General features: G+C 45.4%; 47 protein-coding genes and 1 tRNA gene (2 of these 48 cut by a window edge). 24 read left to right on the top strand and 24 right to left on the bottom strand.

Features of this window, described 5'->3' with window-relative positions:
• Positions 1 to 80, top strand: the end of a protein-coding gene (locus R7127_RS01450) for an inorganic phosphate transporter (RefSeq protein WP_005379898.1). The gene continues 1,180 nt to the left of window position 1, outside the view; only the last 80 of its 1,260 coding nucleotides appear in the window; its start codon lies beyond the left edge, outside the window; the stop codon is at positions 78 to 80.
• A gap of 178 nt (positions 81 to 258) precedes the next feature.
• Positions 259 to 870: a TIGR04211 family SH3 domain-containing protein gene (locus tag R7127_RS01445; RefSeq protein WP_005379900.1), complete on the top strand. Its 612-nt coding sequence runs from the start codon at positions 259 to 261 to the stop codon at positions 868 to 870.
• Between the two features lie 88 nt (positions 871 to 958).
• Here the strand turns inward: R7127_RS01445 and ggt are convergent, their stop codons facing one another.
• The 3 genes from ggt to R7127_RS01430 form a co-directional block, all read right to left on the bottom strand.
• Positions 959 to 2,689: a gamma-glutamyltransferase gene (gene ggt, locus R7127_RS01440; RefSeq protein WP_318141805.1), complete on the bottom strand. Its 1,731-nt coding sequence runs from the start codon at positions 2,687 to 2,689 to the stop codon at positions 959 to 961.
• Between the two features lie 273 nt (positions 2,690 to 2,962).
• A complete protein-coding gene (locus R7127_RS01435) occupies positions 2,963 to 3,649 on the bottom strand; it encodes a general secretion pathway protein GspB (protein ID WP_005387437.1) in 687 nt (228 codons plus the stop codon).
• Complete coding sequence (locus R7127_RS01430) at positions 3,649 to 5,265, bottom strand: ExeA family protein (RefSeq protein WP_054574267.1); 1,617 nt, start codon at positions 5,263 to 5,265, stop codon at positions 3,649 to 3,651. Before R7127_RS01430 ends, R7127_RS01435 begins: the two co-directional genes overlap by 1 nt.
• Positions 5,266 to 5,402: 137 nt before the next feature.
• Between R7127_RS01430 and R7127_RS01425 the strand changes: the two genes are divergently transcribed.
• Entirely contained in the window at positions 5,403 to 6,623 is a 1,221-nt protein-coding gene (locus R7127_RS01425) for a multifunctional CCA addition/repair protein (RefSeq protein WP_005379907.1), read from the top strand.
• Positions 6,624 to 6,675: 52 nt separating this feature from the next.
• On the opposite strand, the gene R7127_RS01420 is transcribed toward R7127_RS01425, so the two are convergent.
• Genes R7127_RS01420 through folB form a run of 3 tightly spaced genes read right to left on the bottom strand, consistent with a single transcriptional unit; the run spans position 6,676 to position 8,332 of the window.
• Positions 6,676 to 7,479, bottom strand: a complete 804-nt coding sequence (locus R7127_RS01420; RefSeq protein ID WP_318141806.1) for an undecaprenyl-diphosphate phosphatase — start codon at positions 7,477 to 7,479, stop codon at positions 6,676 to 6,678.
• Between the two features lie 14 nt (positions 7,480 to 7,493).
• Complete coding sequence (folK, locus tag R7127_RS01415; RefSeq protein ID WP_005387457.1) at positions 7,494 to 7,976, bottom strand: 2-amino-4-hydroxy-6-hydroxymethyldihydropteridine diphosphokinase; 483 nt, start codon at positions 7,974 to 7,976, stop codon at positions 7,494 to 7,496.
• Positions 7,973 to 8,332 carry a bifunctional dihydroneopterin aldolase/7,8-dihydroneopterin epimerase gene (gene folB, locus R7127_RS01410; RefSeq protein WP_005379859.1) on the bottom strand — a complete coding sequence of 120 codons (360 nt, stop codon included), beginning with the start codon at positions 8,330 to 8,332 and terminating at the stop codon, positions 7,973 to 7,975. Before folB ends, folK begins: the two co-directional genes overlap by 4 nt.
• A 250-nt stretch (positions 8,333 to 8,582) precedes the next feature.
• Between folB and plsY the strand changes: the two genes are divergently transcribed.
• On the top strand, positions 8,583 to 9,194 hold the full coding sequence (plsY, locus tag R7127_RS01405; protein WP_005379857.1) for a glycerol-3-phosphate 1-O-acyltransferase PlsY: 612 nt from the start codon (positions 8,583 to 8,585) through the stop codon (positions 9,192 to 9,194).
• Between the two features lie 34 nt (positions 9,195 to 9,228).
• Here plsY and R7127_RS01400 read toward each other — a convergent pair whose 3' ends face one another.
• On the bottom strand, positions 9,229 to 10,044 hold the full coding sequence (locus tag R7127_RS01400; RefSeq protein WP_005379855.1) for an alpha/beta fold hydrolase: 816 nt from the start codon (positions 10,042 to 10,044) through the stop codon (positions 9,229 to 9,231).
• 176 nt (positions 10,045 to 10,220) lie between these two features.
• Positions 10,221 to 11,237, bottom strand: a complete 1,017-nt coding sequence (gene tsaD / locus R7127_RS01395) for a tRNA (adenosine(37)-N6)-threonylcarbamoyltransferase complex transferase subunit TsaD (protein ID WP_206971394.1) — start codon at positions 11,235 to 11,237, stop codon at positions 10,221 to 10,223.
• Between the two features lie 230 nt (positions 11,238 to 11,467).
• Here tsaD and rpsU point away from each other — a divergent pair, with 230 nt between their 5' ends.
• The 6 genes from rpsU (at position 11,468) to R7127_RS01365 (ending at position 17,330) form a co-directional block, all read left to right on the top strand.
• Positions 11,468 to 11,683, top strand: a complete 216-nt coding sequence (gene rpsU / locus R7127_RS01390) for a 30S ribosomal protein S21 (RefSeq protein ID WP_001145625.1) — start codon at positions 11,468 to 11,470, stop codon at positions 11,681 to 11,683.
• Positions 11,684 to 11,710: 27 nt separating this feature from the next.
• The gene (locus R7127_RS01385) at positions 11,711 to 12,154 is read left to right on the top strand and encodes a GatB/YqeY domain-containing protein (protein WP_318141807.1); all 444 of its coding nucleotides are present in this window, start codon (positions 11,711 to 11,713) and stop codon (positions 12,152 to 12,154) included.
• Positions 12,155 to 12,303: 149 nt separating this feature from the next.
• Positions 12,304 to 14,070, top strand: coding sequence for a DNA primase (gene dnaG, locus R7127_RS01380; protein ID WP_005379719.1), 1,767 nt, complete (start codon positions 12,304 to 12,306; stop codon positions 14,068 to 14,070).
• A 99-nt stretch (positions 14,071 to 14,169) separates the two neighbouring features.
• Positions 14,170 to 16,032 carry an RNA polymerase sigma factor RpoD gene (gene rpoD / locus R7127_RS01375; RefSeq protein WP_005395986.1) on the top strand — a complete coding sequence of 621 codons (1,863 nt, stop codon included), beginning with the start codon at positions 14,170 to 14,172 and terminating at the stop codon, positions 16,030 to 16,032.
• A 155-nt stretch (positions 16,033 to 16,187) separates the two neighbouring features.
• A tRNA-Ile gene (locus tag R7127_RS01370) sits at positions 16,188 to 16,263 on the top strand.
• 263 nt (positions 16,264 to 16,526) lie between these two features.
• Positions 16,527 to 17,330 (top strand): MetQ/NlpA family ABC transporter substrate-binding protein, encoded by an 804-nt coding sequence (locus R7127_RS01365; protein ID WP_017633488.1) that lies wholly within the window; start codon positions 16,527 to 16,529, stop codon positions 17,328 to 17,330.
• A gap of 95 nt (positions 17,331 to 17,425) precedes the next feature.
• Here the strand turns inward: R7127_RS01365 and R7127_RS01360 are convergent, their stop codons facing one another.
• Complete coding sequence (locus tag R7127_RS01360; protein ID WP_005383040.1) at positions 17,426 to 17,701, bottom strand: hypothetical protein; 276 nt, start codon at positions 17,699 to 17,701, stop codon at positions 17,426 to 17,428.
• 223 nt (positions 17,702 to 17,924) lie between these two features.
• The gene (locus R7127_RS01355; RefSeq protein WP_130544775.1) at positions 17,925 to 18,644 is read right to left on the bottom strand and encodes an SIMPL domain-containing protein; all 720 of its coding nucleotides are present in this window, start codon (positions 18,642 to 18,644) and stop codon (positions 17,925 to 17,927) included.
• Between the two features lie 233 nt (positions 18,645 to 18,877).
• Between R7127_RS01355 and R7127_RS01350 the strand changes: the two genes are divergently transcribed.
• From R7127_RS01350 to dhaR, 5 genes are all read left to right on the top strand, one after another.
• A complete protein-coding gene (locus R7127_RS01350) occupies positions 18,878 to 20,641 on the top strand; it encodes a lysophospholipid acyltransferase family protein (RefSeq protein ID WP_258483277.1) in 1,764 nt (587 codons plus the stop codon).
• Positions 20,642 to 21,237: 596 nt separating this feature from the next.
• Positions 21,238 to 23,190: a PTS mannitol transporter subunit IICBA gene (locus R7127_RS01345; RefSeq protein WP_005379710.1), complete on the top strand. Its 1,953-nt coding sequence runs from the start codon at positions 21,238 to 21,240 to the stop codon at positions 23,188 to 23,190.
• A 111-nt stretch (positions 23,191 to 23,301) separates the two neighbouring features.
• Entirely contained in the window at positions 23,302 to 24,450 is a 1,149-nt protein-coding gene (locus tag R7127_RS01340) for a mannitol-1-phosphate 5-dehydrogenase (RefSeq protein ID WP_238966710.1), read from the top strand.
• 86 nt (positions 24,451 to 24,536) lie between these two features.
• Positions 24,537 to 25,067: an MltR family transcriptional regulator gene (locus R7127_RS01335; RefSeq protein WP_005379708.1), complete on the top strand. Its 531-nt coding sequence runs from the start codon at positions 24,537 to 24,539 to the stop codon at positions 25,065 to 25,067.
• A 145-nt stretch (positions 25,068 to 25,212) separates the two neighbouring features.
• The gene (gene dhaR, locus R7127_RS01330; RefSeq protein WP_318141809.1) at positions 25,213 to 27,138 is read left to right on the top strand and encodes a dihydroxyacetone kinase operon transcriptional regulator DhaR; all 1,926 of its coding nucleotides are present in this window, start codon (positions 25,213 to 25,215) and stop codon (positions 27,136 to 27,138) included.
• An 80-nt stretch (positions 27,139 to 27,218) separates the two neighbouring features.
• Here the strand turns inward: dhaR and ptsP are convergent, their stop codons facing one another.
• The 3 genes from ptsP to dhaK are packed head-to-tail and all read right to left on the bottom strand — an operon-like array spanning position 27,219 to position 31,329.
• Positions 27,219 to 29,618 carry a phosphoenolpyruvate--protein phosphotransferase gene (ptsP, locus tag R7127_RS01325; RefSeq protein ID WP_258483279.1) on the bottom strand — a complete coding sequence of 800 codons (2,400 nt, stop codon included), beginning with the start codon at positions 29,616 to 29,618 and terminating at the stop codon, positions 27,219 to 27,221.
• 1 nt (position 29,619) lies between these two features.
• The gene (gene dhaL, locus R7127_RS01320) at positions 29,620 to 30,255 is read right to left on the bottom strand and encodes a dihydroxyacetone kinase subunit DhaL (RefSeq protein ID WP_170890667.1); all 636 of its coding nucleotides are present in this window, start codon (positions 30,253 to 30,255) and stop codon (positions 29,620 to 29,622) included.
• 15 nt (positions 30,256 to 30,270) lie between these two features.
• Entirely contained in the window at positions 30,271 to 31,329 is a 1,059-nt protein-coding gene (gene dhaK / locus R7127_RS01315) for a dihydroxyacetone kinase subunit DhaK (protein WP_047101950.1), read from the bottom strand.
• A 353-nt stretch (positions 31,330 to 31,682) separates the two neighbouring features.
• Here dhaK and R7127_RS01310 point away from each other — a divergent pair, with 353 nt between their 5' ends.
• Positions 31,683 to 32,765 (top strand): glycerol dehydrogenase, encoded by a 1,083-nt coding sequence (locus R7127_RS01310; RefSeq protein WP_005379703.1) that lies wholly within the window; start codon positions 31,683 to 31,685, stop codon positions 32,763 to 32,765.
• Between the two features lie 82 nt (positions 32,766 to 32,847).
• On the opposite strand, the gene glmS is transcribed toward R7127_RS01310, so the two are convergent.
• Together glmS and R7127_RS01300 are read right to left on the bottom strand one after the other, a co-directional pair.
• Positions 32,848 to 34,680: a glutamine--fructose-6-phosphate transaminase (isomerizing) gene (gene glmS, locus R7127_RS01305; RefSeq protein WP_033906046.1), complete on the bottom strand. Its 1,833-nt coding sequence runs from the start codon at positions 34,678 to 34,680 to the stop codon at positions 32,848 to 32,850.
• Between the two features lie 110 nt (positions 34,681 to 34,790).
• Positions 34,791 to 35,552: a DeoR/GlpR family DNA-binding transcription regulator gene (locus R7127_RS01300; protein WP_005379701.1), complete on the bottom strand. Its 762-nt coding sequence runs from the start codon at positions 35,550 to 35,552 to the stop codon at positions 34,791 to 34,793.
• Between the two features lie 433 nt (positions 35,553 to 35,985).
• Here R7127_RS01300 and pykF point away from each other — a divergent pair, with 433 nt between their 5' ends.
• Together pykF and R7127_RS01290 are read left to right on the top strand one after the other, a co-directional pair.
• Complete coding sequence (gene pykF, locus R7127_RS01295) at positions 35,986 to 37,398, top strand: pyruvate kinase PykF (RefSeq protein WP_005379700.1); 1,413 nt, start codon at positions 35,986 to 35,988, stop codon at positions 37,396 to 37,398.
• Positions 37,399 to 37,555: 157 nt separating this feature from the next.
• Positions 37,556 to 38,242: a GntR family transcriptional regulator gene (locus R7127_RS01290; protein WP_258483281.1), complete on the top strand. Its 687-nt coding sequence runs from the start codon at positions 37,556 to 37,558 to the stop codon at positions 38,240 to 38,242.
• 54 nt (positions 38,243 to 38,296) lie between these two features.
• Here the strand turns inward: R7127_RS01290 and R7127_RS01285 are convergent, their stop codons facing one another.
• From R7127_RS01285 to R7127_RS01250, 8 genes are all read right to left on the bottom strand, one after another.
• Positions 38,297 to 40,177, bottom strand: coding sequence for a GGDEF domain-containing protein (locus tag R7127_RS01285; protein ID WP_005379698.1), 1,881 nt, complete (start codon positions 40,175 to 40,177; stop codon positions 38,297 to 38,299).
• A gap of 110 nt (positions 40,178 to 40,287) precedes the next feature.
• On the bottom strand, positions 40,288 to 40,782 hold the full coding sequence (gene ilvN, locus R7127_RS01280; protein WP_005379697.1) for an acetolactate synthase small subunit: 495 nt from the start codon (positions 40,780 to 40,782) through the stop codon (positions 40,288 to 40,290).
• Between the two features lies 1 nt (position 40,783).
• A complete protein-coding gene (locus R7127_RS01275) occupies positions 40,784 to 42,508 on the bottom strand; it encodes an acetolactate synthase 3 large subunit (protein WP_033906043.1) in 1,725 nt (574 codons plus the stop codon).
• A gap of 449 nt (positions 42,509 to 42,957) precedes the next feature.
• Positions 42,958 to 44,766: an AMP-dependent synthetase/ligase gene (locus tag R7127_RS01270; protein ID WP_033906039.1), complete on the bottom strand. Its 1,809-nt coding sequence runs from the start codon at positions 44,764 to 44,766 to the stop codon at positions 42,958 to 42,960.
• A 293-nt stretch (positions 44,767 to 45,059) separates the two neighbouring features.
• Positions 45,060 to 46,019, bottom strand: a complete 960-nt coding sequence (gene calR, locus R7127_RS01265; RefSeq protein ID WP_005379693.1) for a LysR family transcriptional regulator CalR — start codon at positions 46,017 to 46,019, stop codon at positions 45,060 to 45,062.
• A gap of 553 nt (positions 46,020 to 46,572) precedes the next feature.
• Positions 46,573 to 47,619 (bottom strand): MJ1255/VC2487 family glycosyltransferase, encoded by a 1,047-nt coding sequence (locus tag R7127_RS01260; protein ID WP_213869517.1) that lies wholly within the window; start codon positions 47,617 to 47,619, stop codon positions 46,573 to 46,575.
• Positions 47,620 to 47,622: 3 nt separating this feature from the next.
• Positions 47,623 to 48,171 carry a phosphatase PAP2 family protein gene (locus R7127_RS01255; protein ID WP_033906038.1) on the bottom strand — a complete coding sequence of 183 codons (549 nt, stop codon included), beginning with the start codon at positions 48,169 to 48,171 and terminating at the stop codon, positions 47,623 to 47,625.
• 152 nt (positions 48,172 to 48,323) lie between these two features.
• Positions 48,324 to 49,121 carry an SH3 domain-containing protein gene (locus R7127_RS01250; protein WP_025998525.1) on the bottom strand — a complete coding sequence of 266 codons (798 nt, stop codon included), beginning with the start codon at positions 49,119 to 49,121 and terminating at the stop codon, positions 48,324 to 48,326.
• A 520-nt stretch (positions 49,122 to 49,641) separates the two neighbouring features.
• Here R7127_RS01250 and leuA point away from each other — a divergent pair.
• The 5 genes from leuA (at position 49,642) to R7127_RS01225 (ending at position 55,606) form a co-directional block, all read left to right on the top strand.
• Positions 49,642 to 51,189: a 2-isopropylmalate synthase gene (leuA, locus tag R7127_RS01245; protein WP_005379685.1), complete on the top strand. Its 1,548-nt coding sequence runs from the start codon at positions 49,642 to 49,644 to the stop codon at positions 51,187 to 51,189.
• Between the two features lie 82 nt (positions 51,190 to 51,271).
• On the top strand, positions 51,272 to 52,363 hold the full coding sequence (gene leuB, locus R7127_RS01240; protein WP_005383068.1) for a 3-isopropylmalate dehydrogenase: 1,092 nt from the start codon (positions 51,272 to 51,274) through the stop codon (positions 52,361 to 52,363).
• A gap of 110 nt (positions 52,364 to 52,473) precedes the next feature.
• The gene (leuC, locus tag R7127_RS01235) at positions 52,474 to 53,874 is read left to right on the top strand and encodes a 3-isopropylmalate dehydratase large subunit (protein ID WP_005379681.1); all 1,401 of its coding nucleotides are present in this window, start codon (positions 52,474 to 52,476) and stop codon (positions 53,872 to 53,874) included.
• An 11-nt stretch (positions 53,875 to 53,885) separates the two neighbouring features.
• The gene (gene leuD, locus R7127_RS01230; RefSeq protein WP_042522424.1) at positions 53,886 to 54,488 is read left to right on the top strand and encodes a 3-isopropylmalate dehydratase small subunit; all 603 of its coding nucleotides are present in this window, start codon (positions 53,886 to 53,888) and stop codon (positions 54,486 to 54,488) included.
• Between the two features lie 335 nt (positions 54,489 to 54,823).
• Positions 54,824 to 55,606 carry a DUF547 domain-containing protein gene (locus R7127_RS01225; protein WP_213961947.1) on the top strand — a complete coding sequence of 261 codons (783 nt, stop codon included), beginning with the start codon at positions 54,824 to 54,826 and terminating at the stop codon, positions 55,604 to 55,606.
• A gap of 142 nt (positions 55,607 to 55,748) precedes the next feature.
• Here the strand turns inward: R7127_RS01225 and djlA are convergent, their stop codons facing one another.
• Entirely contained in the window at positions 55,749 to 56,603 is an 855-nt protein-coding gene (djlA, locus tag R7127_RS01220; protein ID WP_213961946.1) for a co-chaperone DjlA, read from the bottom strand.
• 266 nt (positions 56,604 to 56,869) lie between these two features.
• On the opposite strand from djlA, the gene lptD reads away from it, so the two are divergent.
• Positions 56,870 to 57,671 carry the 5' end (the start) of an LPS assembly protein LptD gene (lptD, locus tag R7127_RS01215; protein WP_005379673.1) on the top strand. 1,544 nt of this gene lie beyond the right edge of the window, so only the first 802 of its 2,346 coding nucleotides appear in the window; it begins with the start codon at positions 56,870 to 56,872; the stop codon falls past the right edge of the window.

Raw genomic sequence — 57,671 nt, 5'->3', positions numbered from 1 at the left:
CATCATGGATCGTTACACTACCAGCGGGTGCGTTATTGGCCGTAGTATTCTTCTACGGACTTCAAGCGATGTTCGCTTAAGACACTCGTCAATAGAATGTAAGCGCTTTGTCATTATTGACTCAAACGCACAGAAAGGGAGGCTTTGCCTCCCTTCTTTGTTGCACCGAAGTTTGAAACTGCATACTATTCGTCTATTTCCGGCTCCAATCATTCGGTGCCAACGCTGTCTCCAAGAAAAATCGTTAAGGGATTTACTGTGAAAAAACTAATCATCACGGTTTTGTTTACTTTGCTAGCAGCGCCAGCGGCCCTAGCAGCAGACCGTTATATTTCTGATGACCTCTTCACTTTTATGCACTCAGGTCCAAATAACACCTACCGTATTATTGGTAGTGTTAACGCCGGTTCTAAAGTACAACTGATTAAAACCAACCGAGATACTGGCTACACGCAAGTTCGTGATGACCGTGGTCGCACTGGTTGGGTACAAAGCAAGTTTGTGACAAACCAAGAGAGCATGGCAATTCGCCTTCCTCGCATTGAGAAAGAGCTAGCCGAAGTAAAAGAGCAGCTTGCTAATGCTCGTCAAACTTCTGATGCAGAGAAAGCAGGTCTTGTTACCTCTCTCGAAACACGTAACCAACAAATTTCAGATCTAGAAAATAAATACTCTGAGATCAGTGATCAGCTTACTTCTGTTGAAACAGAAAACCGCGAGCTACGCGCAAAGCTGGATACACAAAAAGATGACATGCTGCTTAAGTACTTCACTTATGGCGGCGGTGTTGCAGGTTTAGGTTTACTATTTGGTTTGATTCTTCCGCATGTCATGCCTCGTAGAAAGCGCTCTCCTGCGGGTTGGGCATAAACCCTTACGCTTTTATCTTTAAAAAGAACGCAAAAGCCAGTCGATATTGACTGGCTTTTTAGTTTGCTTCGTTTGATAGAAGTGAGTACTACTCCCCCATTGAACTAGAGGCTCGACGACGATCCGTTGCGCCATAAAGCTTGCCATCTTTTAGCTCAATTGCATTCAAACCGCTTACCACTGGAATAACGTGCACTGGGTAGCCAAGCTCCATAAACTCAGGCACCAGCATTTCTGCGAACGTTTTCTTTTCCACCAGCAAACCAGTCGGGTCATAAGACTTGGTGCGGTCTATCTTAGTGCCATACTGGATGTTTGGTAAGTCAATAGCCTCTTGCGCTGATAATTTCCAATCCAGCACCCCAACCACGGTTTTGAGTACATACCCCGGGATTTGTGAACTACCTGGTGACCCAACCACCAAACGCAAGTTATCATCACTGTCCATCACCATTAATGGCTTAATAGCCGAACGTGGACGCTTGCCCGCTTCAATTGAGTTTTGCGTAGGCTTGCCGTTAACCGTTGGCTGAGGTGAGAAGTTAGCCATCTGCGCATTCAAGATAACGCCATCGACCATCACACCCGAGCCCATACCCGTTCCTACCGTGCTGGTCATCGCAATTGCATTTCCATCTCTATCGACGATAGAAATATGCCCTGTATCTTTGCTCTCGAAGCCTTGATATTGCGCATACTGAGTTTGCGTTATCTGTCCTGCTTTTGGATCCTCTTTTAAAGTGCCATTATCAGGGATTAAATCACGTCTCTGATCTAGATAGGCTTTAGACAACAACTGTTCAACTGGCGCTTCCACATAATCTGGGTCTCCGGCATACGCAATACGATCGGCTTTTGCAATTCGCATCGCTTCAGTCATGAGACGCCAAGGTTCCACATCCGTTTTCGCCATATGGGCAATGTCATAGGGTGCGAGCAGTTCAAGACTCTGAGCGACCATCACACCGCCCGAAGCTGGGTAACCAAAAGAGACGATTTTATTCCCACGGTAGTCGCTCTCAATGATGTCACGCTGCTTCACTTGGTAATGTTTAAAATCTTCTAAAGACAACTTCTCGTGTTGGTCATCAATACGACTATTAACCGTCTCTACGATGTGCTGACCAAGCTCACCACCATAAAGGTAACGATCGCCTTGTTGCGCGATCTTCCTCAGCGTCTCAGCCATCTTAGGGTTCTTCATCAAGGTTCCCGTCGGCTTAATATCGTCCGCTTGCCAATACAAGGCTTTCACTTCCGGATCTTGCTCAAGTCGGCTTTGCTCTCTTACTACGATGTCGTAGGTGTAGCTGTTCATCGCGTACCCATTGCTCGCCAATGTAATCGCCGGCTTAATCAGCTCTGCCCATGGCAACTTGCCGTATTGTTCATGAGTAGTGTAAAGCAACCGCAACGTGCCCGGAACCGCAACAGAACGAGGGCCTAATATTTCGTTGCGACTGAGTACTTCCCCATTCTCAACAAACATTTCAGGGTTCGCGCTAGAGGGCGCTTCATCTCGACCATCAAGGGCCCGAAATTTTTTCTCGTCATGTTGATAAAACAGCGCGAAAGTCCCGCCGCCAATTCCGGTCATATCTGACTCAACGACAGACATCACCATCTGCATCGCGACCATAGCATCAACAGCGTTACCGCCTTCTTTCAATATTGAGTAACCGGTACTGCTCACGTAAGGATTCGTCGCACTGACCATGAAATCTTGCCCGCGACTATCTGGTGTAACTGGGAATGGGTCTGGCTTTGCTGCATAGCTTGTCGATGCAACAATGCTTAAAGAAAAAATCAGAATACGCATGTGTCTCTGTTTAGACTCCTATTATGTGATGGGGTCTAACGTGGACCAAGTCATTACTCCGAAGTTCGTGAAGATGGTGTCTTTTTACACAACGCTGACTGGAATCGCGCTATCAATAGATGAATGATATTGGTGCTATTTAAACGACTGAGAAAATCTATATTTTGCTTGTTTGAGTATCTAAAAATCATCACCAGAATAGATGCAAAAGATGCTCTGAAAAATAAAAAGCCAGCGATATGATTTCGCTGGCTTGATGTGTTTCTACAAGAGTTACCCTTTCCACTCATACAACGCTGGTATACGAATTTGCTCACCTTGGAACTCAACAATCACAGCTTGCGGTTGTATTTCTCTTAGAGTGACCTGATCATCAACGACATCCCCTTGATGATACTCAACATTGTTAATTTTCACCCAACGGCGATTTTCATCACTGGCATACATATGGGTTTGCAAATTAAGCGCAGGTAGACGCCCTTGCCACTGGTGAGCGTTGCGCTCTAAATCGTTCACGCGTGCCGTTTGTGATGACGAATTGTCATCATCTCGGGATAAGGCATTTTCGACCTTCCTAGCTAAATCAGGAGATAATGAGGATAAATCCAGATCATCCAAAGACAACCCGAGGTCCTCTTCAGCAGCAGAAGTCGTTTGGGTTGATGCTGAGTTGCGTGTTTCATCTCTGCTTGGTGTATGGCTCGTGTATTCATCGGGGGTGGTAAATGTACCAAAATCACGCGATAGCTCTGCACTTGGCCACTCTCTTGGCAATTGGGCCAACTGGGTGTTCTCTGGATAGTCCAATACTTTGAAAGGTGATACCACTTCGACCTTTTCTATCGGGGACGTTGTATCTACTTCAACACTCGGTGCAAAGAGATCTAAGTACCAAGCGACTCCGATAGCAGAAGCAGTGATTGGCAGCAAGAACAGACCTATATGTTTCACAGCTGACATTATGCGTCCTCCTTCTCGATTCTCGCCAGTTGAGGCGCATCTGGCTGAACATTTTGCTGAAGTCGGTCTAGCGTTCGCTTACCTGCAATACCATCGACACCAATTCCTTGCCAACGTTGAAATAATTCGACTCGCTCTTTCATCGCACCATCAAAAATAGACGTTTCAAGCAGTGGCTCACTCACCGCTTCTGCTAATAATCGGTCTAATACTTCAATCGCAGGGCCTTCCATGTCTAAACGTAATGTTTCATTCAGCGGAGCATGCCACAGTTCGATAATATTGCCCTGCCACAACGGCTTTAGCCACGAAACTGGCAGACGAAGACGCTGCTTACCATTGAGCACTTCAGCTTGGTCATTACCGACGGCATATAGAATGACATACCCAACATCACCTTGATAATTCAACTCCAAGATCACAGGGCGATTTTGTTGCATCAACAGCGGCCAAGTCGCCATTTTACGCTCACAACGCATAGTCGACTGCGGTTCTGACAAACAAAGATTATCGCGAACCGATGCTTGATATCCCCACAAACGATACAAATCATTTACAGCGAGGTTCGACTGTTTTTGTGTTAACAATAAATCACGCTGCTCATCAGTTAACTGTTGGCTGACGACGGTTGGTGTTGGCTCTACTCTTGGCTCCGTCACTTGTGTCAACCCTGACGTCGCTTGAGCTGGCATATAATTCACGACCGCCCACCCCGTACTTAATGCAGCAATAAGGCCTACCGTGACAGAGCCCCAAGCAGGCCAACGGAAAGTCCGGCGCTCTTTTTTATCTTGCTGATAAATATCTGCCTGAAACTGCATCACCTCTTCACAGGCCTGCTGAACGGTTTGCTTATCCACAACCACATTACCCTGGTGATAACTAATGTTGAGGGATTTGTCACAGATAAGGTTGATGAGCCGCGGTATACCGTGACTGTATTTGGCTATAAGTTTACAAGAAGCACGATTAAACAGTTGCTGGTCGCCACCTGCTGTATGTAGTCGAAATGCGATGTAATCTTCTGTCTCTTTTTCATCCAACGGCAACAGGTGATAACGCCCGGTAATACGCTGGGCAAGTTGGCGTAGTTGTGTTGTTTGTAATAACCGCTGCAATTCAGGCTGCCCGACCAACAACACTTTGAGCAATTTTCTGGTATCGGTTTCCAAGTTGGTCAACAAGCGCAACTGCTCTAGAACGTCGGCAGCAAGGTGTTGAGCCTCATCAATGACCAGCAATGTCTGCCAGCCTGAACGATAATTACGCAGCAAATATTGATGGATAACCTGGTTTAGCTGTTTGAGGTTTGCATCTGGCGGATAGGTGATTTTGAACTCATCACAAATGGCTTCGAGCAAGTCTCTACTCGAAAACGTGGGATTGAGAATAAGACCCGCTTTGGTGTTATCACCCAAATTCGCTAGCATCGCTTTTGCGACGGTCGTTTTGCCTGTACCTACTTCGCCAGTAAGCATAGCAAAGCCACCGCCATCGCCTAGCCCAGCTTGGAGATGTGTGATTGCCTCTTTGTGACGTTGGCTTAAATACAAATAACGTGAGTTTGGAACAATCGAAAATGGTTGTTCGACAAACCCAAAAAAGTCCTTATACATTAGGCTCTCCAGCTAAAAAACCACCTGGGAATAGTCAGACATGGTATAAACGCTCTTCTTCTATTCTTAGGAGTAAAGAAAAGTACCATTGCTTGCTACAATGTCCAACGGCATATCCATAAATTAAGAGGTAATTCGTGCAAGTTTATTTAGTAGGTGGCGCAGTTCGAGATAAATTGCTCGGAATTGATAGTTATGACAACGACTGGGTGGTCGTAGGCGCGACGCCCGAGATGATGCTGTCCCAAGGATACACCGCCGTTGGTAAAGACTTTCCTGTATTTCTGCATCCCAAAAGTAAAGAAGAATATGCCCTTGCACGAACAGAGAGAAAGTCAGGTTCTGGTTACACTGGTTTTGAATGTTTCTTCGATCAAAACGTCACCTTAGAAGAAGATTTGATACGTCGTGATTTAACCATTAACGCGATGGCAATGGAGAGTGATGGCACGATCCATGACCCATATGGTGGCCAGCAAGATCTCAACGATAAACTGCTACGCCATGTATCAGACGCCTTTATTGAAGACCCTCTACGCGTTTTACGTGTCGCTCGCTTCGCAGCGAAGCTTGCTGATCTAAACTTTACGGTTGCCGACGAAACCATGCGGTTAATGCGTCACATGGCAGAGTCCGGAGAGCTGAGCACACTGACTCCCGAGCGTGTTTGGCAAGAATGGCATAAATCTCTCTCTACTCCTCGCCCTGATATTTTCTTATCGGTTCTACGAGACTGTGGTGCATTAACCGTGGTGTTACCTGAAATTGATGCACTATTTGGCGTACCTCAACCTGAGAAGTGGCATCCAGAAATCGATACTGGCATCCATACTTTGATGGTGGCAGAGCAAGCCGCAAAATTGAGTAACTCACTCCCCGTCAGGTTTGCCGCCCAAGTGCATGACTTGGGTAAGGGCGTGACGCCAGAGAGCGAATGGCCAAGCCACAAAATGCATTGCCATACAGGATTAAAACTGATCAAAAAGCTGTGCGAACGTGTCCGGGTACCAAATGAGTTTCGTGATTTAGCCTTGATGGTGTGCGAACAGCACTCCAATATTCATCGCGCGGCTGAACTTAAACCACAAACCATAATTAAAATACTCAATAAACTTGATGTGTGGCGTAAGTCCGAACGTCTACAGGATATCTTGCTTTGCTGCCAAGCGGATCACGCTGGTCGTAAAGGACTGGAAACGCAACCATATCCACAGGCGGATATTTTTAGGCAAGCCTACCAAGCAGCAGCGGCAGTTGACGTTCAAGCCATTATCAAAGAGGGCTTTAAAGGCCCTGCGATTCGTGACGAGCAAGAAAAACGACGTATTGAAGCAGTGAAAGCAGCACTTAAGAAGTAACGAAAAAACAAAAACGCCCGCGGATTTCGCGGGCGTTTTTCGTTAACATCAATTATGCACTTAATAGAAAAGCGAACAAACCGACGCCCAAAATGAGACGGTAAATCACAAACGGTGTCATGCCCATGCGTGAAATCATCTTCAAGAAGAAGTGGATACAGATGTACGCACTGATAAACGATGTGATAATGCCAGTCATTAAGAAACCAACATGGACAGGTTCACCACTGGTCACTAACTTCATGCCTAAGTAGCTACCAGCTAATGTAATGATTGGGATCGACATTAAAAATGAAAAGCGCGCAGCCGCTTCTCGAGTAAAGCCAAGGTAAAGCGCTGCTGTTATGGTCGCCCCTGAACGTGAAGTTCCAGGAACCATCGCTAAGGCTTGAGCAATACCGATAAATACAGCTTTCTTCCAACCCGTTTGGTATTCATCGGCAACGAGTTTAGCGTTTTTGTCTACCCACCATAGCAACAGGCCAAATACGATCGTAGTAGTCGCGATAACGTAAGCGCTACGTAGATACACTTCAATGATGTCTTTCATCAATAAGCCGAACACACAAGCTGGAATCGTCGCAATCACGATCATCCAAGCCAATTTAGCTTCTTTACTGCGATCTCCTTTAAAGATCGAAGCAAATAACGCTTGAAACAAAGTGATTACTTCATGACGAAAATAGATCACGACAGCCATTAATGTACCGACGTGAACAGCAACATCAAAGGCCAGACCTTGATCTTCCCATCCTAAAATAGCGGAAGGCAGGATCAAATGGGCAGAGCTTGAGATAGGCAAAAACTCTGTCAGCCCCTGAATCAGAGCCAAAATAAAGGCTTCAAAATAACTCATGTAAACAACTCAAATTAAAAATGAAAGGAAACGGGTTTGAGCGAATCGACTGGCTGCATAGCATGCCAAATGTCTGCGACTGTGCGTCCATCGCCTGGGATCACTAATTGCGGTTCGAGATCATACAACGGCTTTGTGACAAAAGGATATTTGTAGATATCACTGCGAGGTAGCTCAGGTTTTTTCTTGGAGACGCGCTCACCGAACAACACTATATCGAGATCCAGTGTTCGATCCTGATACTTTTGCGCGTTTTCTTCGCGTCCCCACTTAAATTCAATCTCGCGTAGTTGATGGCTCAACTCTTCTAATGACAACTCGGTACGCATTGCAACGACAAAGTTGTAGAAATTCTTGCTGCTAAAACCAATAGGTTCGCATTCATATATCGGTGATACGAGGAGATTTTCTCCAAGCCGTTGCAGCTCCTGATACGCAGCAAGCACATGTTGCTCTCTTTCTACGTTCGTCCCAACACCGATATAGGTGGTGATCATGCTCGGCCTCGCTCAATCACCACACCAACAGCACGTGCTTGCGGCACGGCGCCAGGCTTCGCTAGGCGGATTTTCACCCAAGGCACTGAGAAACGCAGCATGATAAGCTCTGCTACTTCTTCAGCCACGCGCTCGACCAGTAAGAAACGACCATTTTCAATGTGGTTAAGTACCGCCTCACTCACCTGCGAATAATCCAGTGCATCTTGCACATCATCACTTTTGCCCGCAGGTTTATTATCGTGTGCCATTTCAATATCTAGAACCAACTTTTGTTTGATTTGTTGCTCCCAGTCGTACACGCCAATGGTGGTGATTACTTCTAACTGTTCAATAAAAACTTTATCCAGAGCCATCTTATGTCCTTCTATTACAGAGGTCGGATACCCGTGAGGGGTAATTTGATCGTAGTATTCTATACCTAAGTAACATTTACTTTGGTCATCACAATGTTACTTAGGTATAAACTGCGAAAGCATCTTTATATACAAGAAATCACATAATGCAAGCTCTATCACAGTGAGGATTTCTGCATTATGTAAATTCGGGGTATGATAGCAACTACGCGGGAACCGAGCATTAAATTCCAATCCATCAAGGACTTCTATGGACGCACTGGCACTGATAATGACAATGGCCGCCTATTTATTAGGTTCGGTTTCCAGTGCGGTTTTGATCTGTCGACTCTTAAAACTGCCAGACCCACGCAGTGTGGGATCTAACAATCCTGGAGCAACGAACGTATTGCGTATTGGCGGACGAGGAGCCGCTGTTTCAGTCTTGTTGTGCGATATGCTCAAAGGCACTATCCCCGTGTGGGGCGGATACTTTCTTGGTATCGACCCTATCATTCTTGGCGTCATCGCCATTGCTGCCTGTCTTGGCCACATGTACCCCATCTTTTTCCACTTTAAAGGCGGAAAAGGTGTCGCAACCGCGCTTGGCGCTATCGCTCCGATTGGTTTGGACTTAACAGGATTGGTGATGTTAACTTGGCTGTCAGTAGCCGCGCTATTCCGCTATTCATCCTTAGCGGCTCTCGTCACGGTTTTGGTCACTCCGTTTTATACTTGGATGTTTAAACCGCAATACACGTTACCTGTTGCTATGCTGTGTTGCTTAATCGTATTTAAGCATCATCAAAATATTCGTCGGCTTTTGTCTGGCGACGAGCCAAAAATCGGCGAGAAGAAACTGACACAAAAAAACTCGGCTTAATGCCGAGTTTTTCGTTTAAAGAGGGATGCATTGGTTACGCATGAACTCGATTCAGGAAGTTCAACAACATTTGGTTGACGAACTCCGGCTGTTCTAAACAACTGATGTGTCCCGCTTGCGGAATTTCTACCAACTCACTGCCCGTGATACAGTCTTTCATTAAATACGATTCGAAAACCGGGCGAGGCTTATCTTCACAGCCCACCGCAATTAACGTCGGCAGAGCGAATTTTTCCGAATCTTCAATCACATCACGGCGACCAAACACCATGCGCCCCATGCGAGCTACTTCCACCGCACGCTCACCGTTCAGCTCTTCTAAACTGCGTTTGAATGAAGCGACAAGTTTAGGGTTATCCTGATTTACGTTGTTGGCAAAGAACAGCGGCACAACGGCTTCAATAATTGGCGCAGGCACTGCTTGGACTTGGCTGATGGTATCAAGCATTGCAAAATACTTTTTATACGTAACTTCTGGCTCCCAGCCAATGAAGGTATCCATCAATACCAGTGACTTAACACGTTGCGGCGCTTGAGCCGTTAGCTCAGCTCCCCACATGCCGCCAACAGATAAGCCCACTATCGAGAATTCTTCGATATCTAAATGATCCATCAATGCCAACATATGTTGTGCATAGTCGGCCAATGACTGTGTCGATGCAGGTGCAGCGTCCGATTCACCATGTGCCCAAAGATCTGGCACAATACAACGGAATGACTGGCTTAAAACCTCAACTTGTGGCGCCCACATTTGGCTATCCCAAAGGTAACTATGACCAAATAGAAGCACAGGGCCCTCACCTTTATCTAGATAAGCAAGTTGCTGACCTTCAATTTCAAACTTATTCATTGTTATATCCATTTCTTATTCTTCCACGTCATCCTAGCACTGAAACAATCGCGAACTGATCGCATCAGTCAGAATGTAAAACGAGGCGGTTCATTGAATAATTAAAAATAAAGGCCTCTGAGGAGCAGAGACCTTTATTACAAAGAACCGGTTTCAAACCTACCGCATAAATTTGACTAAGCGACAGGTGTTAGTTGATCAATTGGCCAACGTGGACGAGCCTCTACTGACATATCAGCCACTTCGCCATTCTTCAAGCGCTGCATGCCTGCGTAAGCGATCATCGCACCGTTATCTGTACAGAACTCAGTACGTGGGTAGTAAACTTCGCCGCCAACTTTCTTCGCTAACTTCTCTAACTCAGCTCGCAAACGACGGTTAGCACTCACACCACCAGCAATAACAATACGTTTCATGCCTGTTTGCTCAAGCGCGCGCTTACATTTAATAGCCAACGTAGCACACACAGCTTCTTCAAATGCTAATGCGATGTCCGCGCGAGTTTGCTCGTCATCACCGTTTGCAGCAATCGTGTTAGCCGTAAAGGTTTTTAGACCAGAGAAACTCATGTCCAAACCTGGCACATTCGTCATTGGGCGCGGGAACTTAAAGCGGCCCGGTGTACCTTTTTCCGCCAGTTTAGATAATAGTGGACCGCCTGGGTAATCCAAACCCATTAGCTTCGCTGTTTTATCAAACGCTTCGCCCGCCGCATCATCAATCGACTCACCTAGAATTTTGTACTCACCGATGCCTCTCACCTCCACCATCATAGAGTGACCGCCCGATACTAATACCGCCACAAACGGGAACGGTGGAGGGTTATCTTCCAACATTGGGGCCAATAGGTGACCTTCCATATGATGAACAGGTACCGCTGGCACTCCCCAAGCATAAGCAATACTGCGACCGATAGTCGCACCCACTAATAGCGCCCCAACAAGACCAGGCCCCGCGGTATACGCGACACCATCGATGTCTTTTGAAGTTAAGTTCGCTTCTCTTAGTGCCTCTTTAATAAGAGGAATGGTTTTCTTTACGTGGTCACGTGAAGCCAACTCAGGCACCACACCGCCGTAATCTGCGTGCAGTTTTACTTGGCTGTATAGCTTGTGTGACAAGAGACCGTTTTCATCGTCATAAATTGCGATGCCAGTCTCGTCACAAGAGGTTTCAATACCAATAATGCGCATGGTTTTCTCAGTATGCTTTCTGTATAGAGGAAATTTGGGCGTCATATTACCTCGCCTTGGTGCTGCAAACAAATTTTGTACAGACAATAATCGACAAAAGGCTTTACAAAGTAGTTGTGATCGGATTAAAATTCCGCACCATTTTTGATCAAGCTGGTAAGAGACCTAACAATTGTGATTTGGTCTGTTGAATACCAGCGTTAACGAATAACCCCTGAGGTGAAAGGCATATGCCAGTAGTTAAAGTACGTGAAAACGAACCGTTCGACGTTGCTCTACGTCGTTTTAAGCGCTCTTGCGAAAAAGCAGGTATCCTTTCTGAAGTGCGTCGTCGTGAGCACTACGAAAAACCAACTACAGTTCGCAAACGCGCTAAAGCAGCAGCTCAAAAGCGTCACGCTAAGAAGCTAGCTCGCGAAAACGCTCGTCGCGTTCGCCTGTACTAATAACTGAGCTCCAAAAGGAATTTAGTTATGGCTCTGATTGATCAACTCAAAGAAGAGCAAAAATTAGCGATGAAAGCCAAGGACAAATTGCGCCTTGGTACTATTCGTTTAGCCCTATCAGCAATCAAGCAACGTGAAGTTGACGAACAGATTACTCTGAACGATGACGACATTCTTGCAGTATTGACCAAGATGGTTAAACAACGTCGCGACTCTGTAGCGCAGTTTGAAGCAGCGGGTCGTCAAGATCTTGCTGATGCGGAACAAACAGAAATTACCGTTCTTGAGGACTTTATGCCTCAACCACTGACAGACGAAGAAGTAGCGGCTCTCATCGAGAACGCGATTGCTGAATCTGGCGCAGCTGGCATGCAAGACATGGGCAAAGTAATGGGCGTTCTGAAACCGCAAATTCAAGGGCGTGCAGATATGGGTAAAGTAAGCGGTTTAGTTCGCGCTAAATTGGCTTAAGGTACCCCACCCAATTGCAGCAAGCCGTGCTATCCTTTGGAGCGCACGGCTTGTTTGTATCTGGATGGATGGAATGAAATCAATGGGCAATACGCTCATTCTTTTAAGGCATTCACTCCACTCATCATCTTCTTTTTTTGTTAGGTTTTATGGCTGGACACATCCCTCGCAGTTTTATCGATGACCTTCTAGCTCGACTTGATATTGTCGATATCATCGACGCACGTGTGAAACTTAAGAAAAAAGGCAAAAACTACGGCGCATGCTGCCCGTTCCACAACGAAAAGACACCCTCATTCAGTGTCAGTCAAGAAAAGCAGTTCTACCATTGTTTTGGTTGTGGCGCGCATGGAAATGCCATCGATTTTTTGATGGAATTCGACCGACTAGAATTCGTCGAAGCCATTGAAGAACTCGCTTCATACTTGGGTTTAGATGTTCCTCGCGAACAACGTAGCGGCGGTAATGGTTCGTTTCAATCAGGCCCACAAGCAAGCAGCAGTGAAAAACGTAACCTATACGACTTAATGGGCAGCATTGCTCAATTTTATCGTAACCAACTCAAACAGCCAGCAAGTAAGGTGGCGATTGAGTATCTAAAAGATCGCGGCCTGTCTGGTGAAATCGTCCAGAAGTTTGGCATCGGCTATGTGGCTGATGAATGGGATTTAGTTCGTAAGAACTTTGGCCAGAATAAAGAAAACCAAGACATGCTCGTCACTGGCGGCATGTTGATTGAAAACGATAAAGGCAACCGCTACGACCGATTCCGTGGTCGAGTGATGTTTCCTATTCGAGACAGACGCGGTCGAGTAATAGGCTTTGGTGGTCGAGTATTAGGTGATGGGACACCAAAATATCTCAACTCACCCGAAACCCCGATATTTCATAAAGGTAAAGAGTTGTATGGCCTTTATGAAGTACTACAAGCGTACCGTGAGCCACCACAAATTTTAGTGGTTGAAGGCTATATGGATGTTGTCGCGCTTGCTCAATATGGCGTAGATTATTCCGTTGCCTCATTGGGAACCTCGACAACGGGCGATCACTTGCAAGTGTTATTCAGGCAAACAAGCACCGTCGTGTGTTGTTATGACGGTGACCGCGCAGGCCGTGAAGCCGCGTGGCGTGCCATGGAAAATGCATTGCCTTACCTAACGGATGGTCGCCAGTTAAAATTCATGTTTTTGCCGGATGGAGAAGATCCCGACTCTTATATCCGACAAAACGGAAAACAAGCATTTGAGCAGCAAGTGTCTAATGCGATGCCCTTGTCTGAATTCATGTTCAGCTCATTGACTCAGCAGGTCGATATGAGCACGAAAGAAGGCATGGCAAAACTGAGTACTCTTGCGGTTCCTCTCATTGATAAAGTCCCTGGCGGCACTTTAAGACTATACTTGAGAGAATTGCTTGGCCGCCGTTTGGGTTTGGTTGATGAACGCCAACTACAGCAGCTAATTTCAAAACAAGGTAAAGAGGATAAAAGGCCTCAACCTCATAAAGAAATCAAGCGAACGCCGATGCGAGAAGTGATCGCGTTACTGATTCAAAACCCACAATACGTAAGTATGGTGCCAGATCTAACTAGCGTTAGAGATTTGCCCATTCCTGGTCTAAGTTTATTTGTTGATGTACTTGATAAATGCCAAGCGCATCCCCATATCAACACAGGCCAATTATTAGAGCATTGGCGAAACAGCCAAAATGAGACCCTTCTGTCTCGTCTCGCGAGTTGGGACATTCCACTCGATGAGGACAACCAAGAAGAAATCTTTTTAGACTCACTGGATAAAATTATTGCCCAGTGCGTAGAAAAACAAATTGAAAACCTGCAGGCCAAAGCAAGAAGTGTCGGTTTATCAGCCGAAGAGAAAAGGGAGCTGCTAGCACTTATGCTAGATTTAAAAGCGTAACCCTGTTTAATTAGTCAGCAACGATTTAATTTGTTATAGTAAGTGGTTTGCATTTCGCATACTGATTCCTTCACCAGATTACGAAGTTGGATACCGTCTATGGATCACAATCCGCAGTCACAGCTAAAGTCACTTGTTATTAAAGGCAAGGAACAAGGCTATCTGACCTACGCCGAAGTAAATGACCACCTACCTGCTGAAATCGTAGATTCAGAACAGGTAGAAGACATCATTCAGATGATCAACGACATGGGCATTAAGGTAGTAGAAACTGCTCCTGATGCTGATGATTTAGCACTGAACGATGACACAAATATTACCGATGAAGATGCAGCCGAAGCTGCAGCCGCTGCACTTTCTAGCGTAGAGAGTGAGATTGGTCGTACAACAGACCCAGTACGTATGTACATGCGTGAGATGGGTACTGTCGAACTTCTAACTCGCGAAGGCGAAATCGACATCGCAAAACGTATTGAAGAAGGTATTAACCAAGTTCAATCGTCTGTTGCTGAATACCCAGGCACAATTCCGTACATTCTTGAGCAATTTGACAAAGTTCAAGCTGAAGAACTACGTCTTACAGACCTAATTTCAGGTTTTGTAGATCCAGATGCTGACGACACCGCAGCACCAACGGCAACACACATCGGTTCTGAACTGACTGAATCTCAGTTAGAAGAAGAAGACGATGAAGACGTTGATGATGACGAAGATAGCGATGACGATTCAGATGATTCTGAAGAAGATGTAGGTATCGATCCTGAATTAGCGCTAGAGAAATTCAACCAACTACGCAGCACCTATCAAAATCTTCAATTAGCAATCAACGAGTACGGCTATAACAGCCCGAAAGCAACCGTTGCTAATGAAATGATGCTAGACGTATTCCGCGAGTTTCGTCTAACGCCTAAACAGTTTGATCACCTAGTGAATGAACTGCGTACTGCTATGGATCGCGTTCGTACACAAGAGCGTCTGATCATGAAGTCAGTGGTTGAATACGGCAAAATGCCGAAGAAATCATTCATCGCGCTGTTCACTGGTAATGAATCAAGTGAAGCTTGGCTGGATGAAGTTCTTGCTTCAGACAAGCCATACGCTGAAAAGATCAAACGTAACGAAGAAGAAATCCGTCGTTCAATCGCTAAGCTAAAAATGATTGAAGAAGAGACTTCTCTAAACGTACAGAACATTAAAGACATCAGCCGTCGTATGTCTATCGGTGAAGCAAAAGCTCGCCGTGCGAAGAAAGAGATGGTTGAAGCGAACTTGCGTCTTGTAATTTCTATCGCGAAGAAATACACCAACCGTGGCCTACAGTTCTTGGATCTGATCCAGGAAGGTAACATCGGCCTGATGAAAGCGGTAGATAAGTTCGAATATCGTCGTGGTTACAAGTTCTCGACTTACGCAACGTGGTGGATCCGTCAGGCAATCACTCGTTCAATCGCGGACCAAGCACGTACGATTCGTATCCCGGTACACATGATCGAAACGATCAACAAGCTAAACCGTATTTCTCGTCAAATGTTGCAAGAGATGGGTCGCGAGCCACTACCGGAAGAACTGGCAGAGCGCATGCAAATGCCAGAAGACAAGATTCGTAAAGTTCTAAAAATCGCTAAAGAGCCTATCTCAATGGAGACACCAATCGGTGACGACGAAGATTCGCATCTAGGTGATTTTATCGAAGATACAACGCTAGAACTTCCGCTAGATTCTGCAACAGCAACTAGCCTTAAAGTGGCAACAAAAGACGTGCTTGCAGGTCTAACACCACGTGAAGCGAAAGTACTTCGTATGCGCTTTGGTATTGACATGAACACTGACCATACTCTAGAAGAAGTTGGTAAGCAGTTCGACGTTACTCGTGAGCGTATCCGTCAGATCGAAGCAAAAGCACTACGTAAACTTCGTCACCCAAGCCGCTCAGAGACTCTGCGCAGCTTCCTAGACGAATAATCGCAGCGCATACAAGCTTTTAGAAATCAAAAAAGGTGACTTTAGGTCACCTTTTTTATTATCTACTGTTCTAAGTGGATAAAAACTAAGCGCAATTGCCCTAGTTGGTATCTAGACACCTTGCAACGCTTCCCCTATAATCGTTGTCCTATTAAGGCCCCTTAGCTCAGTGGTTAGAGCAGTCGACTCATAATCGATTGGTCCGCAGTTCAAGTCTGCGAGGGGCCACCATATTTCGAAAGGCGTAGCAGGTTAATACCTACTACGCCTTTTTTGTATCTTATATCTTTGGGTACAGTTTCGGTTGCGGTAACTCGTCATTAACCTCGTAATAGCTTTTCCTCTTCCCCTTTTCTTTAACTATTATCTGGCTTTCTATATGTAGCAATGAAACAAAATGTCCGCTCGTGATTTAAACCATTGACCCTCAGACAACTTCTGATAGGATGGACATACAAACGTATAGACGTCTAAAACAAAAAAATGGAGCTACAATGAAAAGTATTGGTCACTTAAAGAAACTAGCTTTGATTCTCACGGCAGTAGTCGGCTTAAGCGCTTGTGGAGAAAAAGATGACTCTGTCATTAAAGTGGGCGCGACAGTTGGACCACATGCACAAGTAGTCGAGGCGGTAGCGAAGGAGGCAGCGAAGCAAGGTTTGAATGTCGAAGTCATTGAGTTTTCTGACTACGTGACACCTAATGCCGCTCTTAGCGATGGTAGCATCGATATTAATAGCTATCAGCACCAGCCATTTTTAGACAACTTCAACAGTAGCCATAACGCCCAATTAGTATCAATTGGTCAGTCCATTCTTATGCGTATGGGGCTTTATTCCAATAAGTATCGCTCACTGCAAGAGCTTCCAAACAATGCACGTATAGCGCTTCCAAATGACCCTACCAACGGTGGTCGTGGTCTGTTGCTACTCGCCGATGCAGGTTTAATTGAGCTGAAACAGGGTGTTGGCCATAAAGCCGCCCTAACTGATATCACAAAAAACGCAAAATCATTTGAATTTGTCGAGGTAGATGCCGCTCAGCTACCAAGAACATTAGATGATGTGGACGCGGCTGCGATTACAATGAACTACGTAATGTCTTCTGGTTTAGATCCGAAGAAACAAAGTATCTATCTTGAAGCAAAAGACGCCCCATTAGCAGTCATGGTCATCGCCACTCGTGACGCAGACAAAAATAATGAAGCGTATAAAAAGTTCGTTTCTATTTATCAATCTCAAGCGATTCGTGATTATCTCGATCGCACTTTCAAAGGCACAATCGAAGCAGCTTTTTAATCAATAAAGCAGCGAATACTTTGCCCCACGAATCAGATAGAAAAGAGGCTAATGTTTTCTCATAGCCTCTTCTTTTCATTACTCACTAAATCGACTCATTGTCGACTTTCAGCCTCTAACTTCATTGCCAAATAAGCTTGGTCAGCAGAAACCAATTCAGGACGGTTAATCAACTTCCAGAGGAAGTATGGTGGGATTAAAAATACGATGAAGTAGAGAGATTCATGGAAGAAAACATCGGCTATCGTTTGCTGATGCTCCCAAAGTGCCGTCAGTGCGAAGAGCTCTAACATCACGCCTAATACGCCAAAGACGACAGAGACAACAATCGCTAAACCCAGTAGTTCTCTAATAAAGTGCTTGTATGCCATGATACTAATTCCTTCTAGCAATAAGTCATACTAACTTACGCTCATAAGAAACAAGTGAGCTTGATTATTATCAAACTCCCCTCATCACTGTTAAGAACTTAGTTTTATAAAAAAGTACTTGTATATAGCGTCAGCGAAGACTGATTTCCCTATCACAGAGCATAGATACCTCTACAAACAGAGGGTGATGGAACGACCAACTATTGGCTATATGAGCGCAACTTTAATCAGATAAGTAATATTGAACCGTCGATACCACTCGTACTTTCTTAATGTAAGGCGTGTTGCTATCTCGGTCATAAATCGAGAACTGCCCTTGCGTGGCACGTTTGATCTTACCCAGTGAACTCTGTGAGTCTTTCGCAAACTTTTGCGCCACTTCACGCGCATTCTTAGTCGCTTCTTCGATCATGTCTGGCTTCACATCATTCAGCTTAGTAAAGCTGTACTCAACACGATTTGCATAAGGATCTTGGTTAAGCAAAACGCCTTGTTTTCCTAACTCACCTATTTCATTGATTGCCGCTCGAACAACATCAACACTCTGGCTGTAAACCGTAACGGTTCGCGAGGCCAAATAACGATACTCAATGTCTTGCTCGCTCCCATATTGCTGTGCTTTTCTGTCAATGACCGCTGGGGAAGAAAGGGAAACGCTGGTTTCAGGAAGCCCTTTGGCACTTAGAAAGTCCAAAATCAAACGGGTTTGCTGGTCAATTTCATCAAACATGGCTCCCATATCATTACTCGCTAGAGTAAATTGAATCGGCCAAATCACCGTATCAGCAGGATACTCACGCTCCGACAAACCTTTTACTGTCACGACTCTTTCATAGGCTCGGTATTTCACCGCCGTCTGCTGCATAAAATAGCCAAGGATGCCAAGACCAAGTATCAAACTTAGCCCAATCCAAAGTGCTGCTTTATTGGAAACTCGTTCCATTATTTCCCCCTGATAAATATCAACTTAGCTTAATCTTTGTTCTAGATAAGATAGCCTATCTATTGTTTTAAGAGGGAGACATAACGCGAGTTTTGATTCATAGCACAGTGATATACCGTTTTCTTTAGTCAATAAAGCTTCATTGGTTTGTCACCAAAGGCTCATGCTTTTGCCTCTTAACTGTCATCTGTAATTTCTACTATCCAATCAGCAACTTGTACGCTGAGGTAAATATGGATAGTTCAACCCCTTTTCGTCTCCCTCGTAAAACGCCGTTTGGCATTGGTGAAAACGTTGCTGAATGGGCAACCGGTTTAAACCAGCTTGATAAGTTCTACGCTCAACGCCCCGTTAATGCCGATACCAAAACTTTTCTCCGCTTCACGTTGGATATTTTAGGTATCGATTATCGCATTGCTCATGGTTCACTCGACTCAGTGCCTAAACAAGGTGCTACCGTCATTGTGGCGAACCACCCGCTTGGTTGTGTGGAAGGCGTCATCTTGGCCGAACTCTTGTTGATGGTACGAGACGATATCCAAATTCTAGCCAATCAATACCTGAAAACCGTACCAGAGTTAGATCAGCTCTTCATTGGTGTCGATGTGTTTGAAGGCAAAGACGCCGTCAAATCAAATATGAAGGCCCTCAGAGCGGCTAATAAACACCTCGCAAGTGGCGGCTTATTGCTTGTCTTTCCTGCCGGTGAGGTTTCCCAGTTAGTCGATGCCAAACAGCAACGCTTGGAAGACAAAGCGTGGAGTCGAAGCGTAAGTAGCCTAATTCGCAAAAACAAAGCAACGACAGTTCCAGTATTCATCAGTGGTCAGAACTCGAAACGCTTCTATATGGCAGGGAAAATCCATCCACTTTTGCGTACCCTACTGCTTGGTCGAGAGTTGCTAAACAAACATGCGCAAACCATCGATTTATCTTTTGGCCAAGTGATCAAATTCAAAGAGATCAACACACTTAACGATGATCAAGTGGTGAACTATTTGCGGCTCAACACTTACTTGCTCAATCGTGAAACCCATTCAGTGAAGCCTTCTTCTTCATCAGAAATGCTCTCTCCAATAGCGGCAGGGTTACCCGTAGGCGAATTGCTTGAAGAGCTGAACAACTTACCAAAAGAGTCCAAGCTGCTAACAAGTGGTGAGTTCGATGTTTACTGCACGGAGTCGCAGAGTATCCCTTCCCTACTGCATGAAATTGGTCGCCTACGTGAGCTCAATTTCCGACAAGTTGGCGAAGGGACGGGACTAGCAATAGACATTGACCATTTCGATCATGATTACCTGCATCTGTTTGTGTGGGACAGAGAGAATCAATGCTTGGTGGGCGCGTATCGTTTAGGTCTGGTTGATCAACTGATTGAAAAGCGCGGCGTAGCAGGTCTGTATTCACGAACGTTGTTTAACTATGACCAACGCTTTATCGACCAAATGGGTAAATCCATTGAGATGGGGCGCTCTGTGATTGCACAGCAATATCAAAAGAGCATGAGCGCGCTACTGCTGCTGTGGAAAGGCATCGCAACGTTCGTGCATCAAAACCCAGATTACACTCACCTATTTGGTCCGGTAAGCATTAGCAACGATTATAGCGATACTGCACGTCAATTACTGGCTCAATCAATGACACTGCACCACTACGACAACAATTGCGCAGAGTACGTCACACCTTCTAACCCACTTCCTGAGCACCACCGTGACTGGAACACCAGCATGCTCACTGCTCTGGGTGATTTACAGCTATTGTCACGTGTCATTGCCAGAATCGATGAAGGGAAAGGAGTGCCCGTTTTGCTGCGTCAGTACTTAAGCCTCAATGGCAAGCTGGTATGCTTCAACGTCGACCCTGAATTCAATAACGCTCTAGATGGATTGATTATGGTGGATTTGCGCGATGTTCAAGAAAAGACGTTGGCAAGGTATATGGGACGCGAGCAAGCTCATGACTACCTCGTCTATCATACTAATAGCAACGATGATTAAGAACAGTGATTAAGTAGAGAGTTGGGAATCACAAGAAGAACCGTGTGGCGACTCTCTTTATTTACCCTTTCATCAACTAATTAGGCGTGCTCCGTGAAGTGCGCCGAAAAGACTCTTATAGATACAATCTATCGAAAGATCTAGATAGCATTTATCTCACCAATTCCGTCACAAACTTTCACAAAAAAACAAAAACAGATCCAGGTCACACTTTAAATCCACCACAACTCAACACAAAACGTGACATTGATCATCACAGGCATTTAATTCGAATTTCAAAAAAAATCAAAAGTGATCAGAGTCACAAAGTATTTTGATTTTAAATTTGTCAGAAGATCGAATTGATCACTAAGATTTTTATTGACAGATTTAAAAGTGGCTTTTTGTTATTAAGTTACAAGTTAATAAGTTGAACTTAGTCACTTAAAAACCGTTTCTCAGCCTAAGAAATGCGGGCGTAGATCACGAAAAACCCGTTGTCAGTTCCAATTGGAAAATGTGTGGTAAATTGATTGGGTACTAAGCAATCAAACAAACGGTTTTGGCGAACCGTTTACTACAACAAGATTCATCAGAACATCGAACGGGGAATTGTTATGATATCACCAGATGCCAAGATCAAGATACAAAATTTTGGTCGTTTTCTGTCAAACATGGTAATGCCAAACATCGGCGCGTTTATCGCGTGGGGCTTTATCACTGCTCTATTTATCCCAACTGGATGGCTACCAAACGAAACGTTAGCCTCTATGGTTGGCCCAATGATTACTTACTTGCTGCCACTACTTATCGGTTACACCGGTGGTAAATTAGTTGGTGGCGATCGTGGTGCGGTAGTCGGTGCAATCACAACAATGGGTGTGATTGTCGGCACAGACATCCCAATGTTTATGGGCGCAATGATGGTCGGCCCAATGGGCGGCTGGGCTATCAAGAAATTCGATAACTACATCGATGGTAAAGTAAAAAGTGGCTTCGAGATGTTGGTTAACAACTTCTCTGCGGGCATCATCGGCATGCTATGTGCGATCCTTGCTTTCATCTTTATCGGTCCATTCGTAAAAATTCTTTCTGGTGGCTTGGCGGCAGGCGTTAACTTCCTAGTTTCTGCTCACCTACTACCACTGACTTCAATCTTCGTTGAACCTGCGAAGATCCTGTTCCTAAACAACGCGATCAACCACGGTATCTTCTCTCCACTGGGTATCCAACAAGCGTCTGAGACAGGTCAATCGATCTTCTTCCTAATCGAAGCAAACCCAGGTCCTGGTCTAGGTATCCTGCTAGCTTACATGGTGTTTGGTAAAGGTACGGCTCGTCAAACTGCAGGTGGTGCATCAATCATCCACTTCTTCGGCGGTATCCACGAGATTTACTTCCCATACATCCTAATGAACCCTCGCCTAATCCTTGCGGCTATCGCAGGCGGTATGACTGGCGTATTCGTTCTAACTATCTTTAACGCAGGTATCGTTTCTCCAGCATCACCAGGTTCAATCTTTGCAATCTTGTTGATGACTCAGAAAGGCTCAATCGTTGGTGTTCTAGCGTCTATCGCAGCAGCAACAGGTGTGTCATTCGCGGTAGCAGCACTACTAATGAAGACACAAACGTCCACAGAAGAAGACGGTGATGAAGCAGCACTAGAAAAAGCAACATCACAAATGAAAGACATGAAATCTGCATCTAAAAACGATGCGGTGGTAAACAGCCAAAGCAAAGGTGACGTAGACCTAGCGACAGTACAAAGCATCATTGTCGCTTGTGATGCGGGCATGGGCTCGAGTGCAATGGGCGCGAGCATGCTACGCAAAAAGGTTCAAGACGCAGGTCTGAACATCCACGTAACCAACCTTGCCATTAACAGCTTACCAGAGAGTGCAGATATCGTGATTACTCATAAAGACTTAACGGATCGTGCACGTAAGCATGCTCCAAACGCACACCACATTTCATTGACTAACTTCCTAGACAGCGAAATGTACAACCAGCTAGTCACCAAACTACTAGCCGCACAAAACCAATCCGCAGCCAATGACGACCAAATGGTAAAAGTGTCGCTCGTGGCAGCAAACGACGACAACTTCGAGCCACAGCAAACGTCGGTGTTCCAAATCCAGCGTGAGAACATTCACCTAGGTTTGAAAGCTGCCAACAAAGAAGAAGCGATTCGCTTCGCGGGCAACAAGTTGGTCGAACTTGGCTACGCAGAACCAGAATACGTAGACGCGATGTTTGAGCGTGAAGCATTGGTTCCAACTTACCTAGGCGAATCTATCGCAGTGCCTCACGGCACGGTAGAAGCGAAAGACCGCGTGAAGAAAACCGGCATTGTAATCTGCCAATACCCATCGGGTATCCAATTTACTGAAGACGACGATGATGTAGCGAAACTGGTTATCGGCATTGCCGCTAAGAACGATGAGCACATCCAGGTGATTACCACCATTACGAACGCGCTCGATGAGCCGGAGGCAATTGAGAAGCTAACCAGCACCAACGATGTGGAAGAGATTCTAAACATCCTTGGCGGTCAACAAGCGGCTTAATTACCCCTTTAATTTGCTCCTGAGGCAAATGAGGTCAGCTGTCACCCCCTATGCGGTTGGCCTCCCCCTAGTTTCGTAAGTCAACATTTTAGACATTGGTAGGTAAGAATTATGAAAAACGCAGTTCATTTTGGCGCAGGTAACATTGGTCGTGGCTTCATCGGTAAACTATTAGCAGACGCAGAAGTCGAGGTGACATTCGCAGACGTTGACGCTCCACTCGTCGACCAACTGAGTCACAAGCAAGAATACAAAGTAAAAGTGGTCGGTACTGAGTGCCAAATCGACACAGTAACTCACGTCACCGCAGTAAACTCAGCCAGTGAAGATGTCATTGACCGCATTGTAAAAACCGACTTGGTAACAACAGCGGTTGGCCCTAACGTACTGGACATCATTGCAAAAACCATCGCTACCGGCATTGCTAAACGCCTTGCAGCAGGTAACGATAAACCATTGAACATCATAGCGTGTGAAAACATGGTTCGTGGCACCACACACCTAAAAGGTGAAGTGTACAAACACTTGGATGAATCATTGCACGCGAAAGCAGACGAGTTGGTTGGCTTTGTCGATTCAGCGGTAGACCGTATCGTACCACCAGCAGAAGCGGCGAACGATGACCCACTAGAAGTCACTGTAGAGAGTTTTAGCGAATGGATTGTGGATGAGCAGCAATTCAAGGGCGAAATCCCTGACATAGCTGGCATGGAAAGAACCAACAACCTAATGGCATTCGTAGAACGCAAGCTGTTCACTCTCAATACTGGTCACTGCATTACCGCTTACCTAGGTTGCTTGAAAGGCCATCGCACCATTCGTGAAGCAATTGAAGACCCAAGCATTCACGCTGAAGTAAAACAGGCGATGCAAGAGAGTGGTGAAGTGCTGATCAAACGTTACGGCTTCGACCGTGACATGCACAACGCCTACATCGAGAAGATTTTAGGACGCTTTGCCAACCCATACTTAGTGGATGAGGTGGATCGCGTAGGTCGTCAACCAATTAGAAAATTGGGTGCAAACGATAGATTAGTGAAGCCTTTACTCGGTACAATTGAGTATGGCACTGAAAATCAAACACTTTTGAAAGGCATTGCCGCTGCGTTGAAGTACACTAACGACACTGACCCACAAGCCGTAGAGCTACAAAACTCATTAAAAGAAGTGGGTGTGAAGAAGACGCTAGCGACATACACAGGTCTTGCAGAAGACAGTGATGAAGTGGCTCAAATCGAGACACTTTACAACCAACTTTGATTTACCTAGGGGAGCTTGGCTCCCCTTCTATGTCCTTCTCTGCTTGAAGAGTTGGGATAGCTAATAATTAGAAATGTATTCAGTATATGGCAGATAACATCAACGAAACCGAGATCATTGAGCGATTAAACAGCGCCCCATCGGTACGAGGCTTTTTCATTGCAGCAGTCGACGTTTTTAACGATTCGATCGACGGGTTAGTGCAAAGAATCTTTCGTAAAGATAACTTCGCTGTTCAATCGGTTGTCGGTCCGCTGCTACAAGACTCTGGACCGCTGGGCGATCTGTCTGTTCGTTTGAAGTTATTGTTTGGCTTGGGAGTGCTCCCCGATGACATTTACCACGACATCGAAGACATCATCAAACTCAAAAACCAACTCAATAGTGACGCTTCAGATTACGAATTCACTGACCCGAATATTCTAGAACCAATTAAGAAACTGCACTTGGTGAAGAAAATGGGCATGGTGCAACTGGAAGTCAGCGAACCAGATGACGACATCGACCTTGAGTTTTATCAGCTACAACTGCAACGTCAACAACAAATCATTAAGTCAGGGCTCTCACTTGCCATTGTCGAGATTTGCAATGAGCTCGGCAAAGACAGCCCTTTTTAATCGAAAAACTGGCACGGAAGCCTCCTCAACTCGCCCCTCTTTTTGCACATTCTTCTATACAACGTGCGTGAAAGCCATCACAGTCCATATTCCGATGTCTCTGTAACATCAGACCAATCTATCGCTAGTATTGAAACGGTATCGCATGCTTTCAATCGAAGACACTAAAACTAAGTGGGAGTTTTTCCAGAAACACCACTGGGTATCTCCAGAATTTTCCCGCACTCCCGTCCTCGAGTCGTGGGAGCGTTGCATAAAGCAATGCAGCCCTTACACCTGGTCAAAACCACATATTGCCTCTGGATTTACCTTCTCATCTCTAATGAAGCGCAACGAACATCTCATCGAATGCGCCACGACCGTACTTGAAGATACGTACGATATGCTTGGTGACGAAGACCTGGTATTGATGGTAACCGATGGCAACGGCTGCATTCTATCTGTTGTGGGACATGACTCAATGCGACAAGAGATGCAAGCGCTCGGCATAAAACAAGGCTGTTTTCTCTCCGAAGGAAAGATAGGCACAAATGCAGTCAATCTCTGTATTAGTACTCATATCCCGTGTGAAGTTTTCGCAGCAGAACATTTCAATCGCCACTTACATCCTTATGCCTCTGTAGCGGCGCCTGTTTTCGACCAGTTTGGCAAGTTACGCGGCACAACATGCCTTCTCAAAAAAGCAGAGAGCTATAAGAAAGAAGACTTAGTCATCATCGCGTCGAGCGCGAAAGAAGTCAGCTTGCAAATCCACATTCAGTCGGAACAAGAAAACATGAACCGCCTCACTTGTGCGCATAACGCAACGTTAGAGTGCATGGATGACGGCCTTCTGGCCTGGGATGAAGAAAGCCGTATAACCATGGTAAATCACCAGTCCGAGCGTTTGTTAAACATTGAAGCCAGTCAGGTCTTGGATAAAGAAGTCTTTTCTGTTTTGCGCTTCCCACCGAATGTCCTTACTAGTATTGAGTCAGGTGCGAGCATAAACCGTAAACTCACAACGGTAGAGGTTCGTGGCGAGTTTGTTGAAGCGATCATCACCTTGCGTCCACTCAACGACGGCACACACTTATTGTTCTTGCACCCTATCGATAAAATTCGCGAACTTGCTCAACAACAAATAGGTGGCAGTGCGCGCTATACGTTCAGCACTTTGCCTGTCATTTCACGAAAAATGAAGCATGTCATTACCGTGGCAAAACGGGCCATAAAGTCCAAATCACCAATTCTAATTACAGGTGAAGAAGGCGTAGGAAAAGCCACTCTCGCCATGGCGATTCATAACGAAAGCACCTACAAAGAAGGGCCATTCATTACGCTCAACTGTCGCTCCATCAATACAGAGCAACTGGTCAAAGAAACCCTGGGATACGACGAGGGGCAAGGCATGCCTTCAAAGTTTGAGCTCGCCCATGGCGGTACGCTCTTTTTAGAAAAGGTGGAATATCTGTCGCCCGATTTACAAGCCGTGCTACTTAAGTTGTTAAAAACTGGGCTCGTCAGCCGCAGCGACAGTTTGCGATTGATCCCCGTAGACTTTCAACTTATCACCAGCACCTCTTCAGAGATCAGCGAGTATGTCACTCAGCGCTCATTTGGTCGGCAACTTTATTATGAAATCTCCTCGAACGAGCTGCATATTCCACCACTACGAAAGCGTAAAGAAGACATTGAATTTCTCGTCCAGCAGCTTATCAGCCATTACGAACGCCGCCACAATGTGACTATCTCGATAGAGCCAGTCGCACTGGAAGCGTTGATGAATTTTCGTTGGTCAGGCAACAACTCTGAATTAAGAAATCGAACTGAGCGAATTTTGCTTAACCGCAGTTCCAACTTAATCAAGCTGAACGATATTCCTGAAGACATTAAACTGAATTCTCGCCATACCGCAGAAAATACGCCAGTAATCACGTTAGAAGAAGCCGAGAGAAGAGCGATTGTTCAGGCTTGGAATCAGTGTGATGGCAAAATGCATGATATGGCGAAAGCATTGCAAATTGGCCGCACGACCTTATGGAGAAAAATTAATAAGTTTGGGCTGCAGGAGCAAATGAAGCTGTATTAAGTCGTGAATTGGCGTTCCTATAACAAAAGTAAAACCGGCGTAAGCACGCCGGTACAGGTGTACTAACGATAAGGTATCGATTAAACATCGACAGACAACTGACGAATCTGCGCTTTTAGTCCCGGTAGCATGCTCGAACTGGCGCTGAATTTTCGCAACCCCACGCGGAGCAATGTCTCTGTGGCATTTGGATCGCCAGCCATCTCACCACACATACTAACCGGTATGCCCGCGCGATCGCCTGCTGCACACGTGAGCTCAATGGCTTTTAGTACCGATGGTTCAAAGTAGTTCACCAATTCAGCAACAGCGGCGTTACCTCGATCGGCGGCCATAACATATTGAGTCAAATCATTGGTGCCGATAGAGAAAAAGTCGACTTCTTGGGCTAACGCATCAGCATTTAATACCGCGGCTGGCACCTCAATCATAATACCAACGGGCAAATGAGTCGCATCCAAGCCGAGTTGGTTTGCTTGATGCGCCAACAGCACTTTTACTTTTCTCACTTCTTCAACCTGAGCCACCATCGGTATCATCAATTGAATATTCGGTTGCTCGTGAAAGGCTCTCAGAATGGCTCGAAGTTGAGCGGTAAACAATGACTCATGTTGAAGGCACAACCGCACCCCTCTCAAACCTAAAAATGGATTATCTTCCGCTGGCATAGGATAAGCGGCTAAAGGCTTATCACCGCCAACATCTAGACTACGAATCGTAAGTGGCTTATCACCAAGTGCGGCGGCAATATCACGATACACTTGGTATTGCGCTTCCTCAGTTGGCAACTCATCACTGTTTTGAAATAGAAACTCAGTCCGAAATAGACCAACGCCCTCAGCTCCTGATGTTAGTGCATCATCAATATCTTTCGGTCCACCAATATTGGCGAATACTGGAATATGGACACCATCACAGGTGACTGCGGCTTGCTGAGCACTCGCTAGTGCACTTTGTCGGGTGCTTTGCCACTCAATTTGTTGCGCTTCTAATTCCTGCTGTACGGCATCTGAAGGAGAGAACCATAAATGCCCTCGGAAGCCATCAATAGTCACCACTTGACCAGCACGCACAGCATCAAGGCAGCCCTGAGCTTTAACGATGGCAGGAATACCCATCGCACGGGCAAGAATCGCACTGTGAGAGGTTTTTCCTCCTTCACTCAAACAGATACCAAGCACTTTCGATTTATCAAGCCCGGCCACATCAGAAGGCATCAGGTCGCGGGCCAACAAAATACTCGGTTCCTGAATGTCGATGGCATTAGGCGTTACGCCTGTCATTTCAACCATAACTTGGCGTGCGATATCATGCACATCAGCTTCGCGTTCCCGCATGTACTGACTTTCTGCCTGGCGAAACTCTTCGGCCAACCTTTGCAGTGATTCTACCCAAGCTTGCTCGGCTATCATGCCCGTTTGAATTCGCGACTCGACCGATGCCCATAATTCTGGGTCACTGAGCATCATGCTATGAGCAGCAAATATTTCCCCTTTCGGCTGCTTCGCTTGCTCCTGCAAATGTTGAACAACCACGCCTATCGCACGCTTAACCCGTTCAATTTCATCTTGTTCACTTTGGAAATCACGTTCAGGCACAGCTGGCATTTCATGAGTAAAAAGGACAGCAGGAGCAGTAGCGATACCGTCATTAACTCGAATACCAACAACAGCACCTTCAATCTGACTTGAGGCCATGCCATCGAGCAGAGTATCCGAGCTTTCTTCAGGTTCGACAATGCCTTGCTCAACCGCCTCTTTTTCTCCGAAGTGCTCACTAGCTAAGGCTTCAAATGCCTTGATTGCTTCACTGGATTGAGAGCCGAGTGTGCACAGCGTGATCGTCTCTTGGCTACGAACGCCAAGTTTCGCAATGCTGTTTAAGCTTTTCGCGTTCACACGGCGCTCGCCTTTTTTCAACCATAATTGGCAGTCAAAAGGCGCGAGTGCACCAACAATGGCCGCAGCGGGACGAGCATGTAATCCATGCGGATTTTGCACTACCCAATCAAATGTCCGTTCTTGCTCAAAGTTCTCTGATACTGGCGCTATCTCAGCGGACGTTAGTGGCTGATCACCAAGGTGCTCTTGTTTTACGCTTAACGCATTCTGTGCCTCTTCGACTACCGTCGATAAAGGTAGTCCGGCGGCGGCAGCCACCGACGCCGCCATGGTTCCTTCAACAATAGGTGCCGAGATAAGGGTGACATTTTCCCTCACATGATCATCAATCAGATCCAGAGCCATTTCCGTGCTAAGCAACGCGCTGCCAAGATCCATCAACACAACAACCCCTTGTTGATCTTGTACCTGCTCAATCGCTTCCATCACTGCAATGGCATCGGTTCCGATCGGGTTCTCTGGATCATCAATCCCAGCAGCAATCGCAAGCTTGGCTTTGCCTTGCGTCATTTGGGTGGCAAGTTCTGCCACCCCTTCTGCAAGTCGACGACTATGAGATACAACTACAATTCCCACCATCTTAATTACCTGCTATTGCCTGCTGTAGTGCTTTAATCATTAACAAAGAAGAGGTTGCACCGGGGTCTTGGTGGCCAATACTACGTTCACCTAAATAGCTTGCTCGCCCTTTTTTCGCCAACATTTCAATCGTGGCAACCGCGTTCGTTTCTGCTAGCTCAACCATTTCATTCAGTAAGTGATCGGCGTTCATGCCATTTTCTAACGACGCCTTCACGCTAACTAAAACGGGTAACCAAACATCACACATGGTTTTATCACCCAGTTCTGCTTTACCACGAGACACCACGCCATCCACACCGCTTTTTAGTGCATCCACTAACTCTTCAAACGTTAATTGCTCTCGAGTTCCGACAGCGGCAGCCGTGCGAATAAACAGCGTGCCATACAGCGGGCCACTTGCCCCACCGACACTAGAAAGCAAGGTCATGCCCGTATTCTTGAGAATGCTGCCGATATTTTGGTCCGCAAATTGCGGCAGTTTTTCAGCAACTTTTTTAAAGCCTCGGTTCATATTGAGACCATGGTCTGCGTCACCAATATCACGATCAAGGTCGGTCAGAAAATCTTGATTCTCTTGATACGTTTTTGCACATAACTCTAGCCAGTGAACGATATGTTGTTTTTCAATTTGCATGTTTGCTCCCCCCTCTTACCACTTGATCGCGGCCGTATCGACAGGAGCATCAAACAGCTCCAACATCTCTTTGTCTGCCTTCAGAAACGTAATCGAAACGCCTTCCATATCGAGTGACGTACAGAAGTTACCGACCATATTCCGCACGATACGGAACCCCGCTTGCTCGCAGTTATGAGCAAGACGGCGGTACACTCCGTAAAGCTCTGAAGTTGGCGTACCACCCATACCATTCACCATCACGATGTAGTCGTGCTCAGCGGCGAAAGGCTCAATGCTGGATTCCACTTCATCCCATTCACCTTCGTCACGATTCCAAATACGCAATGTGCGCTGATAAGGCGTGTTTTCAGCAACTTCAGCAAACATCTCATCCACTAACGTATCGGCGTCGGTGTATTTCACTCGCTTGATACCTGGTTCACCATGGATACCAACACCAAACTCCACTTCATCATCTTCCAGAACAAAAGATGGTTTACCTGCTGCGGGTACAACACAAGCATTAAGCGCCACGCCAAATGAACGACAGTGATTATTCACGCGACGAGCCAGCGCTTCACATTGCTCCAACGAATAACCTTTGCTCGCGGCAGCCCCAACTAACTTTTCAACCAATACCGTTCCAGCAACGCCACGGCGACCAGCGGTGTATAGGCTGTCTTTGACTGCAACATCGTCATCCACCAACACCGACCCAACTTTGATACCATCGGTATGAAGCAGCTCCACAGCCGTTTCAAAGTTCAACACATCACCGGTGTAGTTTTTAATGATAAACAGCACGCCCTCACCGGTATTCACTTGGTTGCCACATTCGTACATTTGATCAGGCGTAGGTGAAGTAAATACCTCTCCTGGGCAGGCGCCTGTCAGCATGCCTTTACCAATAAAACCTGCGTGCAAAGGTTCATGACCACAGCCACCACCAGAAACCAGTGCCACTTGCCCCGGCGTTTCCTCATGCCACATGTAACGAGGTTCGTAGTTCGCTTTTAGCTCAGGGCGGGACAATGCTAGGCCTTCCATTTGCTGCAATACAACATCATCGACTTGGTTAATTAACTTTTTCATCGTTCTATCTCATTCCATTTATATTTTTATGTAGGGTATGAATTCATCTTAAACAGAGAAAAAACGTGCTCAACAAAAATCAATCTGTTTCATATTGAAACAACGACTTCGGTATTTTCGTTTCAATATGAAACGAAAAACGACAGATTCGCTTGAATAGTGATCGGCGCCATAAAGCATGCTGATGCTTATTACTTCTGACAGTCGGTTTGACACAGAGGTCATAAAAGCATGGAACAAAACCAGAGATATCCTTCACCACCTACCACACCAAACCTAATATAAACCTTATCCCTAAAATGGATATTCATTGCAGTCCAAAACACACATAAAAAAGGTTAAAGGTTTGAATTATGGACAAAATTATTATCAGCCCAAGCAAATACGTCCAAGGTGAACAAGTACTTACATCTATCGCTCACTATGTGAAAACATTAGGTGAACGTCCGTTAGTAATTGCCGATGAGTTCGTGACTAACCTGGTTGGTGATGACGTCAAACAAAGCTTTGCTGACGAAAAGCTTCCACTCACTATGAACATTTTTGGTGGCGAATGTTCGCGCGTTGAGATTGAACGCATCACGGACATTTGTGCCACTCAGAAACACGATGTCATTGTCGGTATTGGTGGTGGTAAAACGTTAGATACAGCAAAGGCTGTTGCGTTTTACACAAAAATTCCTGTCGTGGTGGTTCCTACGATTGCCTCGACAGATGCACCAACCTCAGCGCTTGCGGTGATATACACACCTGAAGGTGAATTTGCAGAATATTTGATGATCCCTAAAAACCCAGACATGGTCATCATGGATACGTCAGTCATCGCCAAAGCCCCTGTTCGCTTACTTGTATCGGGGATGGGCGACGCGCTTTCCACCTACTTTGAAGCTCGTGCCAACATGACTTCTGGTAAGGCAACAATGGCTGGTGGGTTAGCGACGCGTTCAGCACAAGCGCTTGCGAAACTTTGCTATGAAACCTTGCTTGAAGATGGTGTAAAAGCAAAAGCTGCGGTAGAAAATGGTGTGAGCACCAAAGCGGTAGAAAACATTATTGAAGCCAATACATACCTAAGCGGTATCGGTTTTGAAAGCAGTGGTCTAGCGGGTGCTCACGCTATTCATAACGGCCTAACTAAGCTTGAAGAGTGTCATCATCTCTATCATGGTGAGAAAGTCGCGTTCGGCACACTAGTTCAGCTGGTACTAGAAAACGCAGCGATGGAAGAGATTAATACGGTTCTTGCATTCTGCCGCTCTGTAGGTCTACCAACCAACTTATTTGATATGGGCGTTAAAGAGCTTAACCACGCTAAGTTGCGCGAGGTCGCCGAAGCCTCAACGGCCGAGGGAGAAACCATCCACAATATGCCATTCCCAGTGACGGCAGAAAATGTCTACTCTGCAATTCTAACCGCTCACCAGTTGGGTCAATAACTCACCCCCTTAAAGTGGGCTTAAATAAAAAAGCGGCACATACTCTCGCATGTGCCGCTTGGATTTTTGCTGTTAAGCGTAATTACTCAACCGTTACCGCTTTCGCCAGGTTACGTGGTTGGTCTACGTCCGTACCTTTGATCAGTGCTACGTAGTAAGACAGCAATTGCATTGGGATGGTGTAGTAGATCGCCGCCGTGATTTCACTAACGTGAGGCATCGTGATGATCTTCATTGTTTCATCGCCTTCGAAGCCTGCGTCTGCATCTGCGAATACATACAGAAGACCGCCACGCGCACGTACTTCCTCAACGTTTGATTTTAGCTTTTCAAGTAGGTCGTTGCTTGGTGCAACCACAACAACAGGCATGTCAGCATCAATCAGCGCAAGAGGACCGTGTTTTAGTTCACCCGCCGCGTACGCTTCTGCGTGGATGTAAGAGATCTCTTTCAGTTTTAGAGACGCTTCCATCGCGATTGGGTAGAACTCGCCACGGCCTAGGAACAATGTGTGGTGCTTGTCTGCAAAATCCGTTGCTAGTGCTTCAATTTCTTTCTCGAAAGAAAGTGCCGCGTTGATTTGCTTAGGAAGTGCATGCAGCGCTTCAACAATCTCTTTTTCTTTCTCTTTGCTGATGCGGCCTTGCTCTTTACCTAGTGCTGTTACCAGCATAAGTAGTGCAGAAAGCTGAGTCGTGAACGCTTTGGTTGAAGCCACGCCGATTTCGACGCCAGCGCGAGTCATGAATGCAAAATCTGATTCACGAACCAGAGAAGAGCCTGCTACGTTACAAATGGTCATCGCCGCCATATAACCTTTCTCTTTCGCAAGACGAAGTGCTGCTAACGTATCTGCAGTTTCACCAGACTGAGACAACGTAATAAGAAGGCTGTTTGGACGAGTCACAAACTTGCGGTAACGGAACTCAGACGCGATTTCTACATCACAGCTAACGCCAGCAATGTCTTCAAACCAGTAACGCGCTGTCATACCTGCGTTGTAAGACGTACCACACGCGACGATTTGTACGTGTTCTACTTTGCTTAGAATGTCTGCCGCGTGCACACCGATCGCGTCTGTCACAACAGAGTCTGCCGTGATACGACCTTCCATTGTGTTGATCAACGCTTTAGGTTGCTCATAGATTTCTTTTTGCATGAAGTGACGGTATTGGCCTTTATCACCTGCATCATGCTCTGCGTTAGATTCAACAATTTCACGCTCAACTGGCTCACCCGTTGCATCAAACACAGTGACTTCACGGCGAGTAATTTCTGCTACGTCCCCTTCTTCTAGGTACATGAAACGGCGCGTAACGTTAAGTAATGCAAGTTGGTCAGACGCTAGGAAGTTTTCACCTACACCAAAACCGATCACGATCGGGCTGCCTGAACGCGCTACTACGATGCGTGAAGGATCTTTGCGATCCAACGCTACCGTGCCGTATGCGCCTTCAAGTTGTTTTGCTGTTTTTTGTACCGCTTCTAATAGCGTTTCTGAAGTACGAAGTTCCCACTCAACCATGTGTGCGATAACTTCTGTATCCGTTTGCGATTCAAACACGTAGCCACGAGATTGAAGCAGCTCACGCAGCTCTTCATGGTTTTCGATGATGCCGTTATGGACAACTGCGATATCACCAGACATGTGTGGGTGAGCATTGATTTCAGAAGGTTCACCGTGCGTCGCCCAACGAGTGTGCGCAATGCCAGTTCCGCCGATCACTTTTGCTTCTTCTACTGCATCAGCCAATTCTTGTACTTTACCCAAGCGACGAACGCGCGTTAGGTTTGATTCGCCATCAACAACCGCAACGCCAGCAGAGTCGTAACCGCGGTACTCTAAGCGGCGTAGACCTTCAACCAAAATTTCTGCAACATCTCGTTGTGCTACTGCACCTACGATTCCACACATGTGTTTATCTCCGTTTGTAGTTTTGTTCTTCCCTAGCCATGATTTCAAATAGAGGCAGCAAGCAAAGGCCTTTATCCAGAGGGAAGTGAAATATGAAACTGATTACATCATTAGGCGCAAATGACTTTCACGCCATGTTGTTCAATCTGTACTTTATGCTCTGCTTGGATATCTGCATCGGTCACCAACACATCAACTTGATGCCAAGCGAGCTCTAAGTTTGGGATCTTACGGCCGATTTTTTCGGACTCTATCATTACGATCACTTCACGTGACGCTTCTGCCATTACCTTACTTAAGCCAACCAACTCATTAAATGTCGTGGTTCCACGCTCGAGATCGATGCCATCCGCACCGATGAATAGTTGGTCAAAGTCGTAAGCTCGTAATACAGATTCGGCTACTTTGCCTTGAAAGGACTCTGAGTGCGTATCCCAAGTACCGCCAGTCATCAGCAGTGTCGGTTCGCTCTCTAATTCATTTAGGGCGTTAGCAACATGCAACGAGTTGGTCATGACCACTAAGCCACGTTTGTCATTCAACTGTTGAATCAGCGCGGCAGTCGTGCTGCCACTGTCGATCACGATGCGATTATGATCGCGAATCAATGATGCTGCTGCTTTTGCCAAGCTTAACTTTCGAGTCGAAACATTAGCGCCCAATTCTTCGTGAATGACTTCCTTTGGGATAGCAATCGCACCGCCATAGCGGCGTAGAAGTTGGCCGTTTTTCTCTAAAGAAGCTAAATCCTTTCTAATCGTGACCTCTGAGGTTTCGAATTTCTGAGCAAGTTCATCAACGCTGACTTCTCCTAGTTCAGAAACCAAGTTAGAAATGGCGTGTCTTCTTAATTGAGTATTTCGTTTCGACATTTAAGTTTTGACTTTAAGTTTCGATGTGAAACTTATTATAGTCAAACCGAAACTTTCAAGTCCATTTATTTCGATCCAAAAAATTAATATTTCTCGATAAAACCTTGTCCTAAGACAATTCTTAAACAGTGATATTGGATTCATTCAGTGGTAGAATTCGCCACCGAAAAGAAAAAAAATTACAGAATTGAAGGCTATTTTTTTGCAACTTTCTGCATATAAAGTGGGATTAGTCACAAAAAGGTAACCAAAATCGCCGATCTTTTAGTCATAAAATGACTAAACTTGGTGAAAGACTTTCAGAATCTGAAGTTCTAATAATGAGACGAAAAATCGGTGGATGACAGGTACTAAATGTCATCAAAAACGTCCTGACTTCAGAGTAAATAACCGACTTTCAAATTGTAACTATACTTACCGGAGAGTATCTTCCATGAAAAAGACCAAAATCGTATGTACGATTGGCCCTAAAACAGAATCTGTAGAGAAGCTAACTGAACTAGTTAACGCAGGCATGAACGTAATGCGCCTTAACTTCTCTCACGGTGACTACGAAGAACACGGCACTCGTATCGCGAACTTCCGTAAAGTAATGGAAGCTACTGGCAAACCACTAGCAATTCTTCTAGATACTAAAGGTCCAGAAATCCGCACTATCAAGCTAGAAGGCGGTAACGATGTTGATCTAGTAGCAGGTCAAGAATTCACTTTCACAACTGACACTTCAGTTGTAGGTAACAAAGATAAAGTTGCAGTAACTTACGCTGGTTTCGCAGCCGACCTAAACGTAGGTAACACTATCCTAGTAGACGACGGTCTAATCGAGATGGAAGTTATCTCTAAGACTGAAACTGAAGTTAAATGTAAAGTTCTTAACAACGGTGCACTAGGCGAAAACAAAGGTGTTAACCTTCCTGGCGTTTCTGTAAACCTACCTGCACTATCTGAAAAAGATAAGAACGACCTTAAGTTTGGTTGTGAGCAAGGCGTTGACTTCGTAGCAGCTTCTTTCATCCGTAAAGCGTCTGACGTTCAAGAAATCCGTGAAGTACTTGCTGCAAACGGCGGCGAGAACATCCACATCATCTCTAAGATCGAAAACCAAGAAGGTGTTGATAACTTCGACGAGATCCTAGATCTTTCTGACGGCATCATGGTTGCACGTGGTGACCTAGGTGTTGAAATCCCAGCTGAAGAAGTAATCTTCGCTCAGAAAATGATGATCGAGAAGTGTAACCGTGCACGTAAGATGGTTATCACAGCAACTCAAATGCTTGATTCTATGATCAACAACCCACGTCCTACTCGTGCGGAAGCAGGCGACGTTGCTAACGCGGTAATGGACGGTACTGACGCAGTAATGCTTTCTGGTGAAACGGCGAAAGGTAAATACCCTGTTGAAGCGGTAACTATCATGGCTCAAATCGCGAACCGTACTGACTCAGCGCTAAAAGCTGAACTAGGTTCTCGTCTAGACAGCCCACGCCTACGCATCACTGAAGCAGTATGTAAAGGTGCAGTAGACACAGCTGAGAAACTAGCTGCTCCACTTATCGTTGTTGCAACTGAAGGCGGTAAGTCTGCACGTTCAGTACGTAAGTACTTCCCAACTGCAAACATTCTAGCGCTAACAACTAACAAGAAAACTGCTGCACAGCTAGTTCTAACTAAAGGTGTTACTCCTGTAGTTGTTGATTCAATCGAAAGCACTGACGCATTCTACGTAGCGGGTAAAGAACTTGCTCTAGAATCAGGTCTAGGTAACAAAGGCGATATCGTTGTTATGGTTTCTGGCGCTCTAGTTGCTTCAGGTACTACGAACACAGCTTCTGTACACGTGCTATAAGACTGAACTTTTAACACTTCAGTTTCTTGAGAAGGAGGGCTTATGCCCTCCTTTTTTATATGGCTTTCTTGCTCTCATAATAGGCTAATTGTATTATTTACCTCTATCAGAATTTCGTACTGTTTAATTTTATCGTCACGATTAAAGTTTCTATGAGGTGTATGTGTCTAGTCCCACTCTTACCGACAAAGTATTAAGAATGATCCGTCAGGATATTCTCGATGGCGAGCTTAAACCAGGTCAAAAACTCGTGGTTGCCGAACTCAAAGAGAAGTACAACGTAGGAGCGTCACCCATTCGAGAAGCATTGGTGCAATTATCTTGGAGCAAGTACGTCAAACTCGAGCCGCAAAAAGGCTGCTGGGTTGCACCTGTATGTAAAGATGAGTTACATGACTTGTACGAAAGCCTGCAAATGGTCTCCGCATGCTTACTCAGTAAGGCAATTATGATTGGCGATGAAAAATGGGAACTGGATGTACTAACTGCTTATCACAAGTTATCCCGAGTAAAACCTGGCGAAAGCTTTTGTTGGAGGGAATGGGAAGAGCGCCAAAATCAGTTTCTTACTGCGCTGTTTGAAGGTGCTGGCTCTGTCAATATGTTTGGGTTTTTCTGCGATCTACTCACGCAAATTAAACGCTACCAATACTTCGCGATGCAGATTTTAGGCACAGGGAACCCTGGGCACTGTAATCTCGATGAGCAAGAAATACTGATGAAGGCATCGCTAGACAAAAAGAGTCAGGATGCTTTAGGTTATCTAGAGCGTTATTTGAGACAGTCAATACAGTGTATCGAAGCCGCCATCGACAACCAATGTCGCATACTGGCTAGCGAATAACGCTGAGACTAAAAAGCGGGGGTCTATCCCCGTTTTTTCGTTTTTGTAAAAGCACTAAGCAATATCATCATAACTATGACATAGCGATACGCAGTTACGCCCTGCACTTTTTGACTCATACAAAGCAATATCAGCACATTTATACGTTCTTGTACGATCAGAGGTTAAATCACTATACCCAGCACTGACAGTAATGCCTCTATCACTACGCATTTGAACCGCGACACGTAGCCTGTTCAATACAATTTCAGCCTCTTCTAGTGTTGTATGCGGCATAATCACTGCAAATTCCTCACCACCGACACGAGATACAAAGTCTGTGCTGCGGACTTCTTCTAGGAGGGTTTCTGCGACACTACAAATCACCTTGTCTCCTTCGTCGTGGCCAAGCTCGTCATTAATACGTTTAAAGTGGTCAATATCAAACAACGCCAAACAAGCAGGAGGGCTATCAGGATAGCGTTCAATAATCCCCGCATATTGCGCCAATTGCTCTTCAAATTTTCGGCGGTTCCACAACCCCGTCAAGCCATCTTTTTCGCTTAGGTTTCGTAATTTTTCTTCTAACTCTTTTTGCCCAGAGATATCCACCAGCGACGTAATGTAATAACTCACTTTACCTGATTTGGTTAAATTCGCCTGAATACGCATTATTGCAGTAAAGACTTGATTAAACTTAGTTCGACAACGAATCTCCCCTTCCCATACGTGTTCACTCTTCAGTGTTTTCCAGATACTCAGGTTTGCTTCGAGATCTTCAGGTAAGAGAATTAAATGATGTGCACTCCAACCTTGGGCATGCTTGGTTGAGTAACCCATCATGTTTTCAAACTCTTGATTAACCATGATGATTCTATGTGAAGCATCCGAGATCATCACCGCAGTCATACCATCAAGAGCAGCTCGAGCCAACTTCGATTCCATACTATGACGCCGATAATGCAGAGCAAGGGCTGCCGTCGGCAAAGTGAAGCCGAGCACCAAACTTAAAACAAAAAACGCTTCTTGGATTAAGTCATCAATATCCCTCTGAGCTCGGGATAATAACTGCTCATTGGTAAGATCAATAACCAGATGAAGAGGTTCGCTAGAAACAAACTGGATGGTGCGATACGCGACCAAATTCGAACCATTGTAAGCATAGCCCGAATCTTTTGAATTTAAACTACGCCAAATGTTTGGGTACATCCGGCCAAAATTAAATTGAGAGCGAGCGGGAATTATATGGCCATACAAACGAGCTGATTTAGGGCTATCAATGTAAAATCCGTCACTCTTAATCAGCTCAATATGGAAATCAAGCACTGACGAATAGTTGAGTCGAGAGGATAAATAGTCAATATCAACATTAAGCACAAGATACCCTTCGCGCTTTCCGTTAAGCGAAATAGGCATCAAAATACGCAGTGACGGGCTATAGGGATAGACTAACTCGCCATACTCTCGTTCTAAACCTATCCCCCACGAAGCGATTTCGCCATCGTCTAAGTTCTTAGCGAATTGAAAGTAATCTCGCTCTGACTTATTTTGCAATTTGATCGCGGGCAACGCAGCGCCTGTTTCAATCTCATAATTAATCCTCACTTTTTCTCGACCAGAAACATCAAGAAAGCGAATTTGCTTATACAACTTTTGATTGATTGCGACCGAGATCCACATGTCTTCTAAGATGGAACGGTTCACCCGGTTAGGTTGGCGCAGATATTCATACAGACTTTGGCTGTGACCAAGTAGGTCACTGATCGTTTCGATTTGATCCTGAATATTGCTGTATTCACGGCCAGTATAGGCCAATTGATGTAACGCTTCTTGAGCGGTGTTCTCAACATTGTTTTCTAACAACGTCAGATATTTCTGATAGTAGTAAGCGGCAGTGAGTGCACTAAAAAATAGTGCTGTCGCCAATAAGGTGCCGACTCGCTTAGGTACTTTCACACGTCTAATGCCTATCATGCTTACTAAAACGACAATTATATCATTAATTGTTATTTTCTAAACAAAAAAGCCACTTAGATTAAGTGGCTTTTCTATATGCAATCAGAGAGTTAAGGTTTGAGGGCTCGCTCTCCTCGCGCAATGCCAACGACACCACTACGAGCAACTTCGACAACTTCGGTCACTTCGGATATCGCTTGAATGAAGGCATCTAGCTTTTCACTCGTACCCGCAAGTTGTACGGTGTATTGGGAAGCCGTGACATCCACGATCTGGCCACGGAAGATGTCTGCCGTCCGCTTCACTTCTGCTCGCGCAAAACCACTGGCTTTCACTTTCACCATCATCAGTTCACGCTCAATGTGCTCATACTCGGTGACTTCTTGTACTTTCAGCACATCGATCAGTTTGTGTAACTGCTTCTGAATTTGTTCCAACTGCATCTCATCAGATGTCGTGGTAATGTTCATTCGCGACAGGGTTTCATCATCAGTCGGTGATACCGTCAAAGATTCAATGTTGTAACCACGTTGAGAGAACAAACCAACAACACGAGACAACGCACCCGGTTGGTTTTCCAATAGCAATGAAATAATGTGTCTCATATTAAGTTCTCTCCGTTTTGCTTAGCCACATTTTATCCATACCCTCACCTTTGATTTGCATCGGGTATACGTGTTCGGTTTCGTCTACGTTGATGTCCACAAACACCAGACGATCTTTCATATCCAACGCTTTTTGTAGCCCTTCTTCGAGCTGATCAGGCGTTTCGATACGAATACCGACGTGACCATAAGCTTTTGCAATCGCTGCAAAGTCAGGAACAGAACTCATGTAAGAATTAGAGTGACGGCCTTGATAAATAATGTCTTGCCACTGTTTTACCATGCCTAAGAATCGGTTGTTCAGGTTGATGATCTTCACTGGAATGTCGTATTGCATGGCTGTCGACAATTCTTGAATATTCATCTGAATACTGCCGTCACCAGTCACAACCACGACCTCTTCTTGTGGCATGGCAAACTTCACGCCCATGCCAGCCGGAAGACCAAATCCCATGGTGCCAAGACCACCAGAGTTTATCCAACGGCGCGGCTTATTGAATGGGTAGTACAGTGCCGCAAACATCTGATGCTGGCCCACATCAGACGCCACATATGCGTCGCCATTAGTTAGCTTGTGCAGCGTTTCAATTACTTGCTGTGGCTTGATTCGTTCTGGAGACGTTTCATAAGACAAGCAGTTGCGGTCACGCCATACTTGAATGTCATCCCACCATGCAGTGATAGCATCTTGATCATTTCCACTACCTTGCTCTGCAAGCAGCCCGAGCATGGTTGTCAGCACTTTTTCCGCAGAACCTACGATCGGCAAATCCACTTTCACGTTTTTCGAGATCGATGACGGATCGATATCAATATGCATCACTTTTGCGTTTGGGCAGTACTTTTCAAGGTTGTTGGTTGTACGGTCATCAAAACGCACACCGATACCAAAAATAAGATCCGCTTCATGCATTGCCATATTAGCTTCGTAAGTGCCGTGCATACCCAACATGCCCAGTGAGTTTTTATGTGTACCCGGGAATGCCCCCAAGCCCATCAAAGTACTCACAACGGGTAGGTTCAGTTTGTCGGAAAGCTCTAAAATATGTTCATGAGCGCCAGAAATCACCGCACCACCACCGATATAAAGCACTGGTTTTTTCGCTTCTAATAGCGATTTAAGCGCTTTTTTAATCTGGCCTTTATGGCCCGAAGTTGTCGGCTTGTAAGAACGCATTGAAAGCGTTTCTGGATATTGATAAGGCAGTTTGATTTGCGGGTTCATCACATCTTTTGGCAAATCAATCACAACTGGACCAGGTCGACCCGTAGTCGCGATATAAAACGCTTTTTTGATTGTTTCAGGAATATCTTCCGCTTTTTTTACTAAAAAGCTGTGTTTGACCACTGGGCGGGAGACACCGACGATGTCACACTCTTGGAAAGCATCATTACCAATTAGGCTATTCGGTACGTTACCCGAGATAACGATCATTGGGATAGAGTCCATATAAGCCGTGGCAATACCAGTAATGGTATTGGTCGCGCCCGGCCCCGAGCACACAAGTACGACACCCGGTTTACCGGTAGCTCGAGCGTAACCATCTGCCATATGAGTGGCGGCTTGCTCATGCCTTACAAGTACGTGTTTGATTTGATCGGTTTTGGCATGCAGTGCATCGTAGATATCCAAAACAGAGCCACCTGGGTAGCCAAAGATCTGCTCTACGTGCTCTTCTATCAGAGATTGAACCACCATCTCTGCGCCTGACAACATTGCTGTCATAATTGCTCTCCTTAGCCAGTTTCCTCACCGTAAGGTCAACGGATTGGTCTGGTTTTACATAGTCTAGGTCTTATTCGTAGCCTAATCGAAATACTTCCACGTTTTCGGCTATGTCTTGCGTTCGTCATAACATCCCGCAAGGTTACCCAACAAATGTAACGTTTTATTATCAAAGGGTCTAATGAGAGATTGGTCTACTTTTTAAACAAGATACTAGTAATTAGAATGTTAGTAGGAATAGCAGCCACACATCTCCTATTTCACAGTACAACCTAAAAAATTAACGCTTAAAAAAAGAACATTATTTCATAAGCTTTTAGCTACAGGGTGCGAAATAGCGTTATTTGACGAGCAGAACAGAAAAAATCAATACAAACAAAAATCCCCAGCAATGCGCGATCACATCACTGGGGATTTTTTCATCAATATAAAATCTAAGTCAGCTTAAGTTACTTTTTATCCGACTTTTCCTTATACATTTCTTCAATTTCATCTTGGTATTTGTCATTGATGACTTTACGACGAAGTTTTTGAGTTGGCGTTAACTCACCATCATCCATAGAGAAAGCTCTTGGTAACAATTTAAACTTCTTCACTTGTTCAAACTTTGCCAACTCTTTTTGAAGATCGTTCACACGCTTCTCAAGCATTTCGACCACCTGGTGGTGCTTAATCAACTCAACGCGATCGTGATATTTGATATTCAGCTCTTTCGCGTACTCTTCTAGCGAATCATAACAAGGCACGATAAGCGCAGAAACAAACTTACGAGTATCCGCAATGACTGCGATTTGCTCGATAAAGTGGTCTTTACCAATCGCACCTTCAATCATTTGTGGAGCGATGTATTTACCACCTGAAGTTTTCATCAACTCTTTGATACGGTCGGTGATGAACAAGTTGCCATTTTCATCAATGTAACCAGCGTCGCCCGTTTTTAGGAAACCGTGCTCATCAAAGGTCTTTTCCGTCTCTTCTGGCATTTTGTAATAGCCACGCATCACCATTGGACCACGAACCAGAATCTCGTTGTTTTCGCCGATCTTAACCTGTGCGCCAGGCATCGACATACCAATAGAGTCGGGGTTAAAACATTTATCATCCCAACACGATACTGTCGCCGTGGTTTCAGTCATGCCGTAGCCCAACTTAACGTTGATACCAATCGCATGGAAGAATCGACCGATGGTTTCATCCAGCTTTGCACCGCCACAAGGCATAAAGTTGATTTGCCCGCCAAGTAGCGCACGCAGTTTGCTCAGAACCAACTTATCCGCCAAAGCGTATGACTTACGCAGCAAGAGCGATGGCTGACGTTTTTCTTGATGACAAGCGGCCATTTTTGCGCCCATGTTGACTGCCCAAGTAAACATGATCTTACGGTGAATCGGCGCGCGAGACACTTTCTCGTGAATCGCAGAGAAGATCTTCTCATAGAAACGCGGTACGGCACACATCACGGTAGGTCGCACCTGGCTCAGTGCATCACGTACTTGCATGGTGTCTTGCAAATAGCAGTTGGTCGCCCCTTTGTACAATACATAAAAGGTCCAAGCGCGCTCAAATACGTGTGACAACGGAAGGAAACATAATGACACGTCACTTTGAGAAAGGCTCAAGCGCTGATCGTGCCCTTCCAATTGCGCCGCAATGTTTGCGTAGTCCAACATAACGCCTTTTGGCTGCCCTGTTGTACCCGAGGTGTAGATCAGCGTGAGTAGATCATCTTCTTTTGCCTGATCTAAACGCGCATCCAATTCAACTTGATATGTAGTGTCGCCTTTGGCAACAAATGCTTGCCAAGAGATAACGAAATCATGATCGCCAAGTTCTATATCATCAGACATCGCAACAATGAGCTCTAACTGTTCGCACTGGTCGAAAATGCTCACGGCTGCATCAAATTGAGGCTGTTCACCAACAAACAGAACTTTGACGTCTGCATTGTTAATGATGTACGCCGACTGAGCGGCAGTATTGGTTGGGTAAATAGGTACTGTCACGCTGCGTAATTGCAGTGCTGCGATATCAGCGATCGTCCATTGCGGCATGTTGTTCGAGAAAATGCCGATCTTATCTTGGACTCCTAATCCCTGAGCCAAAAGTGCAAGTGATAAAGCATCAACTTGCTGACCAAATTGCGTCCACGTAATACCTTGCCACTCCTCACCCACTTTATGCTTGAGTGCAACGCGTGTACCACCGTTCGCAATTTGTTCACGAATACGTTTAACGATATGAAAATCTAACTTGGCCATTCTTTTACTTACCTTTTGGCTTACAGGCGTAAGCTAATTGAGCGAACAAGTGTACTCACGGCTTGCTAAAACGCAACTGACCAGTATCAAACTTATCACTAATAAGAGACAACTATCACTTATACGTCGCGAACGTACCTAAAATTGCTGAATGATTACTCTATTTAACTTACTGTTTAGATTGTTTATTACGAAAACAAAAAGCCCCGAGAGACAAAAATCGCTCGGGGACCAATGAATTGTAAAAATTGATGATTACCAATATGGTCTAATCGAGAAGACCAAACGTCATCTTATTTTGCGGCAACGACTTCACCACAAGTGATCATCAGTTGATCGCGTAGCCAAATGTGGCCTTTATCTTTTTCACTTGATTCATGCCAGCTTAAGAATCCGCTGATTTCTTTGTTCGCAAATGGGAAATCAAGAATTTGCAGTTGATCGCTGTTTACCGCATTTTCCGCCATCCAACGTGGTGCAATAGTCACAAGCTCAGATTGACCCACCACGTATAGTAGGTTGCTTAAACTAGAACCTTCATACGCCGCTTGGCAATCCAGTTCACGGTACGCTTGCTCTGAGAAACTACGTTGGCCATGCACTTTCGATAACTTCGCATGCTTTTCGTTAAGCAGTTGCTCAGCCGTCACACCACCTTGAATGCGTGGGTGGGTTTTTGATGCGATAACCACTAATTCATCTTTGAAGATTTCAGTACTTGAGAAACCTTGCTCATCAAAACGAGCGTAGTCGATCACGAAATCAATTTCTTGGTAGCGCATACGCTCAGACAACAAACGGTCAAATTCTGCATCTAGATGAAGCTGAACGTTTGGTGCTTGTTGATTCACTTTTGCCATGATCTTCGGAGCAAAACGCATGTCACAAGGGCTGCAAATCGCAAGCTTGAATAAGCGAGTCGAAGATTCTGGCTGGAATACGGAGCTAGGAAGTTCATTGCGAATCAGCTGCAGTGCTTGGCGAATAGGACCAAACAGTTGACGTGCTCGTTGCGTAGGCTGAATACCACGGCCTTGGCGCATGAATAGCTCGTCGTTAAACATCACTTTTAAGCGTGCCACGGCGTTACTTACCGCCGGTTGAGACATGCCTAGGTTATGTGCTGCACGAGTAATATTTTGCTCTTGCATTACAGCATCAAATACTGTCAGTAGGTTTAAATCTACACCACGCAAAGTGCTTTCCATACGGTAGCTAGCAATTGCGCTCATCGCGTCTTTCTTCTCTAACATTGAGTGCGCCTCTTTTGTAATCGTCAACTTTGTTCATTAAATTCATAACGAATAGAATCCCATCTCGCACAAAAGACGGCGGCTGGATTCGAATCATTTTACGAATAGATAACCTAACTTTTTATTATATTTATCGTCCGGATACTTCCGGCTCGAACTGTACTATCAACTAATCGATTGCGGTTTCGCAACCAGATTGATATTTAATCAGTAAATTTTAGCCAATTAGGTATTTATTTGTTAAATAACAAAGGCTTGATAAAAACATAAAAAACTATAAAACACGTAAAAATGCATTCTTTGAGGACGTATTTAGCAAATTGATAGGACAGGCGGTCAACACAAGCATGCATTTAGCTCAGTTATTAGTTGAAATAAGAACAACAGATGACAGCTATATCTCTGATTGAATTTTGCACTTATCAGTCAAATTATCAGCAAATACACACTGAATAGAAATGAGAGAGGAAGAATAAAAATGCAGCCTTCCAAACAGAAAGGCTGCAACAAAATCGTGTCAAAAATGGAAGGAACAATGTACTGAACAACGTACTTAAATGTTCGACACGTAACTTGGAAAATCAACCTGCTCCCACAGTTGTCTGGATAACTCTGCTTTTGAATCCCATGCACCTTGCAGTACCCAATGAACAATAGCCTGAGCAACATCTGGGTATTTCACACTTTCGGCTTGTTGCTCCTTTAGCCACTGGCGTACTGCGGAAATGTCTAAGCTCTCCATCGACATCGCAAGCCCTAAGTCTTCTAAGGTCGCAACATTGCTCTGCTGCTCGAATTGACCCGCGAGTGGCTTTAGTAACAATTTTTTCCCCAAAGACAAGGCTTCTGAAGGAAGCTCAAACCCACCATTAGCAATGACACCACTACAGCGATGCAAATGATGTTGGAAGTTGCTGTGGCATAAAGGGCGCAGTTCTATGTTTTCTACCTGCTCACATTCGATCACATCCGGGTGATAACAGATAAACGCTTGTTGATTAAAGTGGAACAATAAGTCCGAGATATCTTCAATCGATTCGAACGGTAGATACACCAACACGAAGTCGTCGTTTTCTGCTTGGCTATCGACGGTATGCACTATCGGTGGTAACAAAGGTTGATCAAAATGATGCCAATGCAAACCAAGGTGATGTCGAGAAGGCGCAAAGTATTCAATGACGGATTTATCTAACCAACTTGCTCCCTTTAGTGGCACTGGATAACGGAAAGCATTTTGGTGGCTGATACCAATAGAAGGCTTATTTTGTTGTCTCGCTGCCCACGCAGTCACAGGTTCGAAATCATTAATGATAAGATCGTAGGACGACAGATCGAGTTGCTTAACTTCTTTGAAAAACTGCACCAAATTGTTATTCAATGCTGTTTTCGCGTAGTTTACAGAGCCTTTTTCGGTAATAAAGGTGAAGCCTCGACGAGTCTGGTAATCGCCAAATGCTTCCATTGAAAAGTATTTTTCCGGCGCTCGCCCAGAAAACAAAAAGTCGACCTCAACATCGTGCTCTTTAAACGCATGACTCATCGCCCTTGCGCGTGCAATATGTCCGTTTCCTGTCCCTTGAACACCGTACAAGATTTTCATCAATTAGCCTCCCAACATCGCAATCGCTAATCCACCACAAAGACTGCCAAGCAGTGCACCAATGATGACATCGGTAAAAAAGTGCACACCCAATAAGATTCGCGCGGTTCCGATTAAACTTGCCCAAAAGAATGCAGCAACGCCTAGGCTCGGATAGAAATGGTCAATCAGCGTCGCCATGACAAACGCAGCGGCAGTGTGTCCTGAAGGAAGACTGTAGCGATCAGAGGGGGTAATAAAAGCAGGAAGGAGTGCATTAAGCTCTTCAGGGCGACGACGCTTAAAACTATTTTTCAGCGTCCAATAAATTGGTAGCTCGATAGCAAAAGCAAGTAAACCCGCCAGTAAAAACCAGACTCCTTGCTCCTTATCTAAATACCAAGCTAATAACCCCAACACCAAGTAAAGATGCCCGTCACCACTGTGGGAGACTCCTTTGCTGATATTGGCGACTTGTTGATTAAAACGGTGCTTAAGACAAACACTAGAGAGCGCTAAATCAAACTTAGCAATGGTTGCAATTGGCTGTGTAATTGTCTCTATGGTTCGCATGTGACCTTTCCTTACTTTGACAACGCCTTTGTGTGAAAAGTAGGAGGTTTAGGTGACAACAGCATGACGGGAGTTTGGACAATTAATGACAAAGGCCAAATTAAGGTGCGCCCAACAATTTATCTATTGGGCATAACCATAAAAATAGAACATTAAGAAGGGTTTGATAGTTGCGGTTGAGGGGTGTCTATATACCAGACTTTTCTCTTCTTGCGGCAGGCGCGCAAAGAGCCCGTCGTCATGTCGCCATCTTTTGTAAGCTCATAGCTCAGTGAGCGGCAAGTATAGTTTCCCGACAGTTCATGCTCTATACTCGTTTGCTCCGTTTTACTCGAGTTAGGCTCTAGTAAAGGGTTAGGCTGTGTAGATAAAATGTCACGATTTATCACATTGCTGCGCGCATAATCCTTATGGACATAACCTTTTATCACTCCTTTCTGTTCAACGAGAAACCAAGGTTGATCAACTACTTTTGCTAGCACATTAAAGACTTCCCCTTTCGATAATACGCCAAGCTTTTCCCCTTCAAGACTCGGTTTGGAGCGTAGGTTTAATGTGGTCTTAGAGCGGTAAGAGACATCCATAAACTCTACTGGGTTTGAGGTATCGACACCTTCAGTGGTTGGTCGGAAAACTTCCGCTTGCTGTTTCTCACTAGGTTGAACACGGATCTTCCACCAAGAATACGTTTCCGGATCTTTACCTTTAAACTTATTTCGGCTGTCAGACTCAAGGGCAACAAGCATCTGATTCAAGAACGATTCGCGTCCTTCATAACTCAAAAATCGATCCATTTGATCATTGATGACCATGACGCTCTGTGAGTGATCATTCATAACAACGGGGGAAGCCACTTCCACATAGGTCTGCGATTGAAACAGCTGACAACCCGACAAGCTGACCAGAGTAAATACTATGGCTGAACGTCCAAATTGTTTTGTTAACCTCATTCTTTCCCTAACCCTTATATTTCTTTTTACCTAGTGCAACTGCACTACTATAAATGGTCATTCAAAACTTTTGCCAAACAATTCGGACCTTTGTGTGACAAGTCGCAATCCCGATGCTTGTTTTGGTAATGAAACGTCGCAAACTTGATGAGAACTTACTTCTTCTAGCACGTTTCTATCGCATCATGTTGTTTCACTTAGTGCATCATTTTTTTCAAGCAAACGAAAAGACTCATCCGATATGAATAAAAAATCGACTTTAGGGTTGACGCGCTTCATGGAGTGCGGTACTAATTTGTTAACTTAATTATGTGGAAAGCTTAACAACTATGTCAGCTCATTTTTCTATCCTGCTTAGCCTCCTCCTGATCGTGACCAGTTCGCGCGGGTAGGCTGTGGAAGAAAAATAACCACACCAATTTCTAAGAACCCGCATGAGAATGCGGGTTTTTTTATATCTAAATACTGGAAGTAAACGATTCACTTGCGCGAAAGTGCAGAAATCAGGAAGGAAGCAAACATGAACGATCAGGTCATTATATTCGACACCACATTGCGTGATGGCGAGCAAGCGTTGTCAGCAAGCTTGACGGTTAAAGAAAAACTGCAGATTGCCTATGCGCTGGAAAGACTCGGCGTTGATGTTATCGAAGCTGGCTTCCCAATCTCTTCACCAGGTGATTTCGAGTCTGTACAAACCATCGCAAAAAACATAAAAAACAGTCGAGTTTGTGCCCTTTCGCGTGCCGTTGCGAAAGACATTGATGCTGCCGCTGAAGCATTAAAAGTGGCTGACCAATTCCGTATCCACACGTTTTTAGCCACTTCCACCATTCACGTAGAAGACAAACTACGCCGCAGCTACGACGATGTACTAGAAATGGCAGTCAACGCCGTTAAACATGCACGTAACTACACTGATGATGTCGAGTTTTCTTGTGAAGATGCTGGTCGTACTCCAATCGACAACCTATGTCGCATGGTAGAAGCCGCCATCAATGCAGGTGCGAGTACAATCAACATTCCAGATACCGTTGGCTACACCGTACCAAGTGAGTTTGGTGGGATTATTGAAACTCTATTTAACCGCGTTCCGAACATTGATAAAGCGATCATCTCCGTTCACTGTCACGACGATTTGGGGATGTCAGTTGCCAACTCTATTGCCGCCGTTCAAGCTGGCGCACGTCAGATAGAAGGCACGATCAATGGCATTGGAGAGCGAGCGGGTAACTGTTCACTTGAAGAGATCGCAATGATCATCAAGACTCGTCAAGAGTTTTTGGGCGTTCACACTGGCATTAAGCATGATGAAATTCACCGCACCAGTAAGTTGGTTAGCCAGCTATGCAATATGCCTATTCAAAGCAACAAAGCAATTGTGGGTGCAAATGCGTTTAGCCACTCTTCAGGCATCCACCAAGATGGCATGTTGAAGAATAAGAATACCTACGAAATCATGACCCCTGAGTCTATTGGCCTAAAAAACCAAGCTCTGAACCTAACCAGCCGCAGCGGTCGCGCTGCCGTGAAGAGCCATATGGACACCATGGGTTACAACGAAGACGAGTACAACCTAGACGCACTGTATGCGGATTTCTTGAAACTTGCTGACCGCAAAGGCCAAGTGTTCGATTACGACCTAGAAGCCCTAATGCACTTCTCGAACTTGCGTGAAGAAGATGACTTCTACAAATTGAGCTACCTAAGCGTGCAGTCTGGCAGCGTAATGGCTACCACCAGCATCAAAATGCAATGCGGTGATGAAGAAATGTGTGAAGCAGCGGTCGGTAATGGCCCAGTTGATGCGCTATACCAATGTATCTACCGCGTGACAGGCTACGACATCGTTCTGGATAAATTCGACCTAACCGCGAAAGGTGAAGGTGAAGATGGTTTGGGTCAAGCAGACATCATTGCCAACTACAAAGGTCGCAAATACCACGGTACGGGTGTTTCCACCGACATCGTTGAGGCTTCCGGCCAAGCATTATTGCACGTTATTAACAGCATTCATCGTGCAGATAAAATCGAAGAAATGAAGCAGAAAAAGATTGCGACTGTGTAATAACAACCGGGCTACACGGCTCAGGAAAAAACACGCTCGTTGAAATAATTAAGCTCAAAATTAGAAAACTTAAAGGATTAACATGACAGACAAATCGTACAAAATTGCCGTCCTACCCGGTGACGGCATTGGCCCGGAAGTAATGGCGCAGGCACATAAAGTATTGGATGCAATCGAAAAGAAACATGGTATTGCGTTTGAGCGTGACGAGCATGATGTAGGTGGTATCGCGATCGACAATCACGGTTGCCCACTTCCAGAGAGCACAATAAAAGCATGTGAAGAGTCTGATGCAGTCCTATTCGGCTCGGTTGGCGGCCCTAAGTGGGAGCACTTACCACCAAACGACCAACCTGAACGCGGTGCCCTACTTCCACTACGCAAACACTTCCAACTGTTCTGTAACTTACGTCCAGCGCAAATTCACTCAGGTCTTGAAGCTTTCTCACCGCTACGTGCAGACATCTCGGGTCGCGGCTTTGACATCGTGGTAGTCCGTGAACTGACGGGTGGTATCTACTTCGGCCAACCGAAAGGTCGTGAAGGTGAAGGCGCAACAGAAAAAGCATTTGATACTGAGGTGTACCACCGCTTTGAGATCGAACGTATTGCAAAAATCGCTTTTGAGTCTGCTCGTCTACGTCGCAAGAAAGTGTGCTCTATCGACAAAGCGAACGTTCTACAAAGCTCTATCTTATGGCGTGAAGTAGTCGAAGAAATCGCAAAAGACTACCCAGATGTCGAGTTGTCACACATGTACATTGATAACGCGACTATGCAGCTTATCAAAGACCCTGCTCAGTTCGACGTAATGCTGTGTTCAAACATCTTCGGCGACATCATTTCTGATGAATGCGCGATGATCACAGGCTCTATGGGTATGTTGCCATCAGCAAGTCTAAACGAAAGCAAATTCGGTCTGTACGAGCCAGCAGGCGGCAGTGCACCAGATATCGCAGGTAAGAACATCGCTAACCCTGTGGCACAAATCCTATCTGCTGCACTGATGCTGCGTTATAGCCTAGGTGAGGAAACAGCGGCACAAGACATCGAAACGGCAGTTTCAAAAGCACTATCAGCGGGTGAGCTAACGGGTGATCTTGCTGGTGACAACCCTGCACTTTCGACGTCTGAGATGGGCGATAAGATCGCTGAGTACATCTTAAACTCTTAATACAAAACAGATTCATAATAAATACTAAATCCTCTATCCACCAATGACTTACCTCTAAGTCATTGGTGCTAAAACAAAGCAACAAGGATAACGAGGAAAGGAAGCAAACAATGGGCAAAACACTATACGAAAAAGTCTACGACGCACACGTTGCCGTCGCAGCAGAAGGGGAAAACCCAATCTTGTACATCGACCGTCACTTGGTACATGAAGTGACGTCTCCGCAAGCATTTGACGGCTTGCGTGAAAAAGGTCGTAAAGTGCGTCAGGTCAGCAAAACTTTTGCCACCATGGACCACAACGTTTCGACAACCACCAAAGACATCAACGCATCGGGTGAGATGGCTCGTATCCAGATGGAAACGCTATCGAAAAACTGTGAAGAGTTTGGCGTTACGCTTTACGACATCAACCACAAATACCAAGGTATTGTGCATGTTATGGGCCCAGAGCTTGGTATTACCCTACCGGGCATGACCATTGTTTGTGGTGACTCACACACTGCTACACACGGTGCATTCGGCTCGCTAGCTTTTGGTATTGGTACATCTGAAGTTGAGCACGTATTAGCGACTCAAACGCTAAAACAAGCGCGCGCTAAAACGATGAAGATCGAAGTGAAAGGCAAAGTAGCTCCGGGCATTACTGCGAAAGACATTGTGCTAGCAATCATCGGTGAAACCACAGCAGCAGGCGGTACCGGTTACGTAGTTGAATTCTGTGGTGAAGCGATCACTGACCTTTCAATGGAAGGTCGTATGACCGTATGTAATATGGCGATTGAGTTAGGTGCAAAAGCCGGTTTGATTGCACCAGATGAAACCACATTCGAATACATTAAAGGCCGTAAATTCTCCCCTCAAGGTGCCGACTTTGATGCAGCAGTAGAATACTGGAAGACATTAAAAACTGACGATGATGCTCAGTTTGATGCAGTCGTGACGCTAAACGCAGCAGACATTAAACCACAAGTCACTTGGGGTACTAACCCAGGCCAAGTGATCGCGGTAGATCAACCTATCCCAGCACCAGAAAGCTTTGCCGACCCAGTAGAAAAGGCATCGGCAGAAAAAGCATTGGCTTACATGGGCCTAGAGGCAGGCAAGTCATTGTCTGATTACAACGTCGATAAAGTCTTCGTTGGTTCTTGTACTAACTCACGTATCGAAGACATGCGCGCAGCCGCTGAAGTAGCGAAAGGTCGCAAAGTCGCGCCTCACGTTCAAGCGCTGATCGTTCCTGGCTCTGAGCAAGTAAAAGCGCAAGCAGAAGCGGAAGGCTTGGACGTTATCTTTAAAGAAGCGGGCTTTGAGTGGCGCCTACCAGGTTGCTCGATGTGTCTAGCAATGAACAATGACCGTTTGGGCCCACATGAACGTTGTGCGTCTACTTCAAACCGTAACTTTGAAGGCCGCCAAGGTCGTGATGGCCGTACCCACCTAGTGAGCCCTGCGATGGCAGCGGCAGCAGCAATTGCTGGTCACTTTGTAGATATTCGTGAACTAGACTAAGGAGCAAACCAATGTCAGGCTTTAAACAACACACAGGCTTAGTTGTTCCTCTAGATGCAGCGAACGTTGATACTGATGCCATCATTCCAAAGCAGTTCCTACAAAAGGTCTCCCGCCTAGGGTTTGGTAAGCACCTATTCCATGACTGGCGCTTCCTAGACGATGCTGGCGAACAGCCAAATCCAGAGTTCGTGATGAACGCACCTCGCTACCAAGGCGCATCTATCTTGCTGGCTCGTGAGAACTTCGGCTGTGGCTCATCTCGTGAGCACGCACCGTGGGCACTAGCGGATTACGGCATCAAAGCGATGATCGCTCCAAGCTTTGCCGATATTTTTTACGGCAACTCGATCAACAACCAAATGGTACCAGTTCGCTTGACTGAGCAAGAAGTGGATGAAATCTTCCATTTTGTTGAGGCGAATGAAGGTGCAGAAGTCGAGGTCGACCTAGAAGCGAATGTGGTTCGCGCCAACGGCAAAGAGTACAGCTTTGAAATCGATTCGTTCCGTCGTCATTGCTTGCTAAACGGTTTGGACAACATTGGCCTAACCCTTCAGCATGAAGATAAGATTGCCGAGTACGAGGCAAATATCCCGAGCTTCTTGCGTTAAGACGCGTTAGTACATACACAAATCAAGGGCTGGCAATTGTCGGCCCTTTTAATTATTTAGACAACTGATTTTATATCGCTTTGCTTACGGAATACCGAACGCCTCTGTTGAAATTCGTCATCCTGAACAGCGACGAAGGAGTGTGATTCAGGATCGACTGCCAGAGCGCACTGTGCAGATTAATACTGTCTTTACTCAAGAGTTTGTGGGTATTAGATTCCTGATATCGCTTATGCTCCTCGGAATGACGGCGAATAAAGGCCACTGATTACTGAAAGAAAACAAGCACTAAACTGGTCTACACTATCAACAATATCTCATTCAAAGGTATCTCTATGAAGCGTCTGTTATTGCTGTTGTGTGCTCTGGTTTCTTTCTCGACATTTTCCGCGCCTAAATCCGACTTATGGCCATATTGGAAACAATCGAATCAAGCCAACCAAACCCAAATTTTTCATCAAGAATGGCAACAACTGCTCGATACTTATTTAGTTGAACAAGGCGAGAATACCTTGTTTCGTTATAGCCAAGTCTCCTCTGTCGATAAAACCAAGCTGAAACAATACATCCAGCGTTTGGCAAAACTAGACCCTCTACAATACAGCCAAGCAGAGCAATATGCCTATTGGGTAAACCTTTACAACGCCATCACGGTAGATCTTATTTTGGATAACTATCCAGTCGAATCAATCACCAAGCTAGGTGGTTTATTTAGCTTTGGTCCTTGGGGAGACGATGTGGTCGTGGTCAATGGGAAGGATCTAACTTTAAACGATATTGAACATCGAATTTTGCGTCCAATTTGGAATGACCCAAGAACGCATTACGCGGTTAACTGTGCCAGCCTAGGATGCCCTAATCTGCAATCTCAAGCATTCACTGCTGACAACACGCAAGCTCTACTGGATAGTGCCGCCAAAACATTTATCAACAGCAGCAAAGGCGTATCTATCCAAGGTAACACGGCACAGCTGTCTTCTATTTATGATTGGTTTGCAACGGACTTTGGTGGAGAAAAACAAATCTTCAAACACATCGCAAAGTACGCACCGCAATACAAAAACTTCTCTGGCAAAGTGAAATACGAATACGATTGGGACTTGAATCAAGCCAACTAAACTGGGGGATGTGAGGTCAATTAGCATTAGGGACATAATAGGCCAAAAGCTAAAGACACCGGCAACTCAAAGACTAAGACATGAAAAAAAAGGGCACTGAGTGCCCTTTTTTACATCCAAATGTTTGATAGAAAACGTCCGACTACTTAAAGCCTTTAACCTTCTTAATAAGATCGTAAGCGTTTTGAATCTCTTGAGATTTCTCTTTCGCGACGTTCATCATCTCTGGTGGTAAGCCTTTAGCCATCAATTTGTCCGGGTGATGCTCGTTCATCAGTTTACGATAAGCACGCTTAACGGTTTTACTGTCTGCATCTGAAGACACATCCAGAATTTTGTACGCGTCGGCCAACTGATCCGCTTGTGAAGCTTGTTGCCAGCTACCACCAGAAGATTGGCCTTGATGCTGACCATAAAAACCGCCCTGGCTTTGGAAACGAAATGCGGCTTCTTGCATTTGCAAACGACGCTCTAATTGCTCAGAAGAGAAACCCAAACCACGTGCAATCTTGTGTAGTACATTTCGTTCACTCGGGTGGATCGAGCCATCTGCAAAGGCCGCCGAGATTTGCAGCTCTAAGAAAAATTGCAACAAGTCAAAGCGACCAGCTGTCGAAATTTTCACACGAACAAGAACATCTTCTAACGGAAAGTCGCTGCCTTTACCTTCACGAAACGCGTCTTGCGCTGCGCGACGCTGTTCGCCATGCAAATTCATGCGGTCCATCATGGCTGAAGCCAGTTGGATTTCCTCTTTGGTGACTTGGCCTTTCGCTTTTGCCACATGTCCCATTACCGCAAACGCCGCTTTAAAAAACTCTTCTTGGCGCTGAGCTTGACTTGGCCCTTTTCCAAAGCCGCCAGTAGAGAACCCGGCTTGACTCAAGCGACGTGCTTTATCGAATTGATGGCCAATAAATAAGCCAAAGAGTAAACCTAGCGGCCCGCCAAGTAACAAGCCAAAAAAGGCACCCAGAATTTTGCCAAAAATATGCATTATGTGTTCTCTATCAATGAATTTTTATCGACGACGGCGGTCTTATAGTGCCGGATGCAACGATTTCCTTTATGATAATGGAATTAGTTTTATTTCGGCTAGGCCATTTCGCCTGCTTATCTTTGCAGCTATTTTGTCGTCATTATGCCACAGTGAATCAATACGCTGGGATAAATGCGACTATAGTTGATTCATTTGGCTATTACGCTAGGGTACAACAAGCCCTATAGCCATCGAGTAGTAGTGACACAGGAAAGTTCAATTCAATGCAACATTTCTCCCGCACATTTTTAGCGGCCTCTATCAGCACCGCCTTGTTTGTACCCACCACTCAAGCTGAAGCGAATATCCATGATAGTGTGCAGGAAATGCCCGCCACAGATCAATGTTTGGTCGATACAAGTGGCGAGGAGGACGCTCTTAATACCCCAGTAGTGGTAGAAGCTGACACCCTGCAAGCCATCAATGGTGACAAAGCTCAGTACTCAGGTAATGTACAAGTCACCCAAGGCCAGAAGAAAATTACCGCAGATAGCGTAACGCTGCACCAACAAGACAACGTCGTGGTTGCCGAAGGCAACGTGACTTTCAATGACGGCCAAGTCAAAGCTCGATCTGATCGTGTTACTAACGACATTAATCAAGATACGTTTTCACTTGAGAACACCGATTATCAGTTCCTTTGCCAACAAGGCCGAGGCACTGCAGCCTATATAGCTCGCACAGGTCAGTCGGTTTATGAACTCGAAGACGGCTCTATCACATCGTGCCCTCAAGGCGATAATTCATGGCGATTGGTTGCGTCAGGCATCGATGTTGACCAAGATGAAGAGACAGCGACGCTGCACCATCCTCGATTTGAAGTGTTAGATGTGCCTGTTTTCTATGTGCCGTATCTAACCATGCCAATTGGAGATACGCGTAAAACGGGTTTCCTCTTCCCTTCTTTATCGTACGGTTCTAGTGATGGTATGGAAGTCGAGGTGCCATTCTATTGGAACATCGCGCCTCAATATGACATGACACTCACCACGCTCTATATGCAGCAACGTGGTACAAAACTCGATA

The organism is Vibrio sp. 1159 (assembly GCF_033340395.1).
In the GTDB taxonomy this organism is placed as follows: Bacteria; Pseudomonadota; Gammaproteobacteria; order Enterobacterales; family Vibrionaceae; genus Vibrio; species Vibrio alginolyticus.
Note: the sequence above shows the minus strand (reverse complement) of the source record. Positions and strands in the feature narration are given on the sequence as shown.

What these genes read in the sequence shown, in the direction of transcription:
- ggt (WP_318141805.1), bottom strand. Translation starts at nt 2,689, where the DNA reads ATGCGTATTCTGATTTTTTCTTTAAGCATTGTTGCATCGACAAGCTAT.
- R7127_RS01435 (WP_005387437.1), bottom strand. Translation starts at nt 3,649, where the DNA reads ATGTCAGCTGTGAAACATATAGGTCTGTTCTTGCTGCCAATCACTGCT.
- R7127_RS01430 (WP_054574267.1), bottom strand. Translation starts at nt 5,265, where the DNA reads ATGTATAAGGACTTTTTTGGGTTTGTCGAACAACCATTTTCGATTGTT.
- R7127_RS01420 (WP_318141806.1), bottom strand. Translation starts at nt 7,479, where the DNA reads ATGAGTTATTTTGAAGCCTTTATTTTGGCTCTGATTCAGGGGCTGACA.
- folK (WP_005387457.1), bottom strand. Translation starts at nt 7,976, where the DNA reads ATGATCACCACCTATATCGGTGTTGGGACGAACGTAGAAAGAGAGCAA.
- folB (WP_005379859.1), bottom strand. Translation starts at nt 8,332, where the DNA reads ATGGCTCTGGATAAAGTTTTTATTGAACAGTTAGAAGTAATCACCACC.
- plsY (WP_005379857.1), top strand. Translation starts at nt 8,583, where the DNA reads ATGGACGCACTGGCACTGATAATGACAATGGCCGCCTATTTATTAGGT.
- R7127_RS01400 (WP_005379855.1), bottom strand. Translation starts at nt 10,044, where the DNA reads ATGAATAAGTTTGAAATTGAAGGTCAGCAACTTGCTTATCTAGATAAA.
- tsaD (WP_206971394.1), bottom strand. Translation starts at nt 11,237, where the DNA reads ATGCGCATTATTGGTATTGAAACCTCTTGTGACGAGACTGGCATCGCA.
- rpsU (WP_001145625.1), top strand. Translation starts at nt 11,468, where the DNA reads ATGCCAGTAGTTAAAGTACGTGAAAACGAACCGTTCGACGTTGCTCTA.
- R7127_RS01385 (WP_318141807.1), top strand. Translation starts at nt 11,711, where the DNA reads ATGGCTCTGATTGATCAACTCAAAGAAGAGCAAAAATTAGCGATGAAA.
- dnaG (WP_005379719.1), top strand. Translation starts at nt 12,304, where the DNA reads ATGGCTGGACACATCCCTCGCAGTTTTATCGATGACCTTCTAGCTCGA.
- rpoD (WP_005395986.1), top strand. Translation starts at nt 14,170, where the DNA reads ATGGATCACAATCCGCAGTCACAGCTAAAGTCACTTGTTATTAAAGGC.
- R7127_RS01365 (WP_017633488.1), top strand. Translation starts at nt 16,527, where the DNA reads ATGAAAAGTATTGGTCACTTAAAGAAACTAGCTTTGATTCTCACGGCA.
- R7127_RS01360 (WP_005383040.1), bottom strand. Translation starts at nt 17,701, where the DNA reads ATGGCATACAAGCACTTTATTAGAGAACTACTGGGTTTAGCGATTGTT.
- R7127_RS01355 (WP_130544775.1), bottom strand. Translation starts at nt 18,644, where the DNA reads ATGGAACGAGTTTCCAATAAAGCAGCACTTTGGATTGGGCTAAGTTTG.
- R7127_RS01350 (WP_258483277.1), top strand. Translation starts at nt 18,878, where the DNA reads ATGGATAGTTCAACCCCTTTTCGTCTCCCTCGTAAAACGCCGTTTGGC.
- R7127_RS01345 (WP_005379710.1), top strand. Translation starts at nt 21,238, where the DNA reads ATGATATCACCAGATGCCAAGATCAAGATACAAAATTTTGGTCGTTTT.
- R7127_RS01340 (WP_238966710.1), top strand. Translation starts at nt 23,302, where the DNA reads ATGAAAAACGCAGTTCATTTTGGCGCAGGTAACATTGGTCGTGGCTTC.
- R7127_RS01335 (WP_005379708.1), top strand. Translation starts at nt 24,537, where the DNA reads ATGGCAGATAACATCAACGAAACCGAGATCATTGAGCGATTAAACAGC.
- dhaR (WP_318141809.1), top strand. Translation starts at nt 25,213, where the DNA reads ATGCTTTCAATCGAAGACACTAAAACTAAGTGGGAGTTTTTCCAGAAA.
- ptsP (WP_258483279.1), bottom strand. Translation starts at nt 29,618, where the DNA reads ATGGTGGGAATTGTAGTTGTATCTCATAGTCGTCGACTTGCAGAAGGG.
- dhaL (WP_170890667.1), bottom strand. Translation starts at nt 30,255, where the DNA reads ATGCAAATTGAAAAACAACATATCGTTCACTGGCTAGAGTTATGTGCA.
- dhaK (WP_047101950.1), bottom strand. Translation starts at nt 31,329, where the DNA reads ATGAAAAAGTTAATTAACCAAGTCGATGATGTTGTATTGCAGCAAATG.
- R7127_RS01310 (WP_005379703.1), top strand. Translation starts at nt 31,683, where the DNA reads ATGGACAAAATTATTATCAGCCCAAGCAAATACGTCCAAGGTGAACAA.
- glmS (WP_033906046.1), bottom strand. Translation starts at nt 34,680, where the DNA reads ATGTGTGGAATCGTAGGTGCAGTAGCACAACGAGATGTTGCAGAAATT.
- R7127_RS01300 (WP_005379701.1), bottom strand. Translation starts at nt 35,552, where the DNA reads ATGTCGAAACGAAATACTCAATTAAGAAGACACGCCATTTCTAACTTG.
- pykF (WP_005379700.1), top strand. Translation starts at nt 35,986, where the DNA reads ATGAAAAAGACCAAAATCGTATGTACGATTGGCCCTAAAACAGAATCT.
- ilvN (WP_005379697.1), bottom strand. Translation starts at nt 40,782, where the DNA reads ATGAGACACATTATTTCATTGCTATTGGAAAACCAACCGGGTGCGTTG.
- R7127_RS01275 (WP_033906043.1), bottom strand. Translation starts at nt 42,508, where the DNA reads ATGACAGCAATGTTGTCAGGCGCAGAGATGGTGGTTCAATCTCTGATA.
- R7127_RS01270 (WP_033906039.1), bottom strand. Translation starts at nt 44,766, where the DNA reads ATGGCCAAGTTAGATTTTCATATCGTTAAACGTATTCGTGAACAAATT.
- calR (WP_005379693.1), bottom strand. Translation starts at nt 46,019, where the DNA reads ATGTTAGAGAAGAAAGACGCGATGAGCGCAATTGCTAGCTACCGTATG.
- R7127_RS01260 (WP_213869517.1), bottom strand. Translation starts at nt 47,619, where the DNA reads ATGAAAATCTTGTACGGTGTTCAAGGGACAGGAAACGGACATATTGCA.
- R7127_RS01255 (WP_033906038.1), bottom strand. Translation starts at nt 48,171, where the DNA reads ATGCGAACCATAGAGACAATTACACAGCCAATTGCAACCATTGCTAAG.
- R7127_RS01250 (WP_025998525.1), bottom strand. Translation starts at nt 49,121, where the DNA reads ATGAGGTTAACAAAACAATTTGGACGTTCAGCCATAGTATTTACTCTG.
- leuA (WP_005379685.1), top strand. Translation starts at nt 49,642, where the DNA reads ATGAACGATCAGGTCATTATATTCGACACCACATTGCGTGATGGCGAG.
- leuB (WP_005383068.1), top strand. Translation starts at nt 51,272, where the DNA reads ATGACAGACAAATCGTACAAAATTGCCGTCCTACCCGGTGACGGCATT.
- leuC (WP_005379681.1), top strand. Translation starts at nt 52,474, where the DNA reads ATGGGCAAAACACTATACGAAAAAGTCTACGACGCACACGTTGCCGTC.
- leuD (WP_042522424.1), top strand. Translation starts at nt 53,886, where the DNA reads ATGTCAGGCTTTAAACAACACACAGGCTTAGTTGTTCCTCTAGATGCA.
- R7127_RS01225 (WP_213961947.1), top strand. Translation starts at nt 54,824, where the DNA reads ATGAAGCGTCTGTTATTGCTGTTGTGTGCTCTGGTTTCTTTCTCGACA.
- djlA (WP_213961946.1), bottom strand. Translation starts at nt 56,603, where the DNA reads ATGCATATTTTTGGCAAAATTCTGGGTGCCTTTTTTGGCTTGTTACTT.